Source organism: Brevibacterium spongiae, assembly GCF_026168515.1.
GTDB lineage: Bacteria > Actinomycetota > Actinomycetes > Actinomycetales > Brevibacteriaceae > Brevibacterium > Brevibacterium spongiae.
Genome location: NZ_CP093443.1, coordinates 2,179,941 through 2,237,611, shown reverse-complemented (window position 1 = coordinate 2,237,611; position 57,671 = coordinate 2,179,941). Strand labels below are relative to the sequence as shown.

At 66.4% G+C, this 57,671-nt stretch carries 49 protein-coding genes and 1 tRNA gene (2 of these 50 cut by a window edge); 46 read left to right on the top strand and 4 right to left on the bottom strand.

Translation table 11 applies throughout. The features are described from left to right. From nusB to L1F31_RS10000, 37 genes are all read left to right on the top strand, one after another. A protein-coding gene (gene nusB / locus L1F31_RS10180; RefSeq protein WP_265417191.1) for a transcription antitermination factor NusB crosses the window boundary here: on the top strand, positions 1-156 show its 3' portion. It extends 255 nt beyond the left edge of the window; 156 of the gene's 411 nt are visible here — the last part of the coding sequence; the start codon falls outside the window, past its left edge; its stop codon occupies positions 154-156. A 110-nt stretch (positions 157-266) separates the two neighbouring features. After that, positions 267-818 carry a bifunctional pyr operon transcriptional regulator/uracil phosphoribosyltransferase PyrR gene (gene pyrR / locus L1F31_RS10175; RefSeq protein WP_265417190.1) on the top strand — a complete coding sequence of 184 codons (552 nt, stop codon included), beginning with the start codon at positions 267-269 and terminating at the stop codon, positions 816-818. Continuing rightward, the gene (locus L1F31_RS10170; protein WP_265417189.1) at positions 815-1,795 is read left to right on the top strand and encodes an aspartate carbamoyltransferase catalytic subunit; all 981 of its coding nucleotides are present in this window, start codon (positions 815-817) and stop codon (positions 1,793-1,795) included. Before pyrR ends, L1F31_RS10170 begins: the two co-directional genes overlap by 4 nt. Continuing rightward, positions 1,788-3,101, top strand: a complete 1,314-nt coding sequence (locus tag L1F31_RS10165) for a dihydroorotase (RefSeq protein WP_265417188.1) — start codon at positions 1,788-1,790, stop codon at positions 3,099-3,101. Before L1F31_RS10170 ends, L1F31_RS10165 begins: the two co-directional genes overlap by 8 nt. Next, positions 3,086-3,580 (top strand): PH-like domain-containing protein, encoded by a 495-nt coding sequence (locus L1F31_RS10160; protein WP_265417187.1) that lies wholly within the window; start codon positions 3,086-3,088, stop codon positions 3,578-3,580. Before L1F31_RS10165 ends, L1F31_RS10160 begins: the two co-directional genes overlap by 16 nt. Next, the gene (carA, locus tag L1F31_RS10155; protein ID WP_265417186.1) at positions 3,577-4,737 is read left to right on the top strand and encodes a glutamine-hydrolyzing carbamoyl-phosphate synthase small subunit; all 1,161 of its coding nucleotides are present in this window, start codon (positions 3,577-3,579) and stop codon (positions 4,735-4,737) included. The genes L1F31_RS10160 and carA overlap by 4 nt, the downstream gene beginning before the upstream one ends. Positions 4,738-4,748: 11 nt before the next feature. Then, positions 4,749-8,024, top strand: coding sequence for a carbamoyl-phosphate synthase large subunit (carB, locus tag L1F31_RS10150; protein WP_265417185.1), 3,276 nt, complete (start codon positions 4,749-4,751; stop codon positions 8,022-8,024). Beyond that, a complete protein-coding gene (gene pyrF / locus L1F31_RS10145) occupies positions 8,024-8,911 on the top strand; it encodes an orotidine-5'-phosphate decarboxylase (protein WP_265417184.1) in 888 nt (295 codons plus the stop codon). Before carB ends, pyrF begins: the two co-directional genes overlap by 1 nt. Positions 8,912-9,155: 244 nt before the next feature. Further along, positions 9,156-9,467 carry an integration host factor, actinobacterial type gene (gene mihF, locus L1F31_RS10140; protein ID WP_265417183.1) on the top strand — a complete coding sequence of 104 codons (312 nt, stop codon included), beginning with the start codon at positions 9,156-9,158 and terminating at the stop codon, positions 9,465-9,467. A 19-nt stretch (positions 9,468-9,486) separates the two neighbouring features. Then, positions 9,487-10,050, top strand: coding sequence for a guanylate kinase (gene gmk / locus L1F31_RS10135; RefSeq protein WP_265417182.1), 564 nt, complete (start codon positions 9,487-9,489; stop codon positions 10,048-10,050). After that, on the top strand, positions 10,051-10,398 hold the full coding sequence (gene rpoZ, locus L1F31_RS10130; protein WP_265417181.1) for a DNA-directed RNA polymerase subunit omega: 348 nt from the start codon (positions 10,051-10,053) through the stop codon (positions 10,396-10,398). Next, on the top strand, positions 10,395-11,699 hold the full coding sequence (locus tag L1F31_RS10125; protein WP_265417180.1) for a bifunctional phosphopantothenoylcysteine decarboxylase/phosphopantothenate synthase: 1,305 nt from the start codon (positions 10,395-10,397) through the stop codon (positions 11,697-11,699). Before rpoZ ends, L1F31_RS10125 begins: the two co-directional genes overlap by 4 nt. Next, complete coding sequence (gene metK, locus L1F31_RS10120) at positions 11,696-12,901, top strand: methionine adenosyltransferase (protein WP_265417179.1); 1,206 nt, start codon at positions 11,696-11,698, stop codon at positions 12,899-12,901. The genes L1F31_RS10125 and metK overlap by 4 nt, the downstream gene beginning before the upstream one ends. Positions 12,902-12,916: 15 nt before the next feature. After that, on the top strand, positions 12,917-15,025 hold the full coding sequence (locus tag L1F31_RS10115; protein ID WP_265417178.1) for a primosomal protein N' family DNA-binding protein: 2,109 nt from the start codon (positions 12,917-12,919) through the stop codon (positions 15,023-15,025). Positions 15,026-15,054: 29 nt separating this feature from the next. Next, complete coding sequence (locus L1F31_RS10110) at positions 15,055-15,990, top strand: methionyl-tRNA formyltransferase (protein ID WP_265417177.1); 936 nt, start codon at positions 15,055-15,057, stop codon at positions 15,988-15,990. Between the two features lie 5 nt (positions 15,991-15,995). Beyond that, on the top strand, positions 15,996-17,465 hold the full coding sequence (locus L1F31_RS10105) for an RsmB/NOP family class I SAM-dependent RNA methyltransferase (RefSeq protein ID WP_265417176.1): 1,470 nt from the start codon (positions 15,996-15,998) through the stop codon (positions 17,463-17,465). A gap of 3 nt (positions 17,466-17,468) precedes the next feature. Next, entirely contained in the window at positions 17,469-18,131 is a 663-nt protein-coding gene (gene rpe / locus L1F31_RS10100; protein WP_265417175.1) for a ribulose-phosphate 3-epimerase, read from the top strand. 49 nt (positions 18,132-18,180) lie between these two features. Next, positions 18,181-18,846 carry a nicotinamide mononucleotide transporter family protein gene (locus L1F31_RS10095; protein ID WP_265417174.1) on the top strand — a complete coding sequence of 222 codons (666 nt, stop codon included), beginning with the start codon at positions 18,181-18,183 and terminating at the stop codon, positions 18,844-18,846. A gap of 57 nt (positions 18,847-18,903) precedes the next feature. Beyond that, on the top strand, positions 18,904-19,167 hold the full coding sequence (locus tag L1F31_RS10090; RefSeq protein ID WP_265417173.1) for a phosphoribosyl-ATP diphosphatase: 264 nt from the start codon (positions 18,904-18,906) through the stop codon (positions 19,165-19,167). A 51-nt stretch (positions 19,168-19,218) separates the two neighbouring features. Further along, on the top strand, positions 19,219-20,058 hold the full coding sequence (gene hisG / locus L1F31_RS10085; protein ID WP_265417172.1) for an ATP phosphoribosyltransferase: 840 nt from the start codon (positions 19,219-19,221) through the stop codon (positions 20,056-20,058). Then, positions 20,039-20,500 (top strand): PH domain-containing protein, encoded by a 462-nt coding sequence (locus tag L1F31_RS10080; protein ID WP_265417171.1) that lies wholly within the window; start codon positions 20,039-20,041, stop codon positions 20,498-20,500. Before hisG ends, L1F31_RS10080 begins: the two co-directional genes overlap by 20 nt. A 2-nt stretch (positions 20,501-20,502) precedes the next feature. Then, positions 20,503-21,708 carry a CaiB/BaiF CoA transferase family protein gene (locus L1F31_RS10075; protein ID WP_265417170.1) on the top strand — a complete coding sequence of 402 codons (1,206 nt, stop codon included), beginning with the start codon at positions 20,503-20,505 and terminating at the stop codon, positions 21,706-21,708. Between the two features lie 11 nt (positions 21,709-21,719). Continuing rightward, positions 21,720-23,222 (top strand): carboxyl transferase domain-containing protein, encoded by a 1,503-nt coding sequence (locus L1F31_RS10070; RefSeq protein ID WP_265417169.1) that lies wholly within the window; start codon positions 21,720-21,722, stop codon positions 23,220-23,222. 9 nt (positions 23,223-23,231) lie between these two features. After that, positions 23,232-23,996, top strand: coding sequence for an imidazole glycerol phosphate synthase subunit HisF (gene hisF, locus L1F31_RS10065; protein WP_265417168.1), 765 nt, complete (start codon positions 23,232-23,234; stop codon positions 23,994-23,996). Continuing rightward, entirely contained in the window at positions 23,993-24,349 is a 357-nt protein-coding gene (gene hisI, locus L1F31_RS10060) for a phosphoribosyl-AMP cyclohydrolase (protein ID WP_265417167.1), read from the top strand. Before hisF ends, hisI begins: the two co-directional genes overlap by 4 nt. Further along, a complete protein-coding gene (gene trpE, locus L1F31_RS10055; protein WP_429860921.1) occupies positions 24,258-25,922 on the top strand; it encodes an anthranilate synthase component I in 1,665 nt (554 codons plus the stop codon). The genes hisI and trpE overlap by 92 nt, the downstream gene beginning before the upstream one ends. Before the next feature lie 7 nt (positions 25,923-25,929). Next, positions 25,930-26,442, top strand: coding sequence for a Trp biosynthesis-associated membrane protein (locus L1F31_RS10050; RefSeq protein ID WP_265417165.1), 513 nt, complete (start codon positions 25,930-25,932; stop codon positions 26,440-26,442). A gap of 96 nt (positions 26,443-26,538) precedes the next feature. Beyond that, positions 26,539-26,808: an HGxxPAAW family protein gene (locus L1F31_RS10045; RefSeq protein ID WP_265417164.1), complete on the top strand. Its 270-nt coding sequence runs from the start codon at positions 26,539-26,541 to the stop codon at positions 26,806-26,808. Then, positions 26,805-27,602 carry an indole-3-glycerol phosphate synthase TrpC gene (trpC, locus tag L1F31_RS10040; RefSeq protein WP_265417163.1) on the top strand — a complete coding sequence of 266 codons (798 nt, stop codon included), beginning with the start codon at positions 26,805-26,807 and terminating at the stop codon, positions 27,600-27,602. Before L1F31_RS10045 ends, trpC begins: the two co-directional genes overlap by 4 nt. 141 nt (positions 27,603-27,743) lie before the next feature. After that, a complete protein-coding gene (gene trpB, locus L1F31_RS10035; protein ID WP_265417162.1) occupies positions 27,744-28,958 on the top strand; it encodes a tryptophan synthase subunit beta in 1,215 nt (404 codons plus the stop codon). Continuing rightward, positions 28,955-29,746: a tryptophan synthase subunit alpha gene (trpA, locus tag L1F31_RS10030; RefSeq protein ID WP_265417161.1), complete on the top strand. Its 792-nt coding sequence runs from the start codon at positions 28,955-28,957 to the stop codon at positions 29,744-29,746. The genes trpB and trpA overlap by 4 nt, the downstream gene beginning before the upstream one ends. Further along, positions 29,743-30,894, top strand: coding sequence for a prolipoprotein diacylglyceryl transferase (locus L1F31_RS10025; protein ID WP_265417160.1), 1,152 nt, complete (start codon positions 29,743-29,745; stop codon positions 30,892-30,894). The genes trpA and L1F31_RS10025 overlap by 4 nt, the downstream gene beginning before the upstream one ends. 186 nt (positions 30,895-31,080) lie before the next feature. Next, positions 31,081-35,775 carry a glutamate synthase large subunit gene (gene gltB, locus L1F31_RS10020; protein WP_265417159.1) on the top strand — a complete coding sequence of 1,565 codons (4,695 nt, stop codon included), beginning with the start codon at positions 31,081-31,083 and terminating at the stop codon, positions 35,773-35,775. Continuing rightward, positions 35,768-37,210: a glutamate synthase subunit beta gene (locus L1F31_RS10015; RefSeq protein WP_265417158.1), complete on the top strand. Its 1,443-nt coding sequence runs from the start codon at positions 35,768-35,770 to the stop codon at positions 37,208-37,210. Before gltB ends, L1F31_RS10015 begins: the two co-directional genes overlap by 8 nt. A gap of 126 nt (positions 37,211-37,336) precedes the next feature. After that, positions 37,337-38,884 (top strand): pyruvate kinase, encoded by a 1,548-nt coding sequence (gene pyk / locus L1F31_RS10010; protein ID WP_265417157.1) that lies wholly within the window; start codon positions 37,337-37,339, stop codon positions 38,882-38,884. A gap of 179 nt (positions 38,885-39,063) precedes the next feature. Continuing rightward, positions 39,064-40,512 (top strand): dicarboxylate/amino acid:cation symporter, encoded by a 1,449-nt coding sequence (locus L1F31_RS10005; protein WP_265417156.1) that lies wholly within the window; start codon positions 39,064-39,066, stop codon positions 40,510-40,512. Between the two features lie 49 nt (positions 40,513-40,561). Continuing rightward, positions 40,562-41,089: a GNAT family N-acetyltransferase gene (locus L1F31_RS10000; RefSeq protein WP_265417155.1), complete on the top strand. Its 528-nt coding sequence runs from the start codon at positions 40,562-40,564 to the stop codon at positions 41,087-41,089. A gap of 132 nt (positions 41,090-41,221) precedes the next feature. Here the strand turns inward: L1F31_RS10000 and L1F31_RS09995 are convergent. Continuing rightward, positions 41,222-41,303 (bottom strand) — tRNA-Leu (locus L1F31_RS09995). A gap of 192 nt (positions 41,304-41,495) precedes the next feature. Between L1F31_RS09995 and L1F31_RS09990 the strand changes: the two genes are divergently transcribed. Then, positions 41,496-42,116: an ANTAR domain-containing response regulator gene (locus L1F31_RS09990; RefSeq protein ID WP_425119370.1), complete on the top strand. Its 621-nt coding sequence runs from the start codon at positions 41,496-41,498 to the stop codon at positions 42,114-42,116. A gap of 138 nt (positions 42,117-42,254) precedes the next feature. On the opposite strand, the gene L1F31_RS09985 is transcribed toward L1F31_RS09990, so the two are convergent. Continuing rightward, positions 42,255-42,716 carry a PaaI family thioesterase gene (locus L1F31_RS09985; RefSeq protein ID WP_265417154.1) on the bottom strand — a complete coding sequence of 154 codons (462 nt, stop codon included), beginning with the start codon at positions 42,714-42,716 and terminating at the stop codon, positions 42,255-42,257. A gap of 42 nt (positions 42,717-42,758) precedes the next feature. On the opposite strand from L1F31_RS09985, the gene polA reads away from it, so the two are divergent. After that, a complete protein-coding gene (gene polA, locus L1F31_RS09980; protein ID WP_265417153.1) occupies positions 42,759-45,425 on the top strand; it encodes a DNA polymerase I in 2,667 nt (888 codons plus the stop codon). A 30-nt stretch (positions 45,426-45,455) separates the two neighbouring features. Here the strand turns inward: polA and L1F31_RS09975 are convergent, their stop codons facing one another. After that, the gene (locus L1F31_RS09975; protein ID WP_265417152.1) at positions 45,456-46,295 is read right to left on the bottom strand and encodes a class I SAM-dependent methyltransferase; all 840 of its coding nucleotides are present in this window, start codon (positions 46,293-46,295) and stop codon (positions 45,456-45,458) included. A 207-nt stretch (positions 46,296-46,502) separates the two neighbouring features. On the opposite strand from L1F31_RS09975, the gene rpsA reads away from it, so the two are divergent. The 5 genes from rpsA to L1F31_RS09950 all read left to right on the top strand — a co-directional run bounded on the left by rpsA (position 46,503) and on the right by L1F31_RS09950 (position 54,510). Beyond that, on the top strand, positions 46,503-47,987 hold the full coding sequence (gene rpsA, locus L1F31_RS09970) for a 30S ribosomal protein S1 (RefSeq protein WP_265417151.1): 1,485 nt from the start codon (positions 46,503-46,505) through the stop codon (positions 47,985-47,987). A 103-nt stretch (positions 47,988-48,090) separates the two neighbouring features. Continuing rightward, on the top strand, positions 48,091-49,887 hold the full coding sequence (locus tag L1F31_RS09965) for a hypothetical protein (protein ID WP_265417150.1): 1,797 nt from the start codon (positions 48,091-48,093) through the stop codon (positions 49,885-49,887). A 9-nt stretch (positions 49,888-49,896) separates the two neighbouring features. Beyond that, complete coding sequence (gene coaE / locus L1F31_RS09960) at positions 49,897-51,072, top strand: dephospho-CoA kinase (protein WP_265417149.1); 1,176 nt, start codon at positions 49,897-49,899, stop codon at positions 51,070-51,072. A 58-nt stretch (positions 51,073-51,130) separates the two neighbouring features. Then, positions 51,131-53,263, top strand: a complete 2,133-nt coding sequence (uvrB, locus tag L1F31_RS09955) for an excinuclease ABC subunit UvrB (protein ID WP_265417148.1) — start codon at positions 51,131-51,133, stop codon at positions 53,261-53,263. 188 nt (positions 53,264-53,451) lie between these two features. Further along, positions 53,452-54,510 carry a TerC/Alx family metal homeostasis membrane protein gene (locus L1F31_RS09950; RefSeq protein ID WP_265417147.1) on the top strand — a complete coding sequence of 353 codons (1,059 nt, stop codon included), beginning with the start codon at positions 53,452-53,454 and terminating at the stop codon, positions 54,508-54,510. Between the two features lie 174 nt (positions 54,511-54,684). Here L1F31_RS09950 and L1F31_RS09945 read toward each other — a convergent pair whose 3' ends face one another. Continuing rightward, positions 54,685-54,975, bottom strand: a complete 291-nt coding sequence (locus L1F31_RS09945; protein ID WP_265417146.1) for a YciI family protein — start codon at positions 54,973-54,975, stop codon at positions 54,685-54,687. 67 nt (positions 54,976-55,042) lie between these two features. On the opposite strand from L1F31_RS09945, the gene L1F31_RS09940 reads away from it, so the two are divergent. Together L1F31_RS09940 and uvrA are read left to right on the top strand one after the other, a co-directional pair. Continuing rightward, complete coding sequence (locus L1F31_RS09940) at positions 55,043-57,544, top strand: DEAD/DEAH box helicase (RefSeq protein WP_265417145.1); 2,502 nt, start codon at positions 55,043-55,045, stop codon at positions 57,542-57,544. 82 nt (positions 57,545-57,626) lie between these two features. Continuing rightward, positions 57,627-57,671 carry the 5' portion of an excinuclease ABC subunit UvrA gene (gene uvrA, locus L1F31_RS09935; protein ID WP_265420420.1) on the top strand. The gene runs 2,826 nt beyond the window's last position, so 45 of the gene's 2,871 nt are visible here — the first part of the coding sequence; its start codon is at positions 57,627-57,629; its stop codon lies off the right edge, out of view.

Here is a 57,671-nt window from a genome sequence, read left to right as displayed (position 1 = left end):
GGCACGTGGGAACTGCTCTACAACGACGATGTCCCCGACAAGGTGGCCATCGACGAGGCAGTGTCCCTGGCCCGGCAGTTCTCCACCGACGATTCACCCGGCTTCGTCTCGGGGCTGCTCTCTCGCATCCTCGACATCAAACCGACGCTCATCTGAGTCGGAGGGTCCGGACTCCGGACCCTCCCACCGGTGCCGCCTGCACCGGGTCTACAATCGAATCGAACCACTCCTTTAACCACCGTCCGGAGAGGCGGAGAAGGGGAAGCATGACACAGCGAACTGTGCTCGACGCACCCGATATATCGCGGGCGATCACCCGCATCGCCCACGAGATCATCGAATCCAACAAGGGCAGCGACGACCTCGTCCTCCTCGGCATCCCGCGCCGTGGAGTCCCGCTGGCCCACCGACTCGCCGAGGCGATCGCCTCGATCTCGGGCCGCCCCGAGACCGCGAACGACCTCGCCGGCAGCCTCGACATCACGATGTACCGCGACGATCTGCGCGGAGGCTCCTACCGGGCTCCCGAACCCACCGCCATCCCGGCCGAGGGCATCGATGCGAAGACCGTCGTCCTCGTCGACGATGTGCTCTTCTCCGGACGCACCATCCGGGCCGCACTCGACGCCCTGGCCGATGTCGGCCGCCCCGCAAAGGTCCGCCTCGCCGTCCTCGTCGACCGCGGCCACCGTGACCTGCCGATCCGCGCCGACCATGTGGGCAAGAACCTGCCGACCTCGAGCAGCGAACGCGTCAACGTCACGCTCACCGAGATCGACGGATCCGACTCCGTGTCCATCTCGGGAGGACGCGAATGAAGCACCTGCTCGACACCGCCTCGCTGAGCCGTGAGGACGCCATCGGCATTCTCGACATCGCCGAGGAGATGGCACTCGTCTCCGAACGGGAAGTCAAAAAGCTGCCCGTGCTGCGCGGGCGCACGGTCGTCAATCTCTTCTTCGAAGACTCCACCCGCACCCGGCTGTCCTTCGAAGCTGCGGCCAAACGCCTCTCGGCCGATGTGCTCAACTTCTCCGCCAAGGGATCCTCGGTGTCGAAGGGCGAGAGCCTCCAGGACACCATCCAGACGATCTCCGCGATGGGCGCCGATGCGATCGTCGTCCGCCACGCCGGGGCCGGCACCGCACACCGGCTGGCCCACACCGGATGGATCGACGTCCCCGTCGTCAACGCCGGCGACGGCACACACGAACACCCCACCCAGGCCCTGCTCGACGCTTTCACCCTGCGCCGGGCGCTGGCCGGAGTCCCCGCCTCGGGGCCGGTGTCCGGGGGACCCCGCGGTCAGGGCCTCGACGGGGCGCAGGTCGCCATCGTCGGCGACATCCTGCACTCGCGGGTGGCCCGATCCAACGTCCACTTACTCGCCCGCCTCGGCGCCGATGTCCACCTCATCGCCCCGCCCACGCTGCTGCCGTGGGGCGTGGAGGACTGGCCGGTGACCGTGCACTACGACTTCGACGCGGCACTGAGCGCCGAGGACTTCGCGGCCGTGATGATGCTGCGCGTCCAGCACGAGCGCATGCACGAATCGTTCTTTCCCAATGAACGCGAATACGCGCGCCTGTGGGGTCTGAGCGCCGCCAGGCTCGCGAAGCTGCCCGAACACACCTTCATCATGCATCCGGGACCGATGAACCGCGGATTCGAAATCTCCGCTGCCGCAGCGGATTCACCCCGCGCCCTCGTCCTCGACCAAGTCGAGAACGGAGTGAGCGTGCGAATGGCGGTCCTCTACCGTCTGCTGACCGGTCAGGAGGAGACCAATGACTGATTACCTCATCCGCGGAGCCGATGTGCTCGGACGCGGAGTCGCCGACATCGCCATCCGTGAAGGACGCATCGTCGACCCCGAACTCGTCGCCGGAGGCGATGCCGAGATCGTCGAGGCGAGCGGACTCGTGGCCCTGCCGGGCCTCGTCGACATGCACACCCACCTGCGCGAACCCGGCAAGGAAGACGCGGAGACGGTCCTCACCGGCTCCCGTGCGGCGGCCGCCGGCGGATACACGTGCGTGCATGCCATGGCCAACACCGCGCCCGTGGCCGACACCGCCGGAGTCGTCGAACAGGTGCACCGCCTGGGCCGGGCCGCCGGCTTCACCGAAGTCGTGCCCGTCGGAGCCGTGACCACCGGACTCGAAGGCCGACAGCTGGCCGAACTCGGTGCGATGGCCCGCTCGGAGGCGCGCGTGCGGATGTTCTCCGACGACGGAATCTGCGTCTCCGACCCGCTGCTCATGCGCCGCGCCCTCGAATACGTCAAGACCTTCGACGGGATCATCGCCCAGCACGCACAGGAGCCGCGCCTGACCGAAGGCGCACAGATGAACGAGGGCACCGTCTCAGCCGAACTCGGTCTGCCCGGCTGGCCGGCCGTGGCCGAGGAGTCGATCATCGCCCGCGATGTGCTGCTGGCCGAACACGTCGGCTCCCGCCTGCACGTCTGCCATGTGTCCACCGCCGGCAGCGTCGACCTCATCCGCTGGGCCAAGTCCAGGGGAGTGGCCGTGACCGCCGAAGTGACCCCGCACCACCTCATGCTCACCGACGAACTCGTGCGCACCTTCGACCCCGTCTACAAGGTCAACCCGCCGCTGCGCACTGACGCCGATGTCCAGGCGCTGCGCGAGGCCCTGGCCGACGGCACCATCGACGTGGTCGGCACCGACCACGCCCCGCACACCGCCGAACACAAATGCAGCGAGTGGACGGCCGCGGCCATGGGCATGGTCGGCATGGAGACCGCGCTGTCGATCGTCGTCGAAGCCATGGCCGGCCACGACTTCGACTTCGGTGACGTCGCCCGCGTGATGTCGGCGGCACCCGCGCGCATCACCGGCGCCTCCGGACACGGCAGCCTGGCGGTCGGTGCGAGCGCGAACATCGTCCTCGTCGACCCCGCCGCCCGGCATACGATCGAACCCGCCGATCACGCCACGAAGGGACGCAACAACCCCTTCGCCGGGATCGAAGTCACCGCGAAGGTCACCGACACCTTCTTCTACGGCCACCGGGTACTGGCCGCAGGGTCACTGACCACACCCCACCCGGCAGGAGCATCATGGACCGATCAGTAGGCACCCTCATCGTCGCCGTCGTCATCGTCGCGGTGATCATCGCGATCGCCTGGGGGTGGAGCCGACGCAAGCAGTCCCAGTCCGCGGTCGTCACCCCGCCGAAGCCGCACATGGGAATCACCCGCGTCGCCGAACCCGTCGAAGGCTCCTACGTCTCGACGACGAAGGCCGGCCACCCGCTCGAACGCGTCGCCGTCCACGGTCTGGGCATCCGCACCACCGGTGAGCTCGTCATCACCGACGGCGGCGTGATCATGGACCTGGCCGGACGCGAGGACTTCCTCATCCCGCGCCGGGACATCGTCTCCGTGGACACCACCTCGGGCATGATCGGGAAGTTCGTCGAACGCGGAGGCATCGTGCGCATCACCTGGCGCCTCGGTGACACCCTCGTCGACACGGGCTTCCGCGCCCGCTACTCAGCATCCACCACCCCCACCGTCGACCGCATCCGCGAAATGATCGAAGAGGCACAATGAGCTTTTCCACCACACCCGCTGTCCTCATCCTCGAAGACGGCCGGACCTTCCACGGATCCGCATACGGCGCCATCGGCGAGACGACCGGCGAAGCCGTGTTCGTCACCGCGATGACCGGCTATCAGGAGACTCTGACCGATCCGTCCTATCATCGGCAGATCATCATCCAGGCCGCCCCGCACATCGGCAACACCGGCATCAACCGCACCGACGATGAGTCCGCTCAGATCTGGGCCGCCGGATACGTCGTCCGCGATGCCTCCCGGATGTCATCGAACTGGCGCTCAGAAGGCGACCTCGTCGACTGGCTGCGCGAATCCGGAATCGTCGGCATCAGCGATGTCGACACCCGCGCCCTGACCCGTCACCTGCGCGACAAGGGCGCCATGCGCATGGGCATCTTCTCCGGACCCGCCGCCGAGGCGGCCGAATCCGAGCTTCTCGCCCGTGTCCAAGCCTCGCCGCAGATGGCCGGGGCCAACCTCGTCGACGAAGTCTCGATCAGGCAACCGCAGCTCATTCCCGCCCGCGGAGAGAAGAAGTTCAGCGTCGCCGCCGTCGACCTCGGCATCAAATCGATGACACCCGAGCGTCTGGCCGAACGCGGCATCGATGTCCACCTCCTGCCCTCGACCGTGACCTTCGAAGAGATCCAGGCCCTCGGCGTCGACGGAGTCTTCTTCTCCAACGGCCCCGGGGACCCTGCCACAGCGGATGACCAGGTCGAACTGCTGCGCTCGGTGCTCGATGCGAAGATTCCGTTCTTCGGCATCTGCTTCGGCAACCAGCTGCTCGGCCGTGCCCTGGGCTTCGGCACCTATAAGCTGCCCTTCGGCCACCGCGGCATCAACGTGCCCGTCATGGACCGCACGACGGGCAAGGTCGAGATCACCTCCCAGAACCACGGCTTCGCCGTCGACGCCCCGCTGGACGGGGAGACGACAGCACCGCAGAGTCCCGACTACGGTCGCGTCATCGTCTCCCATGTGTGCCTCAACGACGACGTCGTCGAGGGCCTGGCCTGCCTCGACATCCCGGCCTTCTCCGTTCAGTTCCACCCCGAGGCCGCTGCCGGACCGCACGATTCCGCCTACCTGTTCGATCGCTTCGCCGACCTCATGTCCGCTTCCCAGGCCGATTCGGCTGCCCAGGCCTAAGGAGTACACCTATGCCACTGAGACAAGACCTCACATCCGTCCTCGTCATCGGCTCCGGCCCGATCGTCATCGGCCAGGCCTGCGAATTCGACTATTCCGGCACCCAGGCCTGCCGCGTCCTGCGGTCCGAGGGCCTGCGCGTGATCCTCATCAACTCGAACCCGGCGACGATCATGACCGACCCGGACATCGCCGACGCCACCTACGTCGAGCCCATCGACCCGCAGGTGATCGAGACGATCATCGAGAAGGAGCGCCCCGATGCGCTCCTGCCCACGCTCGGCGGACAGACCGCGCTCAACGCTGCCATCGCCCTCCACGACGCCGGAGTGCTCGAGAAGTACGGCGTCGAACTCATCGGCGCCGACGTCGAAGCGATCCAACGCGGTGAGGACCGCCAGAAGTTCAAGGACATCGCCGAAGCCTGCGGCGCCGAGGTGGCCCGCTCGGCCATCTGCCACACCCTCGAAGAGACCATTGCCGCCGCCGAGGAGCTCAACTACCCCGTCGTCGTCCGTCCCTCCTTCACCATGGGCGGACTCGGCTCGGGCATGGCCTATGACGAAGCGGACCTGCGCCGCATCGCCGGAGCCGGGCTCGCCGACTCCATCACCCACGAGGTGCTCCTCGAAGAGTCGATCCTCGGGTGGAAGGAGTACGAACTCGAACTCATGCGCGACAACAAGGACAACGTCGTCGTCGTGTGCTCGATCGAGAACGTCGACCCTGTCGGTGTGCACACCGGCGACTCGATCACCGTGGCCCCGGCGCTGACGCTGACCGACCGTGAGTACCAGGAGATGCGTGACATCGGCATCGCCATCATCCGCGCCGTGGGCGTGGACACAGGCGGCTGCAACATCCAGTTCGCGGTCGATCCTGCGACCGGACGCATCATCACCATCGAGATGAACCCGCGCGTCTCCCGCTCCTCGGCGCTGGCGTCGAAGGCCACCGGCTTCCCGATCGCGAAGATGGCGGCGAAGCTCGCCGTCGGATACTCACTCGATGAGATCCCCAACGACATCACGAAGGTGACCCCGGCAAGCTTCGAACCGACCCTTGACTATGTGGTCGTGAAGATCCCCCGCTTCACCTTCGAGAAGTTCCCGGCCGCCGACCCGACCCTGACGACGACGATGAAATCCGTCGGCGAGGTCATGGCCCTGGGACGCAACTTCACCACCGCCCTGCAGAAGGCGATGCGGTCGATGGAGCAGAAGGACTCATCCTTCAGCTGGGCCGAACTGCCCGACGTCACTGATGAGGACGTCCGCGAATCCGTGCTCGAGGCGATCTCCCACGCCACCGCCGATCGCATCCACTCCGTCCAACGCGGACTGGCCGCCGGACTGAGCGCGGCCGAGGTCTTCGACGCCTGCGAGATCGACCCCTGGTACCTCGACCAGATCCAGCTCATCAATGAGGTCGCAGCGCACATCCGCGATGCCGACGAACTCGATGAGCAGGTGCTGCGGGTCGCGAAGAACCACGGGTTCTCCGATGAGCAGATCGCGGCGCTGCGCAACCTCGACACCGATGTCGTCGCCGGCATCAGGCACGCCCTGCGCGTGCGTCCGGTGTTCAAGACCGTCGACACCTGCGCCGGCGAATTCGAGGCCAAGACCCCGTACCACTACTCGTCCTACGACGCCGAGACCGAGGTCATGCCGCGCGACCGCCCGGCAGTGATCATCCTCGGCTCCGGTCCGAACCGGATCGGCCAGGGCATCGAATTCGACTATTCGTGCGTCCACGCGACGATGGCGATCTCCTCGGCCGGGTACGAGACGATCATGGTCAACTGCAACCCGGAGACCGTCTCGACCGACTACGACACCGCCGACCGTCTCTACTTCGAACCGCTGACCTTCGAAGACGTCATGGAGGTCTACCATGCCGAGCTCGCCGCCGGTGAGGTCCTCGGCGTCGTCTGCACCCTCGGCGGACAGACCCCGCTGGGACTTGCGGATCGCCTCAAGGCCGCCGGTGTGCCAGTGCTCGGCACCCAGCCCGAAGCCATCGACCTGGCCGAGGACCGCGGCGAGTTCGGTGCCGTCCTCGAACGTGCCGGACTCACCGCGCCCAAGCACGGCACAGCGGTGACCGCCGCGGAGGCCGCGGAGATCGCGGAGAACATCGGCTACCCGGTGCTCGTACGCCCCTCCTACGTCCTCGGCGGACGCGGAATGCAGATCGTCTACGATCGCACCCAGCTGCTCGACTACATGGCCACCGCCACGGAGATCTCCGTCGACCGCCCAGTGCTCGTCGACCGGTTCCTCGAAGACGCCATCGAAATCGATGTCGATGCGCTCTACGACGGTGACGAGGTCTACATCGGCGGCATCATGGAGCACATCGAGGAAGCCGGAATCCACTCCGGCGACTCCGCCTGCGTGCTGCCCTCGCTGACGCTCGGCGACGACGTCCTCGAACGTGTCCGGCAGGGCACGAAGGCCATCGCCGAGGGCGTGGGAGTGCGCGGACTGCTCAACATCCAATTCGCCATCGCCGCCGATGTCCTCCACGTCATCGAAGCGAACCCGCGCGCCTCGCGGACCGTGCCGTTCGTCTCGAAGGCGACGTCGACGCAGCTGGCCAAGGCCGCCGCACTCATCGCGGTGGGACGGTCCATCGACAGCCTGCGCGATGAGCTGCTGGCCGCTGACGGCGACGGCTCCACGCTGCCGCTGGATCACCCGATCGCCGTCAAGGAGGCGGTCCTGCCGTTCCGTCGCTTCCGGACGGTCGAAGGCAAGATCGTCGATTCGATCCTCGGCCCCGAAATGCGCTCGACCGGTGAGGTCATGGGCATCGACCACAACTTCCCGACGGCTTTCGCCAAGGGCCTCCTCGGTGCGGGGATCACGCTGCCGACCTCGGGGACCGTGTTCGTCTCGGTCGCCGACCGTGACAAGCGTGCCATGGTCCTGCCGGTCAAGGAGCTCGTCGACATGGGCTTCGACGTCGTCGCGACGACGGGAACCGCCGCAGTGCTCTCGCGCTACGGGATCAAGACCACTCAGGTGCACAAGCACTTCGAAGCCGACGCCGAAGACCGCACGGTCATCGACTACCTCACCGCAGGCACCATCGACATGGTCATCAATGTGCCTTCGGGCAGGCAGGAACGCGCCGACGGCTACGAGATCCGTGCCGCCGCGACCGCGAATTCGGTCCCGCTCATCACGACGCTGGCCGAATTCGCCGCCGCAGTGACCTCACTCGAGGTCGTCCGCGATGAGAAGTTCGACGTGCGCAGCCTGCAGGACTGGAGCGCCTGATGTTCGGCACCAGGCTGGCTGAGGCCATGGCCGAGCACGGGCCTCTGTGCGTGGGCATCGACCCGCACGAGCACCTGCTGGAGTCCTGGGGCCTGCCGGTCAGCGCGGCCGGGGTCAGGGAGTTCGCTCTGCGGGCGGTGGAGGAGCTGAGTGGTACGGTCGCGGCGATCAAGCCGCAATCGGCCTTCTTCGAACAGTTCGGTTCGGCTGGCGTAGCCGCGCTGGAAGAGACCTTGGCCGCGGCCAGGGAAGCGGGCATCCTCACCGTTCTCGACATCAAGCGCGGTGACATCGGGTCGACGATGGGTGCCTACGCGAAGGCCTACCTCGACCCCGCCTCGGCGCTGGCAGCCGATTCGATCACGGTGTCTCCCTACCTCGGATTCGGGGCCTTGGAACCGGCATTCGAACTCGCCGCCGCCCACGGCAGGGGAGTGTTCGTGCTGGCTCTGACCTCGAACCCGGAGGGTCGGGAGGTCCAGCACGCCCAAGGCACGCACGGGGCAGTGGCCGGGACGATCGTGTCCCAGGTCGCCGCCCGCAACTCTCGTGCCCTGGCCGCGGCGGACGGCTCCGACGCAGAGAGCCCCGCCGCAGACGGGCATGCCGCGACGATGGGTCCCTTCGGCCTCGTCGTGGGCGCAACGATCGGTGAGGCCGCCCGCGAGCTGGGAATCGATCCCGCCGACTGCGGGGGACCGATCCTGGCCCCCGGCGTCGGCGCCCAAGGGGCGGGAATCCGTGAGCTGCGGGCCGTCTTCGGCGACCGCGCATTGGCCTCGGGCCAGGTGCTCGCCACCGCCTCCCGAGCGGTGCTCGCCGCCGGACCCCAGGGAATGGCCGAGGCCGCCAGAGACCTCAACCGGGCACTGTCCGAGTTCAACTGAAGCCCTCGCCAGAGCTCGGCTCAGAACCTCGCCCGAGCTCGACTGAGACCCTCATTCGACCTCGACTGAGACCCTCGGTGTCCGGACCGAACAGCGCATCCGGACACCGAGACAGCGTCTCACCGAGGTGGGAAATCGAGACCCCGGAGAGTTTAATTCCGCCGATTCCACATCTCCGCAGGGATTTTGTCTTAGACTGAGACAACTTCCCTACCTGCCCGTTCATGGTGACAGAGGAGATAATGTGGCACTCGAACCGTTGACCCCTCAACAGCGAACCGCTGCTCTGGACAAGGCGTTCAAGGCACGTCAAGCACGAGCCGAAGTGAAGTCGGCACTGAAGAACGGCGATACCGATCTCGCCGCCGTGCTCAAAAAAGCCGCAGGCGATGAAGCCCTCGCGAAGATGCGTGTGCTCGACCTGCTGCGTGCACTGCCCGGAGTCGGCGACAGACGCGCCGAAGCGGCGATGGAAGAGGTCGGCATCGCCACCTCACGTCGGATCAAGGGACTGGGCGTGCACCAGAAGTCCGCCCTGTTGGAGAAATATTCCTGAGTGTGACAACCTCAGATCTGTGAATAATCGACTCACCGTCCTCGCGGGCCCGACCGCCGTCGGAAAAGGCACCATCAGCACGTACATCCGACAGAACCACCCCGAGGTCTGGTTCTCCGTGTCCGCCACCACGCGGCCCAGACGACCCGGCGAAGTCGATGGTGTCCATTATCACTTCCTCTCCGACGATGACTTCGACGCGCTCATCGCCGACGATAAGCTGCTCGAATACGCGGTCGTCCACGGTCGGCACCGCTACGGCACACCGTCCGCTCCTGTGGAGGCGAAGCTCGCAGCCGGAGTCCCGGCACTGCTCGAGATCGATCTGCAGGGAGCCCGGCAGGTCAAGGAGAAGATGCCCGACGCCCGGTTCGTCTTCCTCGCCCCGCCCAGCTGGGACGAACTCGTGTCCCGACTCACCGGGCGCGGCACCGAAACCGCCGAGGAGCAGGAGCGCCGATTGGCCACCGCGAAACGCGAACTCGCCGCCGAATCCGAGTTCGACGTCACCATCGTCAATGACCACGTTCGCACTGCGGCCGAAGAACTCCTATCATTGATGGGTATATCCACTTCCGATTAGATGGGAATCTCCTTGCCCGCACAGCCCGAAGGCATCACCAATCCTCCGATCGACGATCTGCTCAGCGTCACCGGTTCGAAGTACGAACTCGTCTCGATCGCGGCTAAGCGCGCCCGGCAGATCAATTCCTACTACGCTCAGCTGCAGGAGGGACTCCTCGAAAACGTCGGTCCCCTCGTCACGCCGGGCACCAACGAGAAGCCGCTGTCGATCGCTCTGCGCGAAGTCAACGAGTCGAAGATCGTCGCCCGCGAGGTCTCCGAAGCCGACTTCATCCAGGCCGCACCCGAGGCCGAGGCTCCCGCACCAGTGAGCAACGACGGCGCGATCGACTTCAGCGACCAGTGAGAACCGTACTCGGCGTCGCCGGTGGGATCGCCGCCTACAAGGCGGCACACATCATCCGGCGACTCCGAGAGCTCGACCACAGCGTCAAGGTCGTCCCCACGGCCAATGCGCTGAACTTCGTCGGCGCACCCACGTTCGAGGCCCTGTCCGGCCAGACCGTGACCACCGACGTCTTCGATGAGATCGACACCGTCAACCATGTCCGCATCGGACAGGACGCCGAACTCGTCATCATCGCCCCCGCGACCGCGAACATCATCGCGAAGATCGCTGCGGGAATCGCCGACGACCTGCTCACTGCGACCGTGCTCACCACCACCGCCGAGGTGGTCGTGGCACCGGCCATGCACACTGAGATGTGGCAGAATCCGGCCACCGTCGCGAACATCGCGACCCTGCGTGCCAGGGGAGTGCACGTCCTCGATCCGGCGATCGGACGGCTGACAGGACCCGACTCCGGTCCCGGGCGGCTGCCCGAACCCGAGGACATCGTCGCCTACGCGCTGTCCGTCACCGAGGCGGCAGGTGCGAGCGCGGCAGAGCCCGGCACGTTCTCCGCTGAGTCGAACACGTCGACTGCGGAGACCGGCCCTGGTTCCGACAGCCTGACCGGCCGCCGCATCGTCATCAGCGCCGGCGGCACCCGCGAGGCCCTCGACCCGGTCCGCTTCCTCGGCAATCGGTCCTCGGGCAAACAGGGCATCGCCCTGGCCAAGGCCGCTCACGCCGCCGGAGCAGAGGTCGAACTCGTGGCCGCGAACATCGACTCCGGACTGCTGTCCGACCTGCCCGCAGGAATCACGATCACCCCGGTCGAATCGACCCTCGAGCTGCAGACGGCGATGCACGCCTCACAGCCGGCCGCCGATGCGCTCATCATGGCCGCAGCCGTCGCCGACTTTCGGCCGGCTGAGACCACCGGTTCGAAGATGAAGAAGACCGGCGACGACGGTCTCACCCTGCGCCTCGTGCAGAACCCCGACATCCTCCGCGGCCTCGTCGACGAGCGAGTCGGCGCCCAGATCATCGTCGGCTTCGCCGCCGAGACCGGAGACGCACAGTCCACCGCACTCGACTACGCCCGCGCGAAGTTCGCACGCAAAGGCGTCGATCTGCTCGTGTTCAACGACGTCTCGAACGACCGAGCCTTCGGCCACGACCACACCGCGGTCCAGATCATCGGTTCCGCTGACGGCCAGACCACGATCGGTGAGGAATTCCAGGGCTCGAAGGACGATGTTTCACAAAAGGTCATCGCGGCCCTGACCGAACAGCTCACTGACTTAGAATCGACACCGTGACTCAATCAAATCTGCGTTTCTTCTCATCCGAGTCCGTCACCGAGGGACATCCCGACAAGATCTGCGACCAGATCAGCGATGCGGTGCTCGACGACCTGCTCCGCCAGGACCCCAACGCGAAGGTGGCCGTGGAGACCATGGTCACCACCGGACTCGTGCACGTCGCCGGCGAGGTCAACACGGCCGCTTACGCCGATGTCGCCGGGATCGTGCGCAGCCTCATCACCGGGATCGGCTACGACTCCTCGGACACCGGGTTCGACGGCCACTCGTGCGGAGTGTCCGTGTCGATCGGCAGCCAGTCCACGGACATCCACTCCGGAGTCACCAACCCGCTGGACTTCCGCGAAGCCGTCGCCTCCGACGACCACGGGACCAGCCTCGGCGCCGGGGACCAGGGTCTGATGTTCGGCTACGCCGACAACTCCACCGACGTCCTCATGCCGCTGCCGATCCACTTGGCCTCTCGGATGGCCGAACAGCTCTCGGCCGTGCGCAAGTCGGGCCAGCTGGACTACCTGCGCCCCGATGGGAAGACCCAGCTGACGCTCGGCTACGACGGCGACGAAGCCGTGACGATCGAGAACGTCGTCGTGTCGACCCAGCACTCCGCTGACACCAGCCAGGCCCAGCTGCACTCCGAGATCCGTGAACTCGTCATCGACCCGGTCATCTCCGCATCGGGTCTGGACACGACAGGGGCGAACATCCACATCAACCCCGCCGGACCGTTCGTCACGGGCGGACCGATGGGCGATGCCGGGCTGACCGGGCGCAAGATCATCGTCGACACCTACGGCGGCTTCTCCCGCCACGGCGGCGGGGCCTTCTCCGGCAAGGATCCCTCGAAGGTCGACCGTTCGGCCGCATACGCGATGCGGTGGGTGGCGAAGAACGTCGTCGCCGCCGGACTCGCCGACCGTGCCGAGGTGCAGGTGTCCTATGCCATCGGCCGCGTCGACCCGATGGGCCTCTACGTCGAGACCTTCGGCACCGAGAAGGTCGACCCGCACAAGATCTCCGCCGCCATCCGTGAGGTCTTCGACCTCCGCCCGGCGATGATCATCCAGGAACTCGACCTGCTCCGGCCGATCTATTCGCAGACCTCGACTTACGGCCACTTCGGCCGCCCGCTTCCGGACTTCACCTGGGAGGTCACGGACCGCGCCGACGACCTGCTGCGCGCCGTGTCCGCACACTGAGCCGGGCGTTCCAGAGTGGACGAGCCCCTTCCCATCGACACCGGCACCTCGGCCGAAGGCCAGGTGCCGTTGGCGTCCGAGAATCCGGTTGCCAGGGTCCTCATCGACCATCCCGTCCCACACCTGGCGCGGACGTTCGACTATGCGGTTCCTGAGAAGCTCGCCGAGGCGGCCCTGCCCGGGGTGCGTGTGCGCGTGAAGTTCGCCGGTCGGCTCCGGGACGGCTACCTGCTGGAACGCGTCGACTCCTCCGACCACGTCGGTCCGCTGGCGACGATCCAAAGGCTCAGCGGTCCTGTGCAGGTCCTCGGACCCGAGCTGCTCGCCCTGTGCGAAGCCACGGCACGCCGCTACGGGGGGACGCTGGCCGATGTGCTGCGCTTGGCGATTCCGCCCCGCCACGCCCGCGGTGAGAAGGCAGTCCTCAAGGCCGCACAGACTCCGGCCGCACAGACTCCGGCCGCACAATCCACGGCCGCACAGACCGATGCCGGGCAGACCTCCGCCGAGGAGACTGAGGCCGGACCAGCGGGGGACGGCACGGACACCGGACCTGAGGCGGATCTGCTCGGCCGCCTCGGCGAATGGGTTCTCAGCTCTGAGACCGAACCGCGGCAGACGGACCCTGCCGCGGCACCGCCCCGCCGTCGGGCACTGGCCGCCACCCCCGGGCCGACGCCCGGGCTGAGCTGGATCCGGGCCGGGCTGGAGGCGGCCAGGGCGACCCTCGAGGCAGGGAAGTCCGTGCTGTGGCTCGTGCCCGACCACCGTGAGCTCCTCGTTCTGCAGGCGAGTCTGACCGCCGCGAATCTCACCGACTTCTCCGTCCTCAGCGCCGATCAGTCACCCGAACAGCGGTGGCAGGCATGGCTGCGCGGCCTGCTCGGGCACACCCGCATGACCATCGGCACACGCGCCGCCGCCTTCGCTCCGCTCACCGAGCTCGGCCTCATCATCTGCACCGACGACGCCAACCGCAGCTATCTCGACCAACATGCGCCCTACCCGCACGCCCGCGAGGTCAGCCTCCTGCGTTCGACGATCGAAGACACCGAACTGCTCTTCGTCTCCACCGACCGCAGCGCCGAGGTGCAGCGCCTCGTCGAGATCGGATGGCTGAGCGACATCACCCCGACCGGGCCCGCACGACGCCACGCCGCTCCCGTCGTCTTCGTCCCCGACGAAGACCGCGACCCCTTCGCCTGGCAGCGCATCCCCAGCCGGGCCTGGCAGATCATGCGCACGGCGCTGCGCCCGCGACCGCGCGACGGCGGAGTGCCCGGACCCGTGCTCGTCCAAGTGCCCCGCTCCGGCTATTATCCAGTGTTCGCCTGCGCCCGCTGCCAGGAAGTGGCCCGCTGCCCCCGCTGCCAGGAGACACTGACCACGCAGTCGGAGGTCGGCCCCTTCGCCTGCCGCTCCTGCGGATACCACTCGGAGACCTTCAGCTGCGCGCGATGCCGGTCGAACCAGGTGCGCTCCATCGTGCGCGGGCGGGCCCGCACGGTCGAGGAGCTGCGTCGAGCGCTGCCCGATACGGAGATCGTCGAATCCGGGGGAGACGACATCACCACCGTCCTCGACGAGACACCGCGACTCGTCGTCGCCACCACCGGTGCCGAACCCTATGTGATCGGCGGCTACGCGGCAGCGATCCTACTCGACTCGCTGTGGCCGGGACCGTGGATGCGCTCGGTCGATGAGAGCGTGGCCAGGCGACTGCGCGCGGCAGCTCTCGTGCGCTCCCGCGATGAGGGCGGAACCGTCTACCTCGGCGACGAGGACGAGGTCATCCGCTCGACCCTGACCGCATTCGACCCGGCCACCGCGATGTCGCGCCAACTGGCCGACCGGAAGGTGCTCGGATTCCCTCCCTACCGGCGCATCCTCGAACTCACCGGAGCCGGTGCCGATATCGACGCCGTCCTGGCCGAGCTGAGCGAAGTGGGCGAACTCGACGAGCTGCTGCGTGAGGAAGCCGAAGACGGTCAGCGCAGCGTCAGCGCATACCCGATCGCCGCCGGCGACAGGGTCGGCTCACGCGTGGCGGAGATCACCGCATCCCGTTCGGCGAAGAAGCAGCCGCAGGTCCGTGTGCGCATCGACGATCCCCGGTCGCTGTGACGGCTCGGCAACACAGTAGAATCCGAGGAGTGGATATCGTCTTCGCTGGAACTCCGGATGTCGCAGTTCCCGCCCTTGAAGCCCTCGCCGGATCCGAGCACCGCATCCGCGCGGTGCTCACCCGACCCGACGCCCCGGTCGGACGCAAACGGGTGCTGACCCCCTCACCGGTGAAGACCCGGGCGCTCGAACTCGGCCTCGACGTCATCGAAGCCGACCGCCTGCGCGGAGACGTCATCGCCGAACTGCGCGCCCTCGAGGTCGACGCCGTCGCCGTGGTGGCCTTCGGCGCCATCGCCGGACCCGCCGCGCTGGCCACCGCCCGGCTGGGCTGGTTCAATCTCCATTTCTCACTCCTGCCGGCCTACCGCGGAGCCGCACCCGTGCAGAGGGCGCTCATCGACGGAGCCCGGCGCAGCGGAGTCAGCGTGTTCCGCATCGATGAGGGCATGGACACCGGTCCCGTGCTGCGGAGACTCGAACTCGACCTCGACCACCCTGATGTCGCAGCAGCGCTGGATGACTATGCCCGGCGCGGGGCGCCCGAACTCGTCGCCGCCATGAACGACCTGGCCGCCGGCACCGCGGTCGAGACCCCGCAGACCGGTGCGGCCAGCCATGCGGAGAAGATCACCGTCGCCGACGCCCATCTCGACCTGGCGTCCCCGGCAGCTCGAGTCATCGACCGTGCCCGCGGCACCAGCCCGGCACCCGGCCCCTGGGTCGAGTTCGGCGGGAAGCGCACCAAACTCTTCGGACTCGCCGCGCCGCCCGACGGCATCGACGCAGCCGGCGAGGCCCCGGTGGGCACCCTGACGAGCTGGAACAAGACCCCGGTCCTGCGCTGCGGCGACGGATGGGTCACAGTTGCGGAGATCCAACCCTTCGGCAAACCCCGGATGGCCGCCGCAGACTTCCTGCGCGGTCACGGCGACATCACCTTCGACCCCCATCAGGAAGCATAAGAGCCATGGCCGAGTCATCAGGCACCAACGGGGCCCCGGACGGACGCCGTCGCGGCGACCGCAGAGCCCCACGACGGGACGAGCGCAGAGCCCCACGAGACGAGCGCAGCGGAAAGAATCTGCCCCGTCGCATCGCCTGGGAAGTGCTGCTCGACGTGGCGACGAAGGACGCGTATGCGAACCTGCTCCTGCCGGCGAAGCTCGCTCGCACCCACATGGCCGCTCAGGACGCCGCCTTCACCACCGAGCTGACCTACGGTGCGCTGCGGCGCCAGAAGTTCTACGACGCCGTCATCGAGATCGCCTCCTCCCGGTCGATCGACGCCATCGATCCCGAGCCCCTGGCCGCGATGCGCCTCGGCGCCCACCAGCTGCTGTCGATGCGCGTACCCGACCATGCGGCCCTGTCAGAGACCGTCGCCGTGGTCAAACGCTCGGCGCAGAAGACCGCCGGCTTCGTCAACGCAGTGCTGCGCCGCATCTCCGAGGCCACGGACGACGAGTGGCTGGCTCGGGTCACCGCGGACAGCGCGGACACGACACGTCTGGCGATCGCACACTCCCACCCCGAATGGATCGTCCGGGCATTGACCCAGGCACTGAAAGGCCACGAACGGGAAGCGGGTGAACTCGAGGCTCTGCTCGCCGCGGACAACGTTCCCGCGAAGGTCGGTGTCAGTGCATTGCCCGGACTCATCGATCGCTCCGAACTGCCCGGCGAGGCCACCGAACTCTCACCGATCGGCGTGACCTTGGACACTGCCGTGCCCCGCGATGTGCCGGCCGTGGCCGACGGGCGAGCCCGCGTCCAGGACGAGGGCTCGGCGCTGGTGGCCCTCGCACTGGCCGCAGTCGACGCCCCGGCAGGAATCTGGGCCGATCTGTGTGCCGGACCCGGCGGCAAGGCTGCCGTCCTCGCCTCGGTCGCCGCCGGTGACGGCACGAGGCTTGAGGCCTTCGACTCCAGCGAACACCGTGTCGAACTCGTCCGCGACTCCACTCAGGCACTCGAGAACGTCACCGCCGAAGTCCGCGACGGACGTCAGGCCCGCGGCCCGTATGCCAAGGTGCTCGTCGACGTGCCCTGCTCCGGGCTCGGCGCTCTGCGCAGGCGCCCCGAAGCCCGCTACCGCAGGCAGCCCTCGGACATCACTGCCCTGTCAGGACTGCAGAGCGAGCTGCTCGACTCCGCACTCGACGCGTGCGCGCCCGGGGGAGTGGTGGCGTATTCGACATGCTCACCTCACTTCGCCGAAACAGTGCTCATCGTCGACGACGTCCTGCGGCGACGCGCGAAGTCCGGGCGTGACGACGTCGAGATCCTCGACGCCCCGGCCGTGCTCGCGGAGATCACCGGCGCCGAGGCGGAATCGTTCGCCTCGGTCACCCGGGGTCAGGGCCGCTTCGCACAGCTGTGGCCCCATGTGCACAACACCGACGGAATGTTCCTGGCCCTCCTGCGAAAGGCGAAATGACCCATGGCAATCGACATCAATCCCTCCATCCTGTCCTCGGACTTCTCCGATCTGCGCGGTGAACTGGAGAAGATCAGCACCGCGGACATGGCTCATATCGACGTCATGGACAACCATTTCGTCCCCAACCTCACCTTCGGCCCTCCCGTCGTCGAACGGATCCAGGCGATCTCCCCGATCCCGCTCGACGCCCACCTGATGATCGCCGACGCCGATCGCAACGCACCTGTGTACGCAGAGATCGGGTGCGCCTCGGTGACCTTCCACGCCGAGGCGGCCGCCGCTCCCGTACGGCTGGCCAGGGAACTGCGCAAGCTCGGTGCCAAAGCCAGCCTCGCACTCAAGCCCGCGACCCCGATCGAGCCCTTCATCGACCTCCTCGGCGAATTCGACCAGATCCTCATCATGACCGTCGAACCCGGATTCGGCGGCCAGAAGTTCCTCGATGTGTGCCTGCCGAAGATCCGCCGCACGCGTGAGGCGATCTCGGCCTCCGGACTCGAGATCCGTCTGCAGGTCGACGGGGGAGTCTCGGCGTCGACGATCGACCGCGTCGTCGACGCCGGCGCCGACGTCCTCGTGGCCGGCTCCGCCGTCTACGGAGCCGAGGACGCGGCCGCGGCGATCAGCGAACTGCGCACCCTGGCCGCCGCCCACACCCACTGACCGAACCGGGCCGCGCACCACACGGCCCCTGACTGCAGAAGAGTCGCCGATGGACCTGTTCGACTGGCTGAACACCCCCGCATTCGAATTGCTGGGCAAGCCCGTGCCCTTCTCCGATCTGTTCGGCAATCTCTGCGCACTGGCCACTGTGGTGCTCGCACTGCGCCGCAACATCCTGTCCTGGCCGGTGCAGATCCTCGGCTCGATCCTGCTGTTCTCCGCGAGCGTGTCAGCCGGCCTCGGCGGCAACGCCTCCCGCCAGGTCGTCATCATCGTCGCAGCGGTCTGGGGATGGACCCAGTGGAGGAAGTCCCAGCAGACCTCCGGCGAGGTCGTCGTCCGGTGGGCGAGCTGGAAGGAGCGCGGACTGCTGCTCGCGGCCCTGCTCATCGGCACCGCTGCCTTCGGGTGGGTGCTCGCGCAGGGCGGATGGTCCTGGAACCCGTACCCCGATGCCTATATCTTCATCGGCTCGGTCGTGGCCATGTACGCCCAAGGTCGCGCCATCGTCGAATTCTGGTTCGTCTGGCTGGCCGTCGACCTCGTGGGCATCCCCCTGGCCGTGGCCGGAGGGCTCGTCTTCTCCGGAGCCGTCTACCTCTTCTTCCTCGTCATGGTCGTCGTCGGCCTCATCGACTGGGCGAAACGCTCGAAGCAGACGATCTCGGCACCGCACCGACCGGCCACCGACATCGGCCGCGACCCCGAGGACTGACCCGTGGCCATGAGACCCCGCATGCTCCACCCCGCAGCCATGCATTAGGCTGGTCGGGTGAAGACCTTTGAGACTCTCTACGCCGAACTCCAGCAGAAATCCATCGATCGACCGGCCGGTTCGAAGACCGTGGCCGAACTCGACGCCGGAGTCCATGCGATCGGCAAGAAGGTCGTGGAAGAGGCCGCCGAGGTGTGGATGGCCGCCGAATACGAATCGAAGGACGAGCTCGCCGAGGAGATCTCACAGCTGCTCTACCACGTGCAGGTGATGATGATCGCCAAGGGACTCACCCTCGACGACGTCAACACCCACCTCTGAGACGCTCCCCCGCGAACTCCGACCGATCACATCGAACTCCAAAGGGACCCCATGCTGCGTGTAGCCGTGCCCAACAAGGGCGCACTGTCCGAAGCCGCCTCCGACATGCTCAGCGAGGCCGGATACTCCACTCGACGCGGAACCAAGACACTCGTCCATCAGGACGAGGTCAACGGGGTCGAATTCTTCTACCTGCGTCCCCGCGACATTGCCGTCTACGTCGGCTCCGGCATCCTCGACGCCGGCATCACCGGTCGTGACCTGCTGCTGGAGTCGAAGGCCGAAGCCGACGAGGTCCTCGGACTCGGATTCGGAGCCTCCCGCTTCTTCTACGCCGGCACCGTCGGCAGCTTCACCTCCCCGGAGCAGCTGGCCGGGGCACGCATCGCCACGAGCTTCCCGAACCTCGTCGACGCCGACCTCGCCAAGCGCGGAATCGACGCGACGACGGTGCAGCTCGACGGCGCCATCGAAGTCTCGATCCAGCTCGGCGTCGCCGACGCCATCGCCGACGTCGTCGAGACAGGATCGACGCTGCGGGCGGCAGGACTGGAGACCTTCGGTGAGCCGCTGCTCGAATCCGAAGGCGTGCTCATCCAGCGTGCCGGCGCCGCAGAGCGCATCGAGGTGCTCAAACGCCGCCTCGAATCCGTGATGGTCGCCCGGCAGTACGTGCTCGTCGACTACAACATCGAAGAGCGCCTCGTTCCCGAAGCGATCTCGCTGACCCCGGGACTCGAATCTCCGACCGTCTCACCGCTGCAGGAGACCGGCTGGGTGGCAGTGCGCGTCATGGTCGAGGCGAAGGAAGTCAACAACGTGATGGACCGGCTCTACGGCGTCGGTGCCCGAGCGATTCTGGTGACGAACATTGGCGCCTGCCGAATCTGATCTGCGCGTCTTCCGGCCCCGACAGGTGCGCGTCATCGGCATCGTCGGCGCCATCGCCGTGACCCTGGGCTTCGCCGTCCTGTCCGTGGCTCTGCTCGTCGTGGACTGGGAACCCTGGACCGTGCTCGACATGGTATGGATGAACCTGTTGGGCATTCTCTTCGGAGCCGCCCTGCTGCGCATCGCGGACATCCAGGCCCGACCCAGCGAGACCGGACTCGTGGTCAAGAACATGGTGCGCACCCGGCACTTCGACTGGGGGCAGATCCTCGGCGTGAGTTTCTCACCCGTCGGCGACGATCCCTGGCCGCTGCTCGACCTCACCGACGGCACCACGTGCGCGGTGATGGCGATCCAGCATGCCGACGGGCCCCGCGCCCAAGAGGAGGTCGCACGATTGCGTATGCTCATCAGCAGAAGCACCCACTTCAAGGAGGATTAGGAATGGCGAACGAGACACCGGAGACCGCCACGGGACCGCTGACCGGCTACACCGTCATCGATCTCTCACGCGCCCTGGCGGGACCGCATGCGGGAATGATGTTCGGCGACCTCGGTGCACGAGTCATCAAGGTCGAGAACCCCGGCAAGGGCGACGACTCACGCTCCTGGGGGCCTCCCTTCGTCGGGCCCGCGGACGATCCGCAGGCCACCTACTTCTTCTCCTGCAACCGCAACAAGGAATCCATCGCCCTCGACCTCAAATCCGAGACGGGCAAGGACACACTCACCGGCCTCATCGAACGCGCCGATGTGCTCATCGAGAACTTCCGCACCGGCGTCCTCGACCGGCTCGGCTTCTCCACGGCCCGATGCCTGGAGATCAACCCGCGCCTGGTCATCCTCTCGATCACCGGCTTCGGCCACGACGGACCGGAAGCCTCCCGCGCCGGCTACGACCAGATCGCCCAGGGCGAAGCCGGACTCATGTCGCTGACCGGTTCCGGACCCGATGACATGCAGCGTGTGGGTGTGCCGATCGCCGACCTCCTGGCCGGCATCTACGGCTCGTACGGAGTGCTCGCCGCCCTGCTCGAACGCGAACGCACCGGCAAGGGCAAGGTCGTTCGCACCTCGCTCATCGCCGGCATGGTCGGCGTCCACGCCTTCCAGGGGACACGCGCCACCGTCGCCGGACAGGAACCGCAGCCCGGCGGCAACCACCACCCGTCGCTGTCCCCCTACGGTCTGTTCACCTGCCGTGACGGTGCCGTGCAGATCTCCGTGGGCAATGAGAACCTGTGGCAGAAGTTCTGCGCAGCCTTCGACATCGATCCCGCCACCGAGGGGATGGCCGACAACTCCGCCCGCGTGGAGAACCGTCCCGCAGTCATCGAACTCATCGAAGACCGGTTCTCAGCCTTCGACGCAGCCGATCTGCTCGCCAAGCTCACCGAGGCGGGAATCCCATCGGGCACCGTGCGCACCCTGCCCGAGGTCTACCAATGGGAGCAGGCGCTGAGCCAGGGCCTCAAGGTCTCCGTCGACCACCCGGTGCTCGGCGACATCGATCTGCCCGGACCCCCGCTGCGCTTCTTCGACGCCGAGAGCTCCGGCGAGGTCGAGACCACCCGCACCGCCCACGATGCACCTCCGCTGCTCGACGAGGACGCCGAGTCGATCGTGGCGTGGCTCGCCGACGGAAACTGAGGGGCGTGCCGATGCCACGACTGAACGCACACGAACTCGTCGACATCGTCCTCGACGGCGGCTCCTTCGTCTCCTGGGACACCACACCGATCCCGCCTGCGGGCGGAGTCTCCGCGGACTACGCGGCCGAACTCGCCGCGGCTGCCGAGAAATCCGGCGTCGACGAAGCCATCATCACCGGTGAAGGCACCATCGAAGGCCGTCGCGTGGCGGTCATCGCCGGCGAGTTCCGGTTCCTCGCCGGATCGATCGGCGTCGCCGCCGCCGAGCGCCTCGTCGACGCCATCGAACGGGCCACCCTCGAAGGACTGCCCCTGCTCGCGGGACCGGCCTCCGGGGGAACCCGGATGCAGGAGGGCACCATCGCCTTCCTGTCGATGGTGAAGATCACGAACGCCGTGGTCGCCCACCGCAAGGCCGGCCTGCCCTATCTCGTCTATCTGCGCCACCCGACCACCGGCGGTGTCTTCGCCTCCTGGGGCTCCCTGGGACACGTCACAGTGGCCGAACCCGGATCGCTCATCGGCTTCCTCGGCCCCCGAGTGTTCGAAGCCATCTACGGTGAGAAGTTCCCCGAGAACGTGCAGACGGGGGAGAATCTGCACAAAATGGGCATCATCGACGCCGTCATCGGGCCCGAACGCATCGCCGGCACCGTCTCACGCGTGCTCGACGTGCTCATGGGAGCCAAGGAGGTCCCGGCCCGGGTCCCCGATCCGGACACCGCACCGGCGACGGTCGACCCGGACTCAGACGCCTGGGCGGCGATCACGAGCTCCCGGCGTCCCGAACGCCCAGGCGTCCGCGACCTGCTGCGCACCGCCGCGAACACTGTGCTGCCGCTCAACGGCACAGGCGAAGGCGAAAAGGACCCGGGCCTGCTGCTGGCCCTGGCGAAGTTCGGCTCCGCCCCGTGCATCGTGCTCGGCCAGGACCGGTTCCGGCAGGACTCCCGCGCCCCGCTGGGACCGGCCGCGCTGCGCGAGGCCAGGCGCGGGATGCGTTTGGCCGGAGAGCTGCACCTGCCGCTCGTGACGATCATCGACACCCCCGGTGCGGCACTGTCGAAGGAAGCCGAAGAAGGCGGCATCGCCGGCGAGATCGCCCGCAGCCTCGCCGACCTCGCGAACCTCGACGCCCCCTCGGTGTCGGTCATCCTCGGCGAAGGGTCCGGTGGTGGCGCACTCGCGCTGATCCCGACCGACCGGGTCCTCAGCGCCGAACACGGATGGCTCTCGCCGCTGCCGCCCGAAGGCGCCTCGGCGATCGTCCACCGAACAACCGAGCGGGCAGCGGAGATGGCACAGAGCCAGGGCGTGCACGCGCCCATGCTCCAGGCCACCGGTGTCGTCGATCGGATCATCGCCGAGCATCCCGATGCCAGCGACGAACCGCTGGACTTCGTCGCTCGAGTCGGTGCGACACTCGAATTCGAACTCATTTCGCTGATGCGCGAACCATCGGGCCGTCGACTGGCCCGCAGGATGGATCGCTATCGGGGCCTGGGAATCTAGGAGAACTGCATGACAGCTGTCAGAGTCATCCCCTGTCTGGACGTCGACGGCGGACGCGTCGTCAAAGGCGTGAAGTTCGCCGATCTCAAGGACGCAGGGGACCCCGTGGAGCTGGCGAAGCGCTACGGAGCCTCAGGCGCCGACGAGCTCACCTTCCTCGACGTCACCGCCAGCAGCGGTGACCGCGAGACCGTCCACGACGTCGTGCGCGCCTGCGCCGAACAGGTCTTCATCCCGCTCACCGTCGGCGGGGGAGTGCGCAGCGTCGACGACGTCGACCGCCTGCTGCGCGATGGAGCCGACAAGGTCTCCGTGAACACCTCTGCAGTGGCGAACCCGAATCTGATCAGCGAGATCTCACGGCACTTCGGCAATCAGGTCCTCGTGCTCTCCCTCGACGCCCGGCGCACCCAGGGCGCGAGCACTGCCTCGGGCTTCGAAGTCACGACCCGCGGCGGACGCGAAGGCACCGGACGCTGCGCGATCGAGTGGATCCGCGAAGCCGCCGATCGCGGGGTCGGGGAGATCCTGCTCAACTCCATCGATGCCGACGGCACCAGGGAGGGCTTCGACCTCGAGCTCATCTCGGCCGCCCGCGCGGCCGTCGGTGTGCCGCTCATCGCCTCGGGCGGGGCCGGTGCGGTCGAGCACTTCGCCCCGGCCGTGGCCGCGGGAGCCGACGCCCTGCTGGCCGCAAGCGTCTTCCACTTCGGCACCCTGAGCATCGCCGAGGTCAAGGATGCGCTGCGCGCCGAAGGGATCGAAGTCCGATGAGCCGCGACGTCGACGCCACACCGGAGAACTGGCGCGAACTCATCCGCCCGAACTCCGATGGCCTCGTGCCCGTCATCGTCCAGGAGGCCACGAGCCGGGATGTGCTCATGGTCGCCTGGATGGACGTCGAGGCGGTCTCGCGCACCCTGGAGACCCGACGCGCCACCTACTGGTCACGGTCCCGACAGGAATACTGGGTGAAGGGAGAGACCTCGGGACACGTCCAGCACGTGCGCTCACTCAGCCTCGACTGCGACGCCGATGCCCTGCTGCTGCTCGTCGACCAGACCGGGCCCGCCTGCCATACGAACACCCCGACCTGCTTCACCGGAAGGACCATCAGTGCCGACTGAACCGACCGACCCGACGGCGAGCTCACAGGGGCTGCCGATCCGTCCCAGCCTCGAACAGTTCCGGGCCCTGGGCGCCCAGCACCGTCTCGTGCCCGTGCACACGCAGGTCCTCGCCGACTCCGAGACCCCGCTGAGCCTCTACCGCAAACTCACCGACGGCGGTCCCGGAAGCTTCCTCTTCGAATCCGCCGTCGCAGGCTCCTGGGCCCGGTACTCCTTCATCGGCTCCGCCCCCGTGGCCACCCTGATCTCGACCGATGACGGCTTCGACTGGACCGGCACCCCGCCGCTGGGCATCCCCACCGAAGGCGATGTGCTCGAGGCGGTGACCGCCACGCTCGAACTGCTCGCCGTGGGAGCCGACGAATCCGAGCTGCCGCCGATGGTCTCGAGCTTCGTCGGATACTTCGGCTGGGACATCATCCGCCGCTTCGAACGCCTCGGACCCCCACGTCCCAACGAGCACCACCTGCCGACGGTGCAGCTGATGATCCCCGGCGACATCGCCGTCTACGACCACTATTCGGGCATGGTCACCCTCGTGGCCAACGTCTTCAACGTCAACGGCACCGACGCCGGCATCGACGAGGCGCACGCCTCCGGAGTCGAACGCATCACCTCCATGCTCGACCGCCTGCGCCGCCCCAGCCCGGCCGACATCATCGACGTCCGCAGGGCCGACCCCGAGGTGACGCTGCGCACCGAACGCCAGGTCTACCTCGATGGGGTGGAGCAGGCGAAACAGGAGATCGTCGACGGCGAGATCTTCCAGGTCGTCATCGGGCAGCGCTTCGATACGCCGTGTGCTGCCGATCCGCTGAGCGTGTACCGGATGCTGCGGCATTCGAACCCGAGCCCGTTCATGTACCTGCTCAACCTCCACGACGACGAGGGAGAGCCGGTGAGCATCATCGGGTCCTCACCCGAAGCGCTCGTCACCGTCCGCTCCGGAGAGGTCGTCACCCACCCGATCGCCGGTTCGCGTCCCCGCGGAGCCACTCCGGAAGCCGATGACTCTCTGGCCCGCGAGCTGCTGGCCGATGAGAAGGAACGGGCCGAGCACCTCATGCTCGTCGACCTCGCCCGCAACGACCTCGCGAAGGTCTGCGAAGCCGGGACCATCGACGTCAGCGACTTCATGGACATCGTCCGCTACAGCCACATCATGCACATCTCATCGACAGTGCGCGGCGAACTCCGACCGGACATCGGCGCCGTCGACGTGCTGCGTGCGACCTTTCCCGCCGGCACCCTCTCGGGCGCGCCGAAGCCCCGTGCTCTGCAGATCATCGACGAACTCGAACCCATCGGGCGCGGCATCTACGGCGGAGTGGTCGGCTATCTGTCCTTCACCGGCGACCTCGACCTCGCGATCGCCATCCGCACCGGGGTGCTCCGGCAGGGCACGATGAGCGTCTACGCCGGAGGCGGCCTCGTCGCCGATTCGGTGCCCGAGACCGAATATCAGGAATCCGAGAACAAAGCCGCGGCAGTGCTGCGGGCCGCTGCTGCCGCGAACGCGCTCACTGCAGCAGCGGACCCAGAGTGCGGCGCGACCGCCAACCAGGAGTGATCTCACATTGTCGAAGTCACGCGGAGTCCTCATCGTCCTCGTCATCGCCGCCGCCCTGTGGGCGCTGACGATCTCTGCCTGGCAGGCCGGAGTCGGGTCAGACACGCTCGGACCGGCAGGCGTGGCCACCGTCACCGATGATTCGGCTTCGCAGGCCTCACCCGTCGCTACAGCCTGCGTGGCGATCATCGCCGTGACCGGACTGCTCGCGGCGATGCTCGGCCGGATCGGACGCTTCGTCGTGCTCGGGCTCGCCGCGGTCGCCGGGATCGGCTACGGAATCACCGCCCTCACCGCCGCCGCATCGCCGGGAGCGACCTCCTGGCCGATCATCGCCGCCGTGGCCGCCGGCATCGGCGTCATCGGCATCCTCTGGGTCGCGACCGCCTCGGCGCGATGGACGAACTCCAACCGCTACGCCCGCTCCGCCGAAGCAGGCGGCGAGGAATTCGACTCGGCCGCCACCTGGGACGCCCTCTCCCGAGGTGAGGACGTCGAAGACGACCCGGATTCGAAATGACCTTGTGACCGGGTCGGTGTCCGGTCGGCAGAAGAAGCGTGACACAATGGAGGAAAGATTCCACACGCGTGCCACGCAGTCACTCAAAGGAGCACCATGTCGCAGTCCCTCGCCCGCAACGGGGCCTCAGATCTCGACAAGTCCACGATCGACTACGCAGCGATCGCCGACCCCGGCCACGGAAACTCGGTGGCGGGTTGGACCGGCGTCATCATCATGCTCATCGGCGTCACCGTCGGCTGTGTGGGCTTCACCATCCACAACCCGACGATCACCTACGTCGCCATCGGCATCGTCGTGCTCGGCCTCATCGTCGGGATGATCCTGCGCGCAGTCGGTCTGGGCAACAAGCCGAAGAGCAAATGACGGTTCTGTCCGACATCGTCTCCGGCGTGCGCGAGGATCTGCAGACACGCCGGAACGAGGTGCCGCTGAATGAGATCATCGCGCGCGCCGAGGCGGCCGCTCCCGTCCGCAGCTTCGACCTCGACGTCGAATTCGGAGTCATCGCCGAGGTCAAGAGGAAGTCGCCCTCGCGCGGCGACCTCGCCCATATCCCGGACCCCGGCACCCTGGCCGGGCTCTACGCGGCCGGGGGAGCCCACGCCATCAGCGTGCTCACCGAGGCCCGCCGGTTCAACGGCAGCCTCGCCGATCTCGACTCGGTGCGCGCAGCCGTCGACATCCCGGTCCTGCGCAAGGACTTCATGGTCGACGAGTACCAGTTCTACGAGGCCCGGGCCCATGGAGCAGACCTCGTGCTGCTCATCGTCGCCGCCCTCGACCCGGTGCAGCTGCGCGACTTCCACGCCCTGGCCGCCGAACTCGGCATGACCGCACTCGTCGAGACCCACAATCGTGAGGAACTCGAGGTCGCGGCCGGACTCGATGCGCGGCTCATCGGAGTCAACACCCGCAACCTCAAAGATCTGAGCGTCGATACGGACCGATTCGCCCCCTTGGCCGAACTCGCACCCGCTGGCTGCACCCTCGTCGCCGAATCCGGCGTGGCCGGAGGCACCGAGGTCGCGAAGTACGCCGATGCCGGGGCCGACCTCGTCCTCGTCGGCGAAGCCCTCGTCACCGGCGGCCGTCCGCAGGCCGCGGTCGAGGAGTACACCGCCATCGGCCGTCAGCGCCGCGCAGTGTCCGCATCCTGAACCCTGCCCGCGTCGGCCGCCTGATGTGGCCGACGATGAGGCAATACCGCACCCATTCGGCCATCGTCCGGTCGAGGCCCGACCTCGAAACGAGCCCGGCCCCAACCGGACGAGACCACGAGGAGATCGAGAAGGACCGCAATGACCGATGTGAGCCAGGAGACCGGACCGTACTTCGGCGCGTTCGGAGGCAGGTTCATCCCCGAAGCCCTGATCCCCGCCCTCGATGAGATCGAAGAGACATGGCTCAAATCCCAGGTCGACCCGGCCTTCACCGAGGAGCTCCTCGACCTGCAGCGCAGCTACATCGGCCGCCCCTCACTGCTGACCGAGGCCGCCAGGTTCGCCCAGCACTGCGGAGGAGCACGAGTGTTCCTCAAACGCGAGGACCTCAATCACACGGGCAGCCACAAGATCAACAACGCCCTGGCCCAGGCTCTGCTGGCCAAGCGCATGGGCAAGACCCGCCTCATCGCCGAGACCGGAGCCGGACAGCACGGTGTCGCGACCGCGACCGCAGCGGCCCTGCTCGACATGGAGTGCGAGGTCTACATGGGTGAGGAAGACACCCAGCGGCAGGCCCTCAACGTCGCTCGCATGCGTCTGCTCGGAGCCACGGTCAACGCCGTGACCAACGGCACCCGCACGCTCAAGGACGCGATGAACGAAGCCATGCGCGACTGGGTGGCCAATGTGCAGGCAACCCACTACGTCATCGGCACCGTGGCCGGCCCCCACCCGTTCCCCGCGATGGTCCGCTCGTTCCAGAACGTCATCGGCGTCGAAGCCCGCGAGCAGATCGTCGAGGCGGCCGGACGGCTGCCGGACGCCGTGTGCGCCTGCGTCGGCGGAGGATCGAACGCGATGGGTCTCTTCGCAGCGTTCCTCGGCGACGCTGATGTGAAGATCTACGGCTTCGAAGCCGGCGGCGAAGGAATCGACTCCGGTCATCACGCCGCCCGGTTCTCCGGGGGCCGACCCGGTGTCCTCCACGGTTCGGCGACCTACATCCTCCAGGACTCCGATGGACAGACGCAGGCCTCACACTCGGTGTCGGCCGGTCTCGACTACCCCTCGGTCGGTCCCGAACACTCACACCTCCACGACACGGGGCGGGTGACCTACGAACCCATCGTCGACGACGAGGCGATGGAGGCCATGCGGCTGCTCTCACGCACCGAAGGCATCATCCCCGCGATCGAATCCGCTCACGCCCTGGCAGGAGCGATGAAGGTCGGTCGTGAACTCGGACCGGACGCAGTTCTGCTCGTCAATCTCTCCGGCCGCGGCGACAAGGACATGACCACAGCCGCCAAATGGTTCGACTACATCGATGAAGGGGCGGTGCAGGTATGACGCACTCCGGTCCACGCACAGGCACGACTCTCGATTCCGTCGCCGAGGCCGGACGCAAGGCCGCCCTCATCGGCTACCTGCCCGTCGGCTTTCCCAGCGTCGAGGGATCGATCGAGGCCATGGTCGAACTCGTCCGCAACGGCGTCGACATCGTCGAGGTCGGGGTGCCGTACTCCGATCCCGGAATGGACGGCCCCGTCATCCAACGCGCCGCCGAGGCGGCCCTCGAGGCCGGAGTGCGCACGAAAGACGTATTCAGGGCCGTCGAGGCGATCGCCGACGCCGGCGGCACCGCAGTGGTCATGAGCTACTGGAACCTCGTCCTGCAATACGGTGTGCGTGACTTCGCCCGCGACCTCGATGCGGCCGGCGGCGGCGGAATCATCACCCCCGATCTCATCCCCGATGAGGCCGGAGACTGGCTGGCCGCCTCCGACGAGTACGACCTCGACCGCATCTTCCTCGCCGCGCCGTCGTCGACGCCCGAACGGCTCGCGACGATCGTCTCCGGCACCCGCGGATTCGTCTATGCCGCGTCGACGATGGGCGTCACCGGCGTCCGTTCCGAAGTCGACTCCCATGCCCGCGACCTCGTCGCCCGTCTGAAGGAAGCCGGCGCCGAACGCGCCTGCGTCGGACTCGGCGTGTCCTCTCGCGAGCAGGCCGCCGAAGTCGCCGAATACGCCGACGGTGTCATCGTCGGCTCCGCCCTCGTCCGTGCGCTCGACGCCGACGGCGTGCCCGGGCTGGGCCGTCTCGCCGCAGAGCTCGCCGAAGGGTGTGCATGAGCTTCAGTCCGGCTTGGCTCGTCTTCACCGTCCTCGGACTCGGACTCGCCCTGTGGATGACGGGCATCCAGTGGCGTGCCCGCGGCGGTCATAAGGGCGACCTGTGGGCGATCACGGTCATCGGTGTGCCCGCCGCCATCGTCGGCGGACGCATCGGGCATGTGCTCTCGGCTCCTGACACGTACTTCGGGTCCGGCGGCAGTCCCTTGCGGCTCCTCGCCCTCTGGGACGGCGGCTTCAGCTTCTGGGGTGCCCTCATCCTCGGACTGGTCTCCGTGTGGGTGCTCACCCGTTACCAGGGGATCCGCTTTCTGCCGCTGCTCGACTCCGTCGCTCCCGGTCTCATCCTCGGCCATGTCGCCGGGGCCTTCAGCGACTGGTTCGACGGACGACTCGAACTTGCCACGGTGCTGGCCGAATCGGTGTGGAATCTGTTGGCCTGCATCGTCCTCATCGTCGTGGCCAAACGGCTGCGGCTCGGCTATGGGCAGGTCTTCGCCCTCTACCTCGTCCTGTTCGGACTCGGCCGGATCCTGCTCGAGGCCCTGCGCATCGGCACCCCGGCCGCCGAGACCGCCCGACTGCTCCTCGGCCTGCCGCTCAACGTCTGGACGGCGGTGGCGACACTGCTCGTCGGGTTCGTCTGGATCGTCGTCTCCCGTCTGCGACATCGCACCCAGGAGACTGGCGTCTATACCCATGGCGCCCGCACGCTGCTGCGTCGCCATCGGCGCGGCAAGCACACCTTCGAGGTCAACGCGGCCAATATCGACGCTGCCGGCGTGCCCGTCCATCCACAGCAGATTCCTGCGACCCCGCAGGCCGACGCGGACGCCGGCCCTCGGCAGAGCGCCGGCGCGGAACCGGCCGGTGCGGCCGGTGTGGAATCCGCCAGCGCGGCCGGTGCTGCCGATGCGGCCGGTGCTGCCGAGGAAGAGTCGGGCATCGACCTCAGCGGTCGTCACAGCTTCGGATTCTTCGGAGCGGTCACCTCGGCGATCTCGATCGTGCCCGACGTGAGGGGTGCGTCCGGGGCCGATGTCCGTGGTGCCTCAGGGCCCGACGTTCGTGGTGCCTCCGGGACCGAATCGCGGGCGGAAGCAGGGCCGGACCGACCGCAGAACACAGCGGGTCCGTCCGAGCGCTGAGACGAATTGGTTCGCACTTCGTTCCTTTCCCCATTTTCAAAAATTGTTGCACAGGGTGTAAGTTGATACTCCGGCTGTGAGAGCGATCTCACAGACGAGCCCGGAGGGGAAGCTTTCGGGTACGCCCAGGCCGCAGAGGACAGCGCCGTCTTTTCGACAGGTCGAACCACACCGAGAAGGCAGCATATGAACGACATCGCGTCAGCGACCCAGAAACGACCGGCACCGCCGGGCCGAATCGGTCTCTACGATCCCGCCCTCGAACACGACGCCTGCGGACTCGCCCTCATCGCCCGTTACCGCGGGGGAGCCGACCACCAGGTCATCGAACAGGCGCTCGACGCTCTGCGGCGTCTCGAGCACCGAGGCGGAATCGGATCTGACGAAGGCACCGGAGACGGTGCGGGCATCACCATCCAGATTCCGCACGCCTACTTCGCCGAAGAGCTCGCCGCATCCGGAATCGCACTTCCCCGTCCCGGCGACTACGCCATGGGCATCGGCTTCTTCGCCCAGGACTACTCGACCGACCTCAACGCGACCACCGTCGCACTCAACGCCGCGACCGAGACCCCGGTGTCGTCCGAACCGGTCGCACCTGATCAGGAGGCCCTGCTTCACACCACTGCCGCCGAAGAGGGCCTGCAGGTGCTGGCGGTGCGCGACGTGCCCGTCGACCCTTCCGTCCTCGGCGAGATCGCCCGAGCGACCATGCCGACGATGCGCCACGTGTTCTTCTCAGCCCACCCCGATCATCCGCTGCGCGATGACTCCGATCTTGCGCGCCGGTCCTATATCGTGCGCAAACGACTCGACAATGCGGGTCTGTACTTCCCGTCCCTGTCGCCGACGACACTGACGATCAAAGGCATGCTCTCGACCGGCCAACTCGACGCCTTCTACACCGAGCTGCGCGATGAGCGCCTGACGTCGGCCATCGCGCTGGTCCACTCCCGGTTCTCGACGAACACCTTCCCCTCCTGGCAGCTCGCTCAGCCGTTCGGCACGATCGCTCACAACGGTGAGATCAACACGGTGCGCGGCAACCGCAACTGGATGCAGGCGAGGGAATCAGCGCTCGTCAGCGAACTCCTCGAATCCCCGGTGCCCGGAACCGACTCCGGGATCGAACGCATTCTTCCGATCATTCCGGCCGGAGCCTCGGATTCCGCGTCCTTCAACGCCGTGCTCGAACTCATGGTCGCCTCGGGGCGCTCACTGCCGCAGGCGATGCTCATGATGATCCCCGAAGCCTGGGAGAACAACCCGGCAATGGGCGATGACCGGCGCGCCTTCTACGAATACCACTCGCTGCTCATGGAGCCGTGGGACGGACCGGCCTGCGTCTCGTTCACCGACGGACGCCTCGCCGGAGCCGTGCTCGACCGCAACGGACTGCGCCCGGCCCGCTACGTGATGACCGACGACACCGTGGTCCTCGCCAGCGAAGCCGGCGTCGTCGACCTGCCCGAAGCCGAGATCACTGCGCGCGGCCGACTCACCCCGGGCCGAATGTTCCTCGTCGACGTCGAAGAGGGCCGCATCATCTCCGATACGGAGATCAAGAACCGTCTGGCCACCGAACACCCCTATCGTGACTGGGTGTCCGAATGCTCGACACGCCTGGCCGATCTGCCCACCCGTGTCCACGTCAGCCACCCGCAGTCCTCGGTGCGCCGTCGTCAGCGGACCTTCGGCTACACGGAAGAGGAGCTGCGGGTGCTCATCGGGCCGATGGCCGAAACCGGGGCCGAACCCCTGGGCGCGATGGGCAGCGACACAGCGATCGCCGCCCTGAGCACCCGCCCGCGACTGCTCTTCGACCATTTCCACCAGAACTTCGCGCAGGTGACGAATCCGCCCTTGGACTCCATCCGCGAAGACATCGTCACGAGCATGTCCGCGGGCATCGGCCGCGAAGGCAACCTGCTGTGCTCCGACCGTCCGGACTCCACGCACATCCTGCTCGAGCGACCGGTCATCGACAACGACGAACTCACGGCGATCGCGCACCTGGGAGGCGACCGCCTCGGCGCGGACATCACCACCCCGTCGGTGACGCTGTCCGGGCTTTACCCGGTGGCCGCCGGGGCAGAGGCGATGGCCGAGCGGATCGCCGAACTGTGTCAGGAGGCGAGCGCAGCGGTAGCCGCCGGTGCAGTGTTCCTCATCCTCACCGACCGGGAATCGAACTCCGAATACGCGCCGATCCCGTCCCTGCTGCTGACTTCGGCTCTGCACCACCACCTCGTGCGGGAACGCTCCCGCACCCAGGTGAGCATCATCGTCGAAGCCGGTGACGTGCGCGAGGTCCACCATGCTGCGACACTCGTGTCCTTCGGCGCCTCCGCAGTCAACCCCTACCTCGCCATGGAATCGGCCGAGGACCTCGTCCGGTCCGGCCGGATCCTGGGCATCAGCGAGGAGACGGCTGTGGCCAACGTGCTCACCGCGCTGAATAGGGGTCTGCTGAAGATCATGTCGAAGATGGGCATCTCGACGGTTCAGTCCTACCACGGGGCGCAGACCTTCGAGGCCCTGGGCCTGGCGGATTCCCTCGTCGAGGAGCACTTCGCCTCGACCCCGCATCAGCTGGGCGGGAAGACGCTGTCCGATATCGCGGTCGAGACCACCGCGCGGCATGCCGATGCCTACCGGGACGATCATCCGCGTCCGGCGCACCGAAATCTGCTCGTCGGCGGCGAGTACCAGTGGCGCAGGGAAGGCCCGGGGCACCTGTTCAACCCGGAGACGATCTTCAAGCTCCAGCATTCCACCGCCACCGGCCGCTTCGACATCTTCCAGCAGTACACTCGGGCCGTCGACGAGCAGTCGGCAGAGCTGATGACGCTGCGCGGGCTCTTCGACCTCGTCCCCGTGGAATCCGGACCGATCGACATCGATGAGGTCGAACCCGCCGAGGCGATCATGCGCCGCTTCTCCACCGGGGCGATGAGCTACGGCTCCCTGTCCGCCGAGGCGCATGAGACCTTGGCGATCGCGATGAATAGGATCGGCGGGAAGTCGAACACCGGTGAAGGCGGAGAGGACACCGAACGCCTGCTCGACCCGCAGCGACGCTCGGCGATCAAACAGATCGCCTCCGGTCGCTTCGGCGTCACCAGCCACTACCTCTCGGCCGCCGATGATCTGCAGATCAAGATGGCGCAGGGCGCGAAACCGGGGGAGGGTGGTCAGCTGCCGGGGGAGAAGGTCTATCCGTGGATCGCGAAGACCCGCCATGCCACCCCCGGTGTCGGACTCATCTCACCCCCGCCGCACCACGACATCTATTCGATCGAGGATCTCGCCCAGCTCATACACGACCTCGGGCGTGCCAATGAGAGCGCCCGTGTGCACGTCAAGCTCGTCTCGGGAATCGGTGTCGGCACCGTCGCCGCCGGGGTCGCGAAGGCCGGTGCCGATGTCGTTCTCATCTCCGGTCACGACGGCGGCACGGGTGCCAGCCCGCTCAACTCCCTCAAGCACGCCGGCACCCCTTGGGAGCTCGGCCTGGCTGAGGCGCAGCAGACGCTCGTGCTCAACGGGCTGCGCGAACGCATCAGCGTCCAAGTCGACGGTCAGCTCAAGACCGGCCGCGATGTCATCATCGCCGCCCTGCTCGGGGCCGAGGAATTCGGCTTCGCGACGACCGCGCTCGTCGTCTCCGGCTGCATCATGATGCGCGTGTGCCACAAGGACACCTGCCCCGTCGGGGTGGCGACACAGAACCCGCAGCTGCGCGAGCGCTTCCACGGGCAGGCCGATCATGTGGTGAACTTCTTCACCTTCATCGCCGAGGAGGTCCGCGGCTACCTCGCCCAGCTGGGTCTGCGCAGCCTCGACGAGGCGATCGGCGCGGTCGAGAGACTGCGCATCGATGAGCAGCGGGCGGCAGCCTCGGGACTCGATCTCGACCTTGCCCCGATCCTCACCGTACCCACCGATATCCACGGTGACACCGCCTCGGTGCGCACCAGCGGGAACCGATCACCTCGCGAATTCGCCGGGGAGCTCGACCTCGAACTGCTGCAGCAGGCCGAAGACGCGATCATCGCGGGAAGCCCGATCGAGATCACCACTCAGGTCGAGAACACGCACCGGTCGGTCGGCACCCTGCTCGGCCACCGTGTGACGACGGCCCACGGCGGCAGCGGCCTGCCGACGGGAACCGTGCGGGTGAGACTGCACGGCACCGCGGGACAGTCACTCGGCGCCTTCCTCCCGCACGGTGTGAGCATCGATCTGCGCGGAGACGCCAACGACTACGTCGGCAAGGGCCTCTCCGGCGGCACGATCAGCGTCGCACCGCATCCGGAGAACCCGAATCGCCCCGAACACAATGTCATCGCCGGCAACGTCATCGGCTACGGCGCGACCTCCGGCTCGCTGTTCCTCTCAGGCACTGTCGGGGAGCGCTTTCTCGTGCGCAACTCCGGCGCCGAGGCGGTCGTCGAGGGCATCGGCGACCACGGACTCGAATACATGACAGGGGGCACGGCAGTGATCCTCGGACCGACGGGACGGAACTTCGCGGCCGGCATGTCCGGCGGCACCGCGTACGTCCTCGACTTCAATCCGAGCAGGCTCAACCCGAAGGAGCGCGCCGCAGGAGTCTTCCGCTTCGGCGGATTGGGAGTCACCGACACCGAGGTGCTCGAGAGGCTGCTCGCCGCACATGTGGAGGCAACGGGATCCCCGTTGGCCGACGAACTGCTCGCCGGACTCCACCGCGGGCAGGACGTCCTGTCCCGCTTCACGAAGATCATCCCCGTCGCCTACGCACGGGTCAAAGACATCCAGGACGAGATCACAGCCGGCGGCGAAGCCGCTGACTCCGAACAGGCCTGGCAGACGATTTTGGAGGCCGCTCATGGCTGATCCGCACGGATTCCTCACCATCACCGAACGCGAACTGCCCGCCCGCAGGCCCGTGCCCATCCGGCTCATGGACTACTCCGAGGTCTATGAGAAGGGTGATCCCGCACAGCTGCGCCGACAGGCCTCGCGCTGCATGGACTGCGGTGTCCCGTTCTGCCACCAGGGCTGCCCGCTGGGCAACCTCATTCCGGAGTTCAACGATGCGATGTACCGCGGGGAACTCGGCCGCGCGGTCGAACTGCTGCACGCGACGAACAACTTCCCCGAGTTCACCGGTCGCGCCTGCCCGGCCCCGTGTGAGAACGCCTGCGTGCTCGGCATCAACCAGCCGGCCGTGACGATCAAGCAGGTCGAGGTCTCCATCGTCGACCAGGGCTTCGCCGCCGGTCTCATCACCCCGGTCGTGCCCGACCGGATCACCGGGCACACCGTGGCAGTCATCGGTTCGGGGCCGGCCGGACTGGCCGCTGCCCAGCAGCTGACCCGCGCCGGGCACACCGTCGTCGTCTACGAACGCGACGACCGCCTCGGCGGACTGCTGCGATACGGCATCCCCGATTTCAAGCTCGAGAAGCATCACATCGATCGCCGGCTGTCCCAGATGCGGGCGGAAGGCACTCGGTTCGAGACGGGAGTCGAGATCGGCCGCGATATCGAACTCTCCGAGCTGCGGACCCGCTTCGATGCCGTCCTCGTTGCCACCGGAGCCACCGTGCCCAGGGACATGCCGCTGGCCGGGCGCGAACTGAACGGCATCGAATTCGCCATGGACTACCTCGTGCCCTCGAACCGGACGCAGGCCGGGGACACCGTCGCCGCACCCATCGACGCGGCGGGAAAGAACGTCGTCATCATCGGCGGCGGCGACACGGGAGCCGACTGCCTGGGCACGGCCCTGCGGCAGGGAGCCGCCTCGGTGACGACCCTGGCGATCGGAGCCAAACCGCCTGCGGATCGTGATGCGGACTCGCCGTGGCCGACGGTGCCGCGGATCTTCGAGGTCCAGTCCTCCCACGAAGAGGGCGGCACCAGGCGCTACCTGGCCTCGACGACCCGGTTCGTCGGCGACGAGTCCGGTCGGGTGAGCGGCATCGAGGTCGCCGAAACGCAGTTCGTCGACGGGCGCCGGATCCCGACGCCGGGCACCGAACACGTCATCGACGCCGACCTCGTGCTCCTGGCACTGGGATTCAACGGCCCGGAGGTCGACTCGATCGCTTTGGAGACGGGAGCGCGCGGGGCCTTCGACCGGGACGGGGACTTCGCCTCGACTCCGGGCGTCTTCGTCGCCGGCGATGCCGGTCGCGGACAATCGCTCATCGTGTGGGCCATCGCCGAGGGGCGTGCCGCCGCGGCCGCAGCCGATCGCTACCTCACCGGTTCGACCCGGCTGCCGGCACCCGTGCGACCCACCGATGCCGAGTTCAAATGTTAAGATAGCTCATGTCATAAATTGAGAAGCGATGGTGGGGCGGCACAACGCAGTGCCGTTCGTCCACCGCATGTGACCAGCGGCGACCGATGACGGCAGACCGCTGGGACTTTAGGTAGGGTGTTGCGTATGAGGCGTGCAAAGATAGTTGCAACTTTAGGTCCGAACCAGAACTCCTATGAAGAGATCCGCGAACTCGTCGATGAAGGCGTCGATGTCGCCCGATTCAATCTCAGCCACGGAACTCGCAGCGAACACGAAGAGAAGTTCGCATGGGTCCGTCAGGCCGCGCTCGACACCGGCAGGCCCGTCGCCGCACTGCTCGACCTGCAGGGTCCGAAGATCCGGGTGGGCACCTTCGCCAACGGCAGGGAGCAGCTCGTCGAAGGCGCCGCCTTCACGATCACCAGCCGCGATGTCGACGGCACCGCCGAACTCGTGAGCACCACGCTGCCGACCCTGGCCGATGACGTCTCCGTGGGAGACCCGCTGCTCGTCGACGACGGTCGGCTGCGTCTGCGTGCCACCGAGGTGACCGCCACCGACGTGGTCACCGAGGTGGAGATCGGCGGAACCATCTCCAATCACAAGGGCATCAACCTCCCCGGAGTGCCCGTGTCGGTCCCCGCCCTGTCCGAGAAGGACATCGAGGACCTCAAATGGGGCCTGCAGCTCGGCTTCGACTGGGTCGCCCTGTCCTTCGTCCGCAGTCCCGAGGACATGGACGATGTGCGGGCCGTCATGGACGAGGTCGGAATCACGGCCCCGGTGATCGCGAAGCTCGAGAAGCCTCAGGCCGTCGAACAGCTCGATGCGGTCATCGACGCCTTCGACGGAATCATGGTCGCCCGCGGCGACCTCGGCGTCGAACTGCCGCTGGAGCAGGTGCCGATCGTGCAGAAGCGAGCCGTCGAGATCGCCCGCCAGCAGGCCAAACCCGTCATCGTCGCCACGCAGATGCTCGAGACCATGATCGATGAATCGCGTCCCACCCGCGCTGAGGCCAGCGACTGCGCGAATGCCGTCCTCGACGGCGCCGATGCGCTCATGCTCTCCGGGGAGACCTCGGTGGGTGCGCACTGGGTGGAGGCCATCCGGACGATGAGCCGGATCATCAGCTCCACCGAGGAGCACGGACTCGAACGGATCCCGAAGCTGGGCACCGTCCCGCACACGAAGGGCGGAGCCGTGACAGCGGCCGCCGTGCAGATTGCTGAGCAGCTCGATATCGACCTGCTGTGCACGTTCTCGCAGACGGGTGACTCGGTGCGCCGGATGTCACGTCTGCGCCCGTCCTGGCCGATCCTCGGCTTCACCCCGGACCCGCAGGTCCGCCACCAGCTGGCTCTGACCTGGGGTGTGCGCCCCTACCTCGTGAAGACTGTGCGCCACACCGACCAGATGGCTCGCCAGGTCGATGCCGTCCTCCTCGCCGACGGCACCGCTCGCGAAGGCGATCAGAGCATCCTCGTGGCCGGTTCCCCTCCGGGAATCCCGGGCTCGACGAATGCTCTGCGCATCCACACCATCGGTGATGCGGCCAAGGGCGTCGCGGCGGCCTATCAGGATTCCTCGGATTCCGAAGAGGATCCGCTGGCCGGATACGGGGTCGTCGCCGAGGCGCCGATCACCCGTGAGGTGCCGATCGTGGAAGAGAACCGCTCGCCCCGACACTGACTCTCTGGGCAGATTCAGGCGGCGTCCGACCCGAAATCAGGGTCGGGCGCCGCCTTCGTCGTCTGCGACGCGTCTCACACCGATTTGCGGAATTTCGAAGATTGCTCAACAGTTGTGCTCCTGTGTTGCCTTCCTCCTCTCGTCACCTCGAGAGGAGGCCAAGCTAGGAGAGGAAATCAATGAGACTGCCCGCGTGGAGCAAGTCCTTCGGAGTGCAGGTGACGATCGCACTCATCGCCGGTGTCGTCCTCGGGCTCATCGCCCGGTCATGGGGGCCGGTCAGCGAGAGCCAGGACAACTGGCTGGGACAGACCCTGGACACCATCGGCTCGTCCTATGTCACCCTGCTCAAGGCGGCAGTCGTCCCGCTGGTCATCACGGCGATCATCGCGAGCATCGGCAACCTGCGCAAGGTCACGAACGCGGCCAAGCTGGCGATGTCGACTCTGCTGTGGTTCGCTCTCACCGCCCTCATCGCCGTCGTCCTCGGGCTCATCCTCGGGGTCGTCATCCAGCCCGGCGCGCACGCCGATGCCGCTTCGCTCAATCCCGGAGCACCGGATTCCCAGGGCAGCTGGATCGGCTTCCTCACCGGGCTGGTCCCGGTGAACTTCCTCGGACTCGAAGTGGCCACCTCGGCGGACGATGGCGGCAGCCTGACCTCTGAGGTCAACTTCAACATCCTCCAGCTCATCATCGTCTCCGGTGCCATCGGCATCGCCGCCGTCAAGGTCGGCAAGGCGGCCGAGCCGTTCCTCGAGTTCGTCGAGGCGGCGCTGGCCGTGGTGCAGAAGGTTGTGTGGTGGATCGTGCGCATCGCCCCGATCGGCACCCTCGGACTCATCGGCAACGCGGTGAACTCCTACGGCTGGTCGACGATGGGCTCCCTGCTGTGGTTCGTCGTCGCCGTCTACGTCGGCCTGGCGATCGTGTTCTTCGGCGTCTACCCGGCGCTGGCACGCGCCAACGGACTGTCCATGCGCCAGTACTTCTCCGGCGTCTGGCCCGCCGCACAGATGGGCTTCGTCTCCCGGTCCTCGATCGGCACCATGCCCGTGACGCAGAAGGTCGCCACCGACAACTTCGGTGTGCCGCACTCCTACGCCGCCTTCGCCGTGCCCTTCGGTGCGACGACGAAGATGGACGGCTGCGCCGCGATCTACCCGGCCATCGCCGCGGTGTTCGTCGCCCAGTTCTTCGGGATCGACCTCTCGCTCATCCAGTACCTGCTCATCATCTTCGTCGCCGTCATCGGCTCGGCAGCGACCGCCGGCACGACAGGTGCGACCGTGATGCTCACACTGACCCTGTCCACCCTGGGGCTGCCGCTCGAAGGCGTGGGTCTGCTGCTGGCCATCGAACCGATCGTCGATATGGGACGCACCGCCCTCAACGTCTCCGGACAGGCGCTCATCCCGGCCATCGTGGCCAAACGGCATGAGATCCTGGACGTCGAACGCTTTGATGCGCCCCGCATCAACGGCTACGTTCCCGTCGAGGAGGACGCAGATGTCGACGAATCACTCACCGAGGCAGCCGCGGACACAGCGCGATCCGCTGAGTCAGCGCGAACCTCTGAGCCAACCCGGTCGTCCGAGCCGGCCCGGTCCGGCGAAAGCGTCGGCTGACCGAACGGAACCGGAGCCGATCGCATCGGTCCGCGGGGGAGCGGCGGGTATGAGCATCGAGCTCATGCCCGCCGCCGGTCTCAGCGAGGCCGATGTGCAGCGAGTGGCGGAACTGTTCGGCCGCCTCGTCGAGGCAGGGGCTGCTCTCGGCTGGGTGGAGGCGCCCCTGCGGGCGGAGATCGCCGAGCTCGTGGCCGATCTGGCATCCGGAGTCGACGACGGGGAGACCAGCGCTGCGATCGCACGGACCGGTGACGAGATCGTCGGCTTCGCCTATTGGAGACGGTATGCCCGCCCGACACATCGGCCGCATGTCGATATCGAAAAGGTCGGCGTCGACCCCAGGGCGCAGGGAACAGGCGCAGGACGCGGTCTCATGGACGCGCTCATCGCGTCGGCCCGAGAACAGGGGACGGAAGTGGTCACGCTCGACCTGCGCGAGGACAATGCGGCGGCCATCGGCCTCTACGAATCCTTGGGGTTTCGCCTCTGCGGTCGCCTGCCGAGATTCGTCGCCGTCGGCGCACAGCGCTTCGATACTCTGCTCTACGCCCTCGACCTGCGCTCAGGTCGCTGATCTACGGCCGAATAGTGTGCATGAGCGGCTTCAAAGATCATCTGTGGTGATCTTGATCGGTGCGAATGAATGTCGAACCCGCGGGTGCAAGAAGGCACTGTCGAAAACGCATTCGACAGTGCCTTCTTCTCGTACCGGATGCGGGACTCGAACCCGCACGTCTTTCGACAATGCATTTTGAGTGCACCGCGTCTACCGATTCCGCCAATCCGGCTCGCGCTCGTCAGCCCCGTGGGGCCGCCTCGGCGACGGGGACGATTCTACTGCGCGAGCGCACCGATTGCACAATCGAACGATGCTCGACCGGGAGCCTCGGTGGTCGCCGTCACCGGTGGTGGTCACCCTCACAGAAGAAACTTCCACGCCCGCTGGCATGGACGTCACCGCCCTGGTCTAGACTGGTGACGTGCTTTCAAACAGCGAAGAGTCAACTGCAGATGAGTCCGTGCCTGTCCGCCGCGTAGTCGTGGCCGAAGACGAGGCCGTGATTCGTCTCGATATCGTAGAAATGCTCCGCGAGGTCGGCTACGACGTCGTCGGTGAAGCCGCAGACGGCGAATCCGCCATTCGCCTGGCCGAGGAGCTCCGCCCCGATCTCGTCGTCATGGACATCAAGATGCCCATCCTCGACGGAATCTCCGCAGCCGAGCGCATCGCCCGCGCCCGCATCGCGCCGGTCGTGCTGCTCACCGCGTTCTCGCAGAAGGAGCTCGTCGAGCGGGCCCGCGATGCCGGTGCCATGGCCTATGTCGTCAAGCCGTTCACCTCGGCCGACCTCATTCCGGCACTGGAGATCGCGCTGTCGCGCCACGCCGAGATCAGCTCCCTCGAATCGGAGATCTCCGATCTCACCGAGCGCTTCGAGACCCGCAAGCTCGTCGAACGCGCGAAGAGCCTGCTCCAGACCTCGATGGGTCTGAGCGAACCCGAGGCCTTCCGCTGGATCCAGAAGACCTCGATGGATCGTCGCCTGACGATGCGCGAAGTCGCCGAAACAGTGCTCAAGCAGATCGGCACGAAGAAGTAGAGCCAGCCGGGCGATGACCGCCCGCATCCGACACCGAACAGGGGCCGGAGAATCCATCACGGATTCTCCGGCCCCTGCTGTTGTCTGCTCAGTGGATCAGCGGCCGGTCACCTACCCGCAGCTCAGCAACTCGTCGGCTCAGCTCTTCGGTTCGGTCCCCAGGATCATGTTCGTGATCCGCACGATCGACAGCAGCCGCCCTGCCTCATCGGTCATCTTCACTTCATGGGAGACGATCCTGCGCCCCTGGTGGAGCACCTCGGCGCGCCCGGCGACGATGCCGTCTCGAGCAGCCCGCAGATGGGTGGCATTGAGATCGACGCCGACGACGTTCTTCCCACCCGAGATCAGGAACGAATGCATCGAGGCCAAGGACTCGGCGAGCACGACGTGAGCGCCCCCGTGGAAGAGGCCCATCGGCTGCCGGTTGCCGTCGACCGGGGCCGTGGCGACGATGTGATCATGTCCGAGCTCCGTGAACTCGATCCCCATCTTCTCGGACAACTCGCCGCCCTGACCGGGTGAGCGCAGCTGCTCGAGCAGCGCCGCGATCTCCTCAGAGCTGGTGTGTGCGGACAGGGTGGCGTCGGGGCGCAGCATCGGATCTCCTTCAAGTCAGCTTCGACCGCTAGGCTATGCCATGTGAGTCACTCAAACGAATCCCTCCTGCTCATCGACGGACACTCCCTGGCCTACCGGGCATTCCACGCCCTGCCGGTCGAGAACTTCTCCACCAGCACGGGCCAGTCGACGAACGCCATCTACGGCTTCATCTCCATGCTCATCAACGTCCTCCGCGACGAAGAGCCCAGCCACGTCGCCGTGGCCTTCGACCTCGGCCGGCAGACCTTCCGACTCGAGGAATACCCCGAATACAAGGCAGGCCGGGCGAAGACCCCACCGGAGTTCCACCCGCAGATCGACCTCATCAAGGACATCGTCACGGCGATGGGCATCAGGGTCGTGACGAAGGAAGGCTTCGAAGCCGATGACGCGCTGGCGACCATGGCGCGGATGGGCACCGAGGCGGGAGCCGACGTCGAAGTGATGAGCGGCGACAAGGACTCCTTCCAGCTGGCATCGGAGACCGTGACGATCCTCTACCCCAAGCGCGGGGTCAGCGACCTCAATCGGATGACCCCGAACGCAGTGGAGGAGAAGTACGGAGTCACCCCCGCGAACTACCGTGGCCTGGCCGCACTCGTCGGTGAGAAGGCCGACAACCTGCCGGGCGTGCCCGGAGTCGGGGACAAGACAGCTGCCAAGTGGCTCGCCGCTCACGGCGACCTGCCGGGAGTGCTCGACAACGCCGAGAAGATCGGCGGCAAGGTCGGGGAGAAGCTGCGCGACCACATCACCGAGGTGGAACGGAACTACCGACTCAACCGGCTCCTCGACGACGTCGACCTCGACCTGAAGTTCGACGACCTGGTGTGGGGCGAAGGCGACCCGGCTGAACTGTCGAGCCTGTTCGATCAGCTCGAGTTCCAGGCGCTCGGCAAGCGCCTCGCTGCGATTTTCCCCGAGGCCGCCGGTGCCGAGGCCGAGGCGGCCCCGCCACGGGAGACGACCATCGCCGCCGTCGACGTCGACGCGCTGCTGTCCCATCTCGCCGACCACGATGTGCTCGCCCTGGACTCCGATGCCTCCTTCGAACTCGGCCACGGTCAGGCTCGGGTCCTCGCCGTGTCCGCCGAGCCCGGGCAGGCATGGGTCGTCGACCTCGCCGAGGCGGGGGAGAGGTCGCTGACGAAGCTCGGGTCCGCACTGGGCAAGCGGTCGCTCATCCTCCACTCCGCGAAACTCCAGATCAAAGCCTGGGCGTCGATGGGGCTGAGCGTCGCCGATGTCGGCGGAGACACGGCACTGGCCGCCTACCTCCTCGTCCCCGATGCCCGCTCCTATGAACTCGGCCAGATCGCGTCCGAACGCGCCGGCATCGACCTGAGCGAACCCGAGTCCGATTCCGGGCAGCTCGCCCTCGACCTCGATTCGGATGCGACCGCGACCACTCACGGGCAGAGGGCTGCCGCCCTCCTCGAAGTCCACGAGGTGCTGGCCGCAGCGCTCGACGAAGCGAACATGACGCAGGTGTACCGGGACATCGAACTTCCGCTCGTGCCCGTGCTCGCACGCATGGAGTCGACCGGAATCGCCGTCGACGAGGGCGGGCTGTCCAACCTCATCGACGAGTTCACGAAACAGGCCGAAGCGAGTGCGCAGGAGGCGTATGACGCGATCGGCCACGAGGTCAACCTCGGTTCGCCCAAACAGCTGCAGACCGTGCTCTTCGACGAACTCGACATGCCGAAGACGAAGCGCACGAAGACCGGCTACACGACCGACGCCGAGGCGCTGGCCGAACTCTTCGTCAAGACCGAACACCCGTTCCTCCAGCACCTGTTGGCCTATCGCGATTCGACGAAGCTCAAGCAGACCGTCGTCGGCCTGCTCAAGACGGTCGCCGATGACGGACGCATCCACACCACCTATCAGCAGACCGTGGCCGCCACGGGGCGCCTGTCCTCCCTCGACCCGAACCTGCAGAACATCCCCGTCCGCACCGAATCCGGACGCCGCATCCGCGAGATCTTCGTCGCCGACCCCGAGGTGGCCGACGGGTGCCTGCTCACCGCCGACTATTCACAGATCGAGATGCGCATCATGGCGCACCTGTCAGGCGATGCAGCACTGATCCAGGCGTTCAAAGATGGGGAGGACCTGCACTCCTATGTCGGGTCGAAGGTCTTCAACGTCGGCATCGACGAGGTGGACTCCGAGATGCGGTCGAAGGTCAAAGCGATGTCCTACGGGCTCGTGTACGGGCTCTCCGCCTACGGACTCTCCCGGCAGCTGGCGATCGGCGTCGACGAGGCCAAAGGCCTCATGGAGCAGTACTTCGAACGCTTCGGCGCGGTCAAAGACTATCTCGACGAGATCGTCGATCAGGCTCGGGCCAATGGCTTCACAGAGACGATCATGGGCCGCCGCCGCTACCTCCCGGCGCTGCACAGCGACCGTCGACAGCTGCGAGACATGGCCGAACGTGCCGCTCTCAACGCCCCGATCCAGGGGTCGGCAGCCGACATCATGAAGATCGCGATGCTCAAGGTCGCCTCCCGGCTCGAAGATCTGCAGTCGCCGATGCTGCTGCAGGTCCACGACGAGATCATCGTCGACGTGCGTCCCGATGAGATCGACGCAGTGAAGGCGATCGTCACCGAGGAGATGGGGTCGGCGTTCGAGCTCGATGTGCCCCTCGACGTCAACGTCGGCACCGGCCGGTCCTGGCACGACGCCGCTCACTGAAGGAGCAGGTGACCTGAGCGCTGCCCGCGCTCAGTCCTTGTGCAGCGTCGTCGAGAAGATCGCGGTGCCCGGCATGAGCGCGCCGCGCAGAGGCGACCAGCCGCCCCAGGCCTTCTGATTCTCCTCGGGCCATTCGGGTTCGGTGACCGAGTCGATCGTGAACCCTGCGGTCACCAGCAGACGCACCCAATCGCTCATCGTCCGATGATGCTCGGCGTACACCGGCTGACCCGTCGAGGAGAGCTCGACATACGGAGTGCGATCGAAGTACGAATACTCGACCGTGAGACCGGCTTCCCCGGGCACGTCGGGGAACATCCACCGCATCGGATGGGTGGTCGAGAACACCCACTGCCCGCCGGGACGGACGACGCGTGCCACCTCGGCGAAGACCACCTCGGCGTCCTTGACGAAGGGCAGCGCGCCATAGGACGAGAATGCGACGTCGAAGCTGTTAGACGCGAACGGAAGCTGACGGGCATCGGCGAGGAGGAACGTCGGGGGAGTCGCCTCGGTGCTCAGCGGATGCTCGCGCTGCAGGCGTGAGGCCTGCTCGAGCATTCCGGCCGAGACATCGACGCCGGTGGTGATGGCGCCTTCCTCGGCGAGCCACCGCGAGCACTGGCCGGCTCCGCAGCCGACCTCGAGGATCTGCTTGCGGTCGACTGCGCCGAGAAGATGGACGTCGGATTCGTGAATTCCCTCGGGACACCAGATGAAATCCGAGGCACCGAGGAACGTGCCGTGTTCGGCCAGATACTCTTCCGCGGAGTTGTCCCAATAGCTGCGGTTGGCCCGGACTGAAGCCTCTTCATCGATCGGCAGATAGCCGCCGCTGATGACCTCGGCTCCGTCAGTTCCCTCGCTCATCGTTCCTCCGTGGCCTCGGCTGCTGAAAAATAGGTTCCTCGGCGTGCATTCACGCCCCTGTTGGTGCTAGCATTGACAACCGTATGCGCCTGTGCATGCAAGTCCAAATTCGCAATCGAGACCGGATTCGGATCTGTCGGCTACAAATAACGACCTGCCGACAGGGTACCGGATCTGGACCAATATTCCATCGGAGTCCCAACCTATATGACCACCACCACGCCGGAATCGGTGCAGCCGAAGCAGGTCGCTGTCAACGACATCGGAACCGCTGAGGATTTTCTCGCCGCCGTCGATGAGACCATCAAGTACTTCAACGATGGCGACATCGTCGAAGGCGAAGTCGTCAAGGTCGACCGCGACGAAGTCCTCGTAGACATCGGATACAAGACGGAAGGCGTCATCCTCGCACGTGAGCTTTCTATCAAGCACGATGTCGATCCCGGCGAAGTCGTCGAGGTCGGGGACGAGATCGAAGCCCTCGTTCTTCAGAAGGAAGACAAAGAGGGCCGTCTCATGCTCTCGAAGAAGCGTGCTCAGTACGAGCGCGCCTGGGGCGACATCGAGAAGATCAAGGAAGACGACGGGGTCGTCACCGGCACCGTCATCGAGGTCGTCAAGGGCGGCCTGATCGTCGACATCGGACTGCGCGGCTTCCTGCCCGCGTCCCTGGTCGAGATGCGTCGCGTCCGCGACCTCGCCCCCTACATCGGCCAGCAGGTCGAAGCCAAGATCATCGAGCTCGACAAGAACCGCAACAACGTGGTCCTGTCTCGCCGTGCCTGGCTCGAGCAGACCCAGTCGGCCGTCCGCCACGACTTCCTGCAGACCCTGCAGAAGGGTCAGGTCCGTCCTGGCGTCGTCTCCTCCATCGTCAACTTCGGTGCGTTCGTCGACCTCGGTGGTGTCGACGGACTCGTCCACGTCTCCGAGCTGTCCTGGAAGCACATCGATCACCCGGGTGAGGTCGTCACCGTGGGCGACGAGGTCACCGTCGAGGTTCTCGACGTCGACATGGACCGTGAGCGCGTCTCGCTCTCGCTCAAGGCCACCCAGGAAGATCCCTGGCAGCACTTCGCCCGCACCCACGTCATCGGACAGATCGTGCCGGGCAAGGTCACGAAGCTCGTTCCCTTCGGTGCATTCGTGCGCGTCGAAGACGGCATCGAGGGCCTCGTCCACATCTCCGAGCTGGCCGTGCGCCACGTGGATCTGCCCGAGCAGGTCGTCTCGGTCGACGAGACCATCTACGTCAAGGTCATCGACATCGACCTCGAACGCCGCCGCATCTCGCTGTCGCTGAAGCAGGCCAACGAGGGCGTCGATCCCGAGGCCGAAGAGTTCCTCGACCCCGCTCTCTACGGCATGCCGCAGGAGTACGACGAGGACGGCAACTACAAGTACCCCGAGGGCTTCGACCCCGAGACCAACGAATGGGTCGAGGGCTACGAGGCTCAGCGCGAGACCTGGGAGCAGCAGTACGCCGCCGCTCAGGAACGCTGGGAAGAGCACAAGAAGCAGGTCGCCAAGGCCATCGCAGCGGACGCCGAGGCTTCCGCAGCCGATGCCGTCGGTACGACCGAAGCCGCTCCGGCCACCGGATCGTTCTCCTCGGAAGAGGCGAGCGACGAAGGTACGCTGGCCAGCGACGAAGCTCTTGCAGCCCTGCGTGAGAAGCTTGCAGGCAGCTGATAACAGCCATCACAGGGGCTCCCGGTCGGAAGGCCGGGAGCCCTGTGTGTATGCCCCCGCAGCTGCGGAGGCTCCCGGACGCGCGGGGGACACCGCGTCGGACATGACTCCTCACAGTCTCCGCTCACGGCTGCGTCCCTGGCTGTGGTTCACAGTGCTGCTCTGCCTGGGCAGCCTCGTCGTCTTCGGATCCGTCGCAGCAGACCCCGGCGGGTCCGTCGTCGCCTCCAACGACGACACCTCCCTGTTCATCTGGTGGCTCGGCCACGGAGCTGCGGTCCTCGCCGACCTCCTCGGCTTCGGCTCCGGGCACACCGGCGGTCTGCTCTACACCGAGTCGATGAACGCCCTCGGCGGGGGAGTCAACGGGGCCTGGAACACCTCCTTGGCAGGTATCGCGCTCCTGCTCGCCCCGGTGACCTGGGCGGCAGGCCCGATCGTCGCCTACAACCTGCTCATCCTCTCCATCCCCGTGCTGAACAGCCTCGCCACAGCAGTGCTCTTCCGACGATTCATGGGGCGCCTGCCGGCATTCATCGCCGCCGGCGGAGTGGGCTTCTCCAGCTATGTCATCGCCCAGCTCGGCGGGCACCCGAACCTCGCATTCGCCATCACTCCGCCGCTGACCGCCTGGGCGATACTCGCGCTGCTCGGTTCCGCGCATCGTGGCCGCAGACATGTGTCGCTGATCGGTCTCGGCTTCGGCCTGCTGCTGGGCTTCCAGTTCTACGTATCCACCGAAGTCCTCGCCGGAACGTTCCTCGCCGCGGTCTGCTTCTTCATCTGCCTCGCCGTGTTCGGGCACAGGCTCCATCCCGTCCGCGCCTGGCTGTCGCTGGCGCTCGGCTCCCTCATCGCCGCAGCCGTCGCGCTGCTCTGCGCGATCCCGCTGCTGCTGACCATGACGGGTGCGAACGCGCCTGCAGGAGCGATCCGTCCGCACGGAGTGTGGAACACCGATCTGCTCGACCCGATTCTGCCGGCCGCGCCCGCATGGCTGAGCGGAGGAGTCTCCCCGCTGCCGCGTGTCATGGACATCGACCCGGCCGAACTCGGCGCCTACGTCGGCGCGCCGGCACTCTTGGCCGCCCTCATCATCGTTCTCGCAGCGCTGCGGAAGACCCCTCGGGCAGTGCCGGTGCGCATCGCGGCCGCGACGGGTGTGCTCGTGTTCGTGCTCGCCCTCGGCTCGCCGATCCTGCTCGGCGGCAACGTGCTGGCCGAGACCGGGCCGTTCGCGCTCGTCGAAGCGATTCCGGTGCTCAACAACATCCTGCCCATGCGGTTGGTGCTGCATTCGACGATCGCGCTGTTCGCGATACTCGGCATCGGGCTCGACTGGGCGCTGGCGCACCGGCACCTCATCCGTGCCCGAATCCTCAGCGGCCTGCTCGCGCTCAACGTCATCTGCGTCGTCCCCGCCCCGCAGACCGCCCATGACGTGACCGTCCCTGACTTCTACACGCAGTCCATCGCCGAGGTGGTCCCCGCCGGATCCGTCGTCAAGACCTTCCCCCGCCCGTTGGCATGGGCCGAACCCCACGCCGACGAGGCGATGGTATGGCAGGCCGTCAGCGGATTCCGCTACCGAGAGACCGGCGGCTACTTCATCGGTTCGAGCCCCGAATCCCCGGTGACCTACACGGCGCCCGAAGACGCTCTCGATACGCTGCTGCACGGCTCCGTCTTCGACGGCGCTCCGATGCCCGATCCTGAGAGCCGTGAAGTGAGCTCGGCCATCACTGAACTGCGCGAGAGCGGTGTCGATTTCATCGTGCTCGCTCCCGAGGCTCCGCTGTTGCCGGGTGGGGAACGCGAGTACTCAGCGTTCCTCGACACGGCGGTCGGCTCACCCGTCTTCGCCGACGAGGGCGTGCGGGTCTACCGACTGGGTCAGTAGGATGCAACCATGCTGAGAATCGGTCTCACCGGCGGAATCGGCGCCGGCAAGTCAACAGTGTCGAATATGCTCGTCGAGCACGGGGCAGTGCTCGTCGATGCCGACGTCATCGCCCGCGAGGTTGTCGCCCCCGGACAGCCGCTGCTCGAACAGCTCGCCGACGCCTTCGGACCCCAGGTGCTCGATGATTCGGGCGCACTCGACCGGCCCGCCCTCGCTGCCGCCGCCTTCGTCGACGCCGAGCACACAGCCAGACTCAACGGCCTCATGCATCCGGCGATCCGCGACCGCACGGCCGAGCACTTCGCCCGGCACGCCGATGCGCAGATCATCGTCCACGATGTGCCGCTCCTCGTCGAGAACTCGATGACACCCGCCTATCACCTCAACCTGCTCGTCGACGTTCCGGCAGAGGTGCGACTTCAGAGGCTCATCGACTCCCGCGGCATGGACCGTGAGGACGCCGAAGCACGGATCTCCCGCCAAGCCGACGACGACACTCGCAGACGCGCCTGCGACGTCAGCATCGACAACTCAGGCTCTGTGGCCGAGACCGAAGCCACGGTGGCCGAGCTCATCGCATCACGGATCCGTCCCTTCGCGGAGAACCTCGCACTGGAACGACGTGCCGCCCGTCCGGCGCTCGGTCTCACTGCGCCGGAGAACGCGGACTGGGCCGGTGACGCGGCCCGCATCATCGCGAAGCTGCGGCACGGCACCGGGGAGGAATTCGCCATCGAACACATCGGATCCACCTCGGTGCCGGGCCTCGCGGCCAAAGACGTCATCGATCTGCAGGTCCTCGTCCCCGATCTCACTGCCGCTCGAGATCTCGCGCCGCGCTTGGCCGAACTCGGCTATCCGGGGGCAGAGATGAGCGACCACCTCGGCGAGCGTTCGACCGAGGGGAATTGGTTCCACGCGAACACGGATCCCGGTCGGGCCGTGAACCTGCACCTGCGCACTGCGGACTCCGTCGGTGCGCGCTTCGCCCGCGCATTCCGGGACCTGCTCATCGAGGACGCTGGGGAGCGAGAGCGCTATCTGCAGCTGAAGTGCGACCGCATCGCCGAGGCGAAGGCGAACGGCGAGACGGACGCGGAGATGATACGAGCATATGCGGAGTCGAAGGAACCGTACTTCCTCGAGATGCGGCGGCGCCTCGTGCCCGACAGCTTCGACTGAATCAGAGGACAGAGGATGCGCAGTGCCCAATGTCAGGGGCGAGGGCTAGGCTGGGACCATGAGCTCAGAACGCCCCTTGCCAGCGATCGGCCACCGTCCCGACGTCACCCGCGAAGTGGCACCCTTCGAGGTCGTCTCCGAGTACTCTCCCTCCGGTGACCAGCCGACCGCGATCAAGGAGATCTCCGAACGGCTGGACGCGGGGGAGCGGGACATCGTGCTGCTCGGCGCCACAGGCACCGGCAAATCTGCGACGACCGCCTGGCTCATCGAACAGGTGCAGAGACCGACTCTCATCATGGCCCCGAACAAGACACTGGCTGCGCAGCTGGCGAACGAGTTCAGGCAGCTGCTGCCGAACAACGCGGTCGAGTACTTCGTGTCCTACTACGACTACTACCAGCCCGAAGCGTACGTCCCGCAGACGGACACCTTCATCGAAAAGGACTCGTCGATCAACGACGAAGTCGAAAGGCTCCGCCACTCGGCCACGAACTCGCTGCTGACCAGGCGCGATGTCGTCGTGGTCTCGACAGTCTCCTGCATCTACGGCCTCGGCACTCCCGAGGAGTACGTCGATCGCATGGTCACCCTGCACAAGGGAGACGAATGCGATCGCGACGAACTGCTCAAACGCTTCGTCTCGATGCAGTACGCGCGCAACGACATGGCGTTCACCCGCGGCACCTTCAGAGTCCGCGGCGACACCGTCGAGATCATTCCCCAGTACGAAGAGCTGGCGCTGCGGATCGAATTCTTCGGCGACGAGATCGAGTCCCTGCAGACCCTCCACCCCCTGACCGGGGAGATCGTGCGCGACGAGGATACGATCCACGTCTTTCCGGCCTCTCACTACGTCGCCGGTGAGGACAGGATGGGACGCGCGGTCAGCGAGATCGAAGAGGAGCTGCAGAAGCGGCTGAGCGAATTCGAGTCGCAGAACAAGCTCCTCGAAGCGCAGCGGCTGAAGATGCGCACCACCTACGACCTCGAGATGATGGAGTCGATGGGCTTCACCTCCGGGATCGAGAACTACTCGCGGCACATCGACGGTCGCGCACCCGGTTCGGCACCGAACTGCCTGCTCGATTACTTCCCCGAGGACTTCCTCCTCGTCATCGACGAATCCCATGTCACCGTGCCGCAGATCGGCGGCATGTACGAAGGCGATATGTCGCGCAAACGCACCCTCGTCGAACACGGATTCCGGCTGCCCAGCGCCATGGACAACCGGCCGCTGAAGTTCGACGAGTTCCGGGAACGCGTCGGTCAGTCCGTGTATCTCTCGGCCACTCCGGGCAACTTCGAACTCGGCAATGCCAACGGCTATGTCCAGCAGATCATCCGGCCCACCGGGCTCGTCGACCCAGAGATCAAGGTCAAGCCGACGAAGGGTCAGATCGATGACCTGCTCGACGAGATCAGGACCAGAGTCGATGCGAACGAGCGTGTGCTGGTGACCACGCTGACGAAGAAGATGGCCGAAGACCTCACCGACTATCTGCTCGAACACGACATCCGCGTCCAATACCTCCACTCGGATGTCGACACGCTGCGACGTGTGGAACTTCTCACAGAGCTGCGGGCCGGAGAATTCGACGTCCTCGTCGGCATCAACCTCCTGCGCGAGGGCCTCGACCTGCCCGAAGTCTCACTCGTGGCGATCCTCGACGCCGACAAGGAAGGCTTCCTGCGGTCGTCGACCTCACTCATCCAGACCATCGGCCGCGCGGCCCGCAACCTGCACGGGCAGGTGCACATGTACGCGGACACGATCACCGACTCGATGCGCACGGCCATCGACGAAACAGACCGCAGGCGAGCGATCCAGGTCGCCTACAACGAAGAGCACGGCATCGACCCGGCACCGCTGGTCAAGCGGATCGCAGACATCACCGAACGGCTCCAGCGTGAGGACGAGGACACTCGTGAGCTGCTCACCGAATTCGACTACGGCAAGGGCAAGCGCGGCTACAACTCGACGCTCACCGACGAACAGCGGGAAGCCGCAGGCAAACCCGGCTCACTGCGTCCGCCGGCCGCCGACCTCACCGAACTCATCGAATCGCTGACCTCCCAGATGCATTCGGCCGCTGCCGAACTGCAGTTCGAACTCGCGGCCCGTCTGCGTGATGAGCTCTCCGATCTCAAACAGGAACTGCGGCAGATGAAGGAGGCCGGACACGCCTGAGCCGGCACTGCCGGGAACATCCCCCAACGGGGCATGTTTATACTGGTGTGCTGGCGAAAGGGAGTATCCCGTCCATCCGCGGTCGTCATCACGATCCCATTCGGGGTCCGGACGCGGAGCGCACGCATACAATCAGCGTGGGAGAGACTTTCGACCCGGATATAACCTATTCACCACGAAAGGCTTTCATGGATATCGTGTCCTCTACGCTCGCAGCCGGCGGCAACGCCGCGGCGGCAAGCGAATCCCCGATCCCGATGTGGTTCATGATCACCTCGGGAATCGTCGTCGTCGCCATCCTCGTCTTCGACCTCCTCCTCGTCGTCAAACGACCGCACACCCCGTCGATGCGTGAAGCGAGCATCTGGGTGGCATTCTACGTCGCCCTCGCTCTGGCCTTCGCCGGAGCGCTGTTCGCCATCGGCGACACGCAGCACGGCAGCGAATTCCTCACCGGCTGGCTGCTCGAATACTCTCTGAGCATCGACAACCTGTTCGTCTTCATCATCATCATGGGCAGCTTCTCGGTACCGCGGAAGTATCAGCAGGAAGTGCTCATGGTCGGCATCATCATCGCCATCATCTTCCGCGGAATCTTCATCCTCGCGGGTGCGGCGATCATCAATGCCTTCGTCGAGGTGTTCTTCATCTTCGGCATCTTCCTGCTCATCGTCGCCTACCGGCAGGCCTTCGGCAACGAGGATGACGGCGACGGAGAGAACGGTCTCATCCGGTTCCTCCGCAAGCGGATCAACGTCGTCGACGAATACCACGGCAACAAGCTGCGGGTCACTCTCGATGATAATAAGAAGTACTGGACCCCGATGTTCATCGTGTTCGTCGCGATCGGCTCCACCGACGTGATGTTTGCACTCGACTCGATCCCCGCGATCTTCGGCGTCACGCAGAACGCCTTCCTCGTCTTCACAGCGAACGTCTTCGCACTCATGGGACTGAGGCAGCTGTACTTCCTGCTCGGCGGGCTCGTCGACAAGCTCGTCTACCTCCATTACGGAATCGCAGCGATCCTCGCGTTCATCGGCGTCAAACTCGTCATCCATGCTCTGTCTTCGAGCGATTGGGAGTTCCTCTCCTGGGGCCACTCGATCCCCGAGGTGCCGACCTGGCTGTCGCTGACCTTCATCGTCCTCGCAATGGCCGTGGCGACCATCGCCTCGCTGATGAAGATGAAGAAAGAGGGAGTGAGCTTCAAGGACATCCGCGACGACGAGTCCGAAGAGGCCTGAGCCCACCGGCTCCGCCACCCCCCCCCACCGGATGAGGACGAAGTCCTCGCAGCGGAAGTGAGAGCGGGGTCCGTCCTGACATCAGGACGGACCCCGCTCTCGCAGCACCAGCACAGACGGGACGGTGCGAGACCTGCCGTCTGCTCGGTGTGAAGCCCGGTTCGCTGTCCGGAGTCAGTCGTGGGAGAACGGCCCGAAGACCGGGGTCCACCCGCGCACCGACACGGATTCGATGACGCCGACCGAAGCATAGGGGTCATCGGCGAGATGCCGCTCGACCTCCGCACGATCAGCGGCGCTGAAGATGAGCAGCCCGCCCGGCTGCGGCTCGTCGTCCAGGGGGCCGGACGCGAGGATCACCCCGGCCTCGACGAGATCAGACTGCCACTGGCGATGACTCGGACGGCTGTCCATCCGGGTGGAGGTATCCGGACCATAGGTATAGGTGACGGCGAAGACTGGCATCGATGAGCTCCGTTCGGCTTTAGGATTGAACACGAATCAGTCTAATCGGAAAGGTCTGTGCATCAGCGTGGCCAGATTGCAGGAGATCCCGGCGGAATTCGCCGACGACGACTCCATCTACGAGTCCTTCGGCGAATACTGCGCAGACATCGGCGTCGAACCCTACCCGGCACAGGACGAGGCGTTCCTCACCATCCTCGCCGGCGACAACACGATCATGGCCACCCCGACCGGTTCGGGAAAGTCGCTCGTTGCCCTCTTCGCCCTCTACCAGTCGTACACCCGGGGCATCCGGGCCTATTACACGGCTCCGCTCAAGGCCCTGGTCAGTGAGAAGTTCTTCTCCCTCATCGCCGCCTTCGGGGCCGAGAACGTCGGCATGATCACCGGCGACTCGACGGTCAACGGCGACGCCCCCGTCATCTGCGCCACGGCGGAGATCCTCGCCAACCAGGCACTTCGCGAAGGCGGGATGCTCGACGCGGGCATGGTCGTCATGGACGAATTCCACTATGTCGCCGACCCCTCACGCAGCTGGGCCTGGCAGGTGCCCCTGCTCGAGATGCCGCAGTCCCAATTCGTCCTCATGTCCGCCACCTTGGGCGACACCACGGATATCCGCCGGACCATGCGCGAGACGACGGGACGCGATTCATCCGTCGTCACCTCGGCGACCAGGCCCGTTCCGCTCGACTACGAGTACTCCACGGACACGCTCTCGGACACCCTGCGCGGACTCGTCCGACATGACAAAGCCCCGGTCTACGTCGTCTCGTATTCCCAGAACGGCGCCATCGACCTCGCCACGAACCTGCTCTCGGTGGACCTCGCGACGAAAGATCAGAGAGCCGCGATCGCCGCGGCCATCAAAGGCTTCTCCTTCGGCAAGGGCTTCGGGCAGAGCCTGCGCAAGCTGCTCCTCCACGGCGTGGGCGTCCACCACGCCGGGATGCTGCCCAAATACCGGCGCCTCATCGAACAGCTCGCGCTGTGGGGCCTGCTGCTCGTCATCTCCGGCACCGACACCCTCGGTGTGGGCATCAACGTGCCGATCCGCTCCGTGCTGCTGACCGGACTGACCAAATTCGACGGTCGGAAGATGCGCAGACTCAGCGTCCGCGAATTCCAGCAGCTGGCCGGTCGCGCCGGCCGGGCCGGATTCGACACCCGCGGCTACGTCATCGCCCAAGCTCCCGAACACGTCATCGACAACCTCAAGGCCGAAGCGAAGGCCGACAACAACGACAAGAAGAAAAAGAAGAAGGTCAAGAAGAAGGCCGCCCCGGCAGGTTTCGTCGGCTGGTCCGAGGAGACCTTCACCAAACTCATCGAAGGCGAATCCGAGACGCTGCGCCCGCGGATGAAGATCGACCACTCGACCATCCTCAACCTCGTCGCTCGGCCCGGTTCAGATGTGTCGACGATCAGCGACTTCATCGACAAGACGCACGAGAGCCGCGACCGCCGCCTCGATCTCAAACTCACGGCGATCAGCATCGGACGATCCCTCCTCGACGCCGGGCTCATCGAGACCAGGGGAGACGAACTCGTCCCGACCCAGGACCTCGGCCCACAGTTCGCGCTCAACCAGCCGCTGGCGCCGTTCGTCCTCGCCGCCCTCGACCTCCTGCAGGAAGACGACGACACCTACGCCCTCGACATCGTCTCCATCGTCGAATCGACCACCTCGGTGCCGTTCCAGATCCTCAAGGGCCAACTCGACCGGATCAAGGGCGACACTCTGGCCGAACTCAAAGCCGAAGGCGTCGACTACTCCGAACGGATGGCGATCCTCGACGACATCGAGGGACCCGCACCTCTGGCCGAGATGCTCGACCCCGCCTTCGACCACTTCGTCGAGACCCACCCATGGCTGCGCGGCGGAAACTTCGAACCGAAATCCGTCCTGCGCGACATGATCGAACAGTCGATGGGATTCACCCAGTTCGTCGCCTACTACTCCCTGGCCCGCTCCGAAGGAAGTCTGCTGAGATACCTCACCGACGTCTACCGGGCGCTTCTGCACAATGTGCCCGCGGAGAACCGGACCGAGGAACTGGCCGACATCATCGAATGGCTCGGCGAGACCATCGCCCGCACCGACTCGTCCCTGCTCGACGAATGGCGGACCCTGCAGGGTCTCGATCCGACCCAACATGCCGATGAGCTGCCGGCACTGGACCGACGCTTCTCCGAGAACACGAAGGTGTTCACCGCCGAGATCCGCAATGCCCTGTTCCACCGCGTGCTGCTGGCCGAACGCGCCGACTACGCAGAGCTCGGACGCCTCGATGCGGAGTCCGGCTTCGACGCCCGCGCCTGGGAAGACGCGATCGAGGACTTCTACGACGTCTACGGCGAACTCCTCACCGACCAGAAGGCCCGTGGTCGGGAATATATCGACATCGAACCCGGTTCCCCCACGTGGACCGTCCGCCAGATCCTGGCCGATCCGGAAGAGAACCGGGACTGGGCCATCGACGCCGAGGTGGACGTGGAAGCCAGCGACGAAGCCGGAGACATCGTGCTCCGCATCGTCTCCGTCGGCGAGATCGGCGCCACGGGATGAGGTCCGCGAACACGTCGCGGGCCTCGGCTCCGAGAGCCGAGAATGAAGCAATGTCAGTGCCGAGTAATACAGTGGTCAGGTGATGAAAACCAATAACGGCGAGCAAGTGACAGGCGTCTCCCATCTC

What these genes read in the sequence shown, in the direction of transcription:
- pyrR (WP_265417190.1), top strand. Translation starts at nt 267, where the DNA reads ATGACACAGCGAACTGTGCTCGACGCACCCGATATATCGCGGGCGATC.
- L1F31_RS10170 (WP_265417189.1), top strand. Translation starts at nt 815, where the DNA reads ATGAAGCACCTGCTCGACACCGCCTCGCTGAGCCGTGAGGACGCCATC.
- L1F31_RS10165 (WP_265417188.1), top strand. Translation starts at nt 1,788, where the DNA reads ATGACTGATTACCTCATCCGCGGAGCCGATGTGCTCGGACGCGGAGTC.
- L1F31_RS10160 (WP_265417187.1), top strand. Translation starts at nt 3,086, where the DNA reads ATGGACCGATCAGTAGGCACCCTCATCGTCGCCGTCGTCATCGTCGCG.
- carA (WP_265417186.1), top strand. Translation starts at nt 3,577, where the DNA reads ATGAGCTTTTCCACCACACCCGCTGTCCTCATCCTCGAAGACGGCCGG.
- carB (WP_265417185.1), top strand. Translation starts at nt 4,749, where the DNA reads ATGCCACTGAGACAAGACCTCACATCCGTCCTCGTCATCGGCTCCGGC.
- pyrF (WP_265417184.1), top strand. Translation starts at nt 8,024, where the DNA reads ATGTTCGGCACCAGGCTGGCTGAGGCCATGGCCGAGCACGGGCCTCTG.
- rpoZ (WP_265417181.1), top strand. Translation starts at nt 10,051, where the DNA reads ATGGGAATCTCCTTGCCCGCACAGCCCGAAGGCATCACCAATCCTCCG.
- L1F31_RS10105 (WP_265417176.1), top strand. Translation starts at nt 15,996, where the DNA reads ATGGCCGAGTCATCAGGCACCAACGGGGCCCCGGACGGACGCCGTCGC.
- rpe (WP_265417175.1), top strand. Translation starts at nt 17,469, where the DNA reads ATGGCAATCGACATCAATCCCTCCATCCTGTCCTCGGACTTCTCCGAT.
- L1F31_RS10095 (WP_265417174.1), top strand. Translation starts at nt 18,181, where the DNA reads ATGGACCTGTTCGACTGGCTGAACACCCCCGCATTCGAATTGCTGGGC.
- hisG (WP_265417172.1), top strand. Translation starts at nt 19,219, where the DNA reads ATGCTGCGTGTAGCCGTGCCCAACAAGGGCGCACTGTCCGAAGCCGCC.
- L1F31_RS10075 (WP_265417170.1), top strand. Translation starts at nt 20,503, where the DNA reads ATGGCGAACGAGACACCGGAGACCGCCACGGGACCGCTGACCGGCTAC.
- L1F31_RS10070 (WP_265417169.1), top strand. Translation starts at nt 21,720, where the DNA reads ATGCCACGACTGAACGCACACGAACTCGTCGACATCGTCCTCGACGGC.
- hisF (WP_265417168.1), top strand. Translation starts at nt 23,232, where the DNA reads ATGACAGCTGTCAGAGTCATCCCCTGTCTGGACGTCGACGGCGGACGC.
- hisI (WP_265417167.1), top strand. Translation starts at nt 23,993, where the DNA reads ATGAGCCGCGACGTCGACGCCACACCGGAGAACTGGCGCGAACTCATC.
- trpE (WP_429860921.1), top strand. Translation starts at nt 24,258, where the DNA reads ATGCCCTGCTGCTGCTCGTCGACCAGACCGGGCCCGCCTGCCATACGA.
- L1F31_RS10045 (WP_265417164.1), top strand. Translation starts at nt 26,539, where the DNA reads ATGTCGCAGTCCCTCGCCCGCAACGGGGCCTCAGATCTCGACAAGTCC.
- trpC (WP_265417163.1), top strand. Translation starts at nt 26,805, where the DNA reads ATGACGGTTCTGTCCGACATCGTCTCCGGCGTGCGCGAGGATCTGCAG.
- trpB (WP_265417162.1), top strand. Translation starts at nt 27,744, where the DNA reads ATGACCGATGTGAGCCAGGAGACCGGACCGTACTTCGGCGCGTTCGGA.
- trpA (WP_265417161.1), top strand. Translation starts at nt 28,955, where the DNA reads ATGACGCACTCCGGTCCACGCACAGGCACGACTCTCGATTCCGTCGCC.
- L1F31_RS10025 (WP_265417160.1), top strand. Translation starts at nt 29,743, where the DNA reads ATGAGCTTCAGTCCGGCTTGGCTCGTCTTCACCGTCCTCGGACTCGGA.
- gltB (WP_265417159.1), top strand. Translation starts at nt 31,081, where the DNA reads ATGAACGACATCGCGTCAGCGACCCAGAAACGACCGGCACCGCCGGGC.
- L1F31_RS10015 (WP_265417158.1), top strand. Translation starts at nt 35,768, where the DNA reads ATGGCTGATCCGCACGGATTCCTCACCATCACCGAACGCGAACTGCCC.
- pyk (WP_265417157.1), top strand. Translation starts at nt 37,337, where the DNA reads ATGAGGCGTGCAAAGATAGTTGCAACTTTAGGTCCGAACCAGAACTCC.
- L1F31_RS10005 (WP_265417156.1), top strand. Translation starts at nt 39,064, where the DNA reads ATGAGACTGCCCGCGTGGAGCAAGTCCTTCGGAGTGCAGGTGACGATC.
- L1F31_RS10000 (WP_265417155.1), top strand. Translation starts at nt 40,562, where the DNA reads ATGAGCATCGAGCTCATGCCCGCCGCCGGTCTCAGCGAGGCCGATGTG.
- L1F31_RS09985 (WP_265417154.1), bottom strand. Translation starts at nt 42,716, where the DNA reads ATGCTGCGCCCCGACGCCACCCTGTCCGCACACACCAGCTCTGAGGAG.
- L1F31_RS09975 (WP_265417152.1), bottom strand. Translation starts at nt 46,295, where the DNA reads ATGAGCGAGGGAACTGACGGAGCCGAGGTCATCAGCGGCGGCTATCTG.
- rpsA (WP_265417151.1), top strand. Translation starts at nt 46,503, where the DNA reads ATGACCACCACCACGCCGGAATCGGTGCAGCCGAAGCAGGTCGCTGTC.
- L1F31_RS09965 (WP_265417150.1), top strand. Translation starts at nt 48,091, where the DNA reads ATGACTCCTCACAGTCTCCGCTCACGGCTGCGTCCCTGGCTGTGGTTC.
- coaE (WP_265417149.1), top strand. Translation starts at nt 49,897, where the DNA reads ATGCTGAGAATCGGTCTCACCGGCGGAATCGGCGCCGGCAAGTCAACA.
- uvrB (WP_265417148.1), top strand. Translation starts at nt 51,131, where the DNA reads ATGAGCTCAGAACGCCCCTTGCCAGCGATCGGCCACCGTCCCGACGTC.
- L1F31_RS09950 (WP_265417147.1), top strand. Translation starts at nt 53,452, where the DNA reads ATGGATATCGTGTCCTCTACGCTCGCAGCCGGCGGCAACGCCGCGGCG.
- L1F31_RS09945 (WP_265417146.1), bottom strand. Translation starts at nt 54,975, where the DNA reads ATGCCAGTCTTCGCCGTCACCTATACCTATGGTCCGGATACCTCCACC.